This is a genomic window from Ruminococcus sp. B05 (assembly GCF_003628495.1).
GTDB classification, from domain to species: Bacteria; Bacillota; Clostridia; order Lachnospirales; family Lachnospiraceae; genus Schaedlerella; species Schaedlerella hominis.
On sequence record NZ_RBZR01000011.1, the window covers coordinates 1 to 57,671 of the forward strand.

Sequence of the window (57,671 nt, forward strand, 5' to 3'; positions counted from 1 at the left end):
CATCAAAACTATATCAAGCTGCAATGGATGTAATCACCCGTGCGAACTGGGTTGCAGTAAAGGAGGTTAAAGCGAATATGTGTGAAGCATTAAAAGAATTAATGGCAGAAGAATTTCAAGAACAGGAAGAACTTGTGACCAAACGAGTAACGGAAGAAGTAACCGCACAAGTAACGAAACAAGTGACTGAGCAAGTGACTGAACAAGTAACGGAGCAAGTAACGGAGCAAGTAACGGAGCAAGTGACCAAACAAGTAACCGAAGAATTTATCCGAACTTTATTTAAGCATATTACCGATGCTGACAAACTGGCTGAACTATTGAATTTACCTGTAGAACAAATCAATAAAGTGTTGAATAGGTGATCATTCCAACTCTTCATCCCTTTTCTAGCTCCTTTTAATTTGCTATTTAGTTCACGACGACCTCTAAGAAAGAAAAAGACTATGCACTCCTGCGGGAGCTTCGTCGGGCAAGCCCGACTCCAATTCGCTGGATTGCATAGTCTTTTCTTGCTTTGTGGTGTACCGTGATTGAAATAGGTAAAGTGATGAAGGATTTACTTTTCTGGTATCTGATGTATCTATATTCTGGGTTTATTTGCTGTCGCAGATTTTTTGACAACTGATGTATCTGCACTGCCTTGACATTCATTGTTGCAGATGCTTTTTTTGAGAGCAATGTATCTGCAACTTACTTTTCTTTGAGCTTGCAGATGCTTTTCAGCCTACCTGTCATGTAGAATTGCATCTGCATCTTGCCTTATCTGGGATTTAAAGATACTTCCTTCGCAAATTTTGCATCTGCATCCCACGTTTTCGATAACATGAGGATACTCCTCATCAAAATTTTGCATCTTCAACTTGCCCTTTCTATAACTTGAGGATGCACCTCTCAGAACTTGTGCCAATACATTACTTACAAAAAATTGATATAAGAAATTCGAGCGAATATGGAGTGAGCGTTGGAGACACTTAAAGCGTAAATTTTTGCGTTAATGAATTTGAACGAACGTGTTTGAAGCTGCGTAGCAGCAAGTTTGAGTTCAAATTCATTTGCTTTTAGCAAAAATTTACGCTCTTATGTGTCACCCGCTCACGGAATCTGAGTAAGAATTCTTATATCAATTTTTTGTAAGAAACGTATAGCTATCCATTAAACCAATTTAAACCTTCCCACATCTTCATGTGGATTTACTTTAGAAATACCTATCTCATTATATTGTGCCGTAAATGGTACAAAGCTTTCCTGCATTGCTTGAAACGCCTTTTCCATTTGTACTTTATCCAATGTTTTTCCTAAAGTTATATGTGGCAGCCATGAAAAAGGCTTATAATATTCACTCATTGTTGTCTCTGGAATATCACAAAATGCATTATATACTTCCTCGGATAAATTAAACAGCTTTTGATCTAACACAGGTGTTGCATACATCACATATGGAAATAACTGTCCAATAGAGACAATCTTCATACTCCCTGCATACAATTTCCCATTCAAATCATCAAACGCTGATTTTAGAACATCTACATTTCTTGCCTCAATCGCAGCTATTGTCATATGTGGCGGCACACGATTCTCAATCATAAAATGATTACCTGTTTTCTCAGCAATTTTGTCTATATACCACTGCAGGATTTTATTTGTTTTCTTGTCAAAATAAATTGAAATAAGATACATAGTTTTGTCTCCTTAGGTGAAAATGTTTCTAACTCTATTCTATTTCCCGTGACATCTTCTCACTAATAACATGATAAATTTCTTTCGTTGCCGAATCATTTTCACCATTTATAACCAATATTTTTCCGTCTACACTCATGACTACATATGAATGACATGACGAATGCGTATAACGGATATAATTTCCATAAACATCATTTTTAAAATTTCCCATAGCATATTTAAAATTTCCTAAACCATTGGTTCTATAATCATTCGAGTTCTGTAATGAATTCTCTTCGTATGAGATACTGTCAATCTGCGTATAGTCTACTGTATAATCGCTCCACCCCTGCGCCTCGATAGTAAAATTGTTATCTTGGAACTGAATATCAATGCTTCCCCAAAACAAAGTCACTATAATAAATATAATCATTAAAATTGTTACGATTCCGTACACCACCATTACTTTTTTGTTATACTGAATTTTTAATTTTTCTCCGGTTCCTATCTTTTTCTTATAAAAGAGATAGGAATAAAGAATACTGATGATTGCGGCTGCCATAATACTTACAATATACAAAACGAGTGCTGCTATGCTTTCTGCAAAAAGACCGCAAAGCATGCACAGAATACTTGATGCCACCCATATCTTTCCACTGAATCTATGCGTTGCATTCCAGTTTTCTTCATCCTGCAATGTCCATACGACCCTGATTCCTATCGTATTGTTCTGTTTTACCTTTGGCAGATAATTTCCTATAACCATAAACATTAAACCTGTTCCATAATAAATCAATGCCATAAATAAATTCTCTGTATCTGCTCCCATGTTGACCAATCTAGCAATACCGTTATAAATCAATGTAATAACAGGTATAATCCATATAGTCATCCCTATAACCTTGCGACTTTGTTGTCTGTTCCTGTTATCATAAAATATGATTGTCACAAGCGCACATTGCATTACTATAAAAAATACATTTAACCACTTACCCTGTATACTCGTAAAACCTACCAGAATCCCTGCAAGAATTACCAGTGCAGAGCTAATTAATGTCCCTCTATAATTTTTTATCATTTCCTTCATCGTCCGATGCTCCTTTCAAGTCCGTTATCCATAACATGACATCTTCCAACACGGAAGTGTTTAATTCATAATAAATAAACTTTCCTTCTCTTTGGTTTCGAATCAAATCAGCCTCCTTTAATACTGCCAGATGTCTTGATATAGATGCTCCCGTTACTGAAAAATGTTCGCATATCTCTCCGGCTGAAAGCCGACCATTTTTCAACAAATTCAAAATCTCTCGTCGTATTGGATCAGCCAATGCTTTTAATGTATCTTGTATACCCAAAAATTCATCCCTCCCTCTTATTTAACATTTAACCTAATTGTTAAATATATTGTAATTCCAGGTACATTATATGTCAAGAAATAAAATAGAGATGAAAAAAATTTTTTCTCCATCTCCATCTATTTTATATAAAATTGTAACACAACTTGTCAGATAAATATCATCTTTCATTTTAAAACTCTTTCTTTTTCATAACCCTCATACTGTACTTATATGAAGCAAACCATACCAACAAGCTTAAAACAATAAGCGAAATCGCGATTTCAAAATCTCCTATTTCTCCTATCATATACGAAATGCCTTCTTTTAATCCCAATTTAGTCTCAAGAAAATGTCCAATTGTATAACAAACTGCAAAAATGATTAAAATTGCAATTGGCAACACCATTCGTCCTTTCTCTCCTTCAAACCTTAACCGAATTGCAATCACGATTCCCGCAATCGCCTGAAACACAAAGATTGTGATTAATTCCATTATCAACATTTCCACATCAAAAAATTCTCCCGGTTTTATGAGTACCATAATTCCTGCACAGATTACTCCCATCCCCCATCCACACACTGTCATAATAAAAGAAAAAATATATTTTTCTCTAACATATATTTTTCTATTTATAGGTAAAGAAAATAAATATGTGTAGCCATGCTCATTTTCATCATAACTAATCGTATTCCCCGAATATACCGCCATAACGGATGGAATATACATTGCAATGAAGGAAACTCCCGTTTTTCCCGTTAATATAAAAAATAATGTAACAAGCGCCAACACCAGAAAAAGATTGCTACCTTGCCGGAAAAACAACCGAAAGTCCTTTTCCAAAAGCCCTCTGATTCCTTTCATTATCTCTCGCCTCCTGTCAACATAAGAATCACCTGATCAAGTGAGCCACTCTCCACTACGATTTCTGGATAATTTTCCACATAATACTGCTTCTCGTTCGTCAGGCAGGAAATTCCAAAGCTCTCTTTTTTCTCTTTCAAAATGTATCTTTTATCCACTTCCTGATATTGCGCCTCACTGACTTTCAACACCGCATATTTTTCAAGAATCGTATCCATCTCTTCATGAAGTATAATCTTTCCTTTATGGATCACATAAATGTCATCACACAGATGTTCTAAATCTGAAGAAATATGTGAACTAATCAGGATGCTTCTTTCCGGATCTTCTTCCATATATTCTCGTAAAATATCCAGCATCGTTTCCCTTGCTCCGACATCAAGTCCTGATGTCGGCTCATCCAGCATTAAAAATTCTGCCTGATGTGTCAATGCAATGATCAGATTCAATTTTGCTTTCATCCCTGTTGAATACTCTTTTATAAATTTATTCAACGGAATCTGATAGCTTTCACACATCTGATGGAATTTTTCTGCTTCAAACCTTGGATATAATCTGGCAAGGACTGCCTCAACATCTTTCCCTTTCAAATAACCGCTAAAGCCAGCTTCTGCCAGAACGACTCCAAGCTCTTCTTTCTCTTTTTCATTTAACTCTTCGGGTGTTTTTCCCATGATCTTTATCTCGCCGCCATCATAAGAAATAAGTCCGAGCATTGCCTTGAACAAGGTACTCTTCCCGGCCCCATTCTCTCCGACCAAACCAGTAATCCTTCCTTTTTCCACATTTAGCGAACAGTCTAACTGAAATTCGCCGTAGCTTTTCTTTACCTCTTTGATTTCTAACATAATTATTCTTCCTCCATGATGAGTTCAAACAAGGAACGAAGCTCTTCCTCTTTCATTCCACAGCGCCTTCCCTTCTGAATCGCCGCTTCCAAATCCGCCTCAACTTCTTTCCTACGCTCCTCTTCCATCAGCTGTGTATTCGATGCCGCTACATACGTTCCTTTCCCGTGAACTGTGACAGTCATGCCCTCTGCTTCCAGATTGTCATATGCTTTCTTCACAGTAAGTGCACTGATCTTCAGCTCCTTTGCCATCGTTCTCACAGATGGCAATATATCATTTTCTTTTAATTCTCCGGAGATAATTTGTGCTTTGATCTGCTCCATGATTTGTTCATAGATTGGTACCATTGATGTATTATTGATTATAATCTTCATATGTTCCCTCCTGTCGCAAACAGTATATAACAGTATAATACTGTTGTCAACTGTTATATACGGTTTGTGTTTTAAAAAATAAAAAGCAGTTAATCTATTTTTCATAGACTAACTGCTTCCAGTATAAAATTCATTTTCTTTGCGTTTAATACTACGCATTTATCATTCATACTATAAATTTCTCCACAACTTTCTACTTCATATATCAATCATCTTCCTCAAGTTTCTGTACTCTTCTTTTATATATTTTAGAAAATATCATTAATACTAATAAACATAAGATTTCCACCTGCACAAACATAATAATTCCAGTTGCAATTGAGCCAATAAGTTTATGGTAATTCCGATAGGAAACACTAAACCATATAATCCCTGCCAACACTGCCGCAATACTACTGGCTATGATATTTGTCTTGAGATTCGGTTTCAATTTTCTATCCCAAATTCCATTGCGCACACAATCAATTGAAAGATATAATGCAAGACTCATAAATACAACCCATTCTCCGGCAAGATTCTTGATACTGTCATTCCCAACTATCATTTGTATTAACATTACAATCAGCAAGCCCCAAAAAGCAATCCAACATCCATTATGTTCAATTTTAAGAAGTTTTAGTTCCTGGCGTTCATCTAAATTACTTTTCATTTTCCTAATTTTCATCCTCTTCATCCTCCCAAAACAAATCATCCAAACGTTTATCTAATACACGACAAATTTTACGACACAGTTTTATTGTAGGATTATATTCTCCCTTTTCAATAGCATTTATGGTTTGCCTTGAAACACCAACAGCTTCTGCTAAGACCTTTTGTGTCATATCCTTTTCAGCCCTTGCCACTTTTATCGCAATATTTTTTGCCACTTTATGTTCACCTCCATTTATAAAGTAACACTTCTTTTTCATAATGTCAATTATGTTTTACTTTTTGTCTTATATATCAAGACAGCTACCAATAATCCGATGAGTTTAGAAAGCTCACGTTTTGTGTCCCTCATGGCAAGAGCTTAATCTATCGTCAAAAGATACTCCTTGTTACCATCCTGCATTCATTGCGTAAAAAATCACCACTACTTGCATTATCATTATTAATGGAACACCAACAGTGAAATAATCTTTCCTCGTTTTATGACGTAATAAATACATTGCCAATAAACTGCCAACCGAACCACCAACAAATGCTAAACCTAGTAATGTTACAATTTTAATTCTTGAACGATGCTTGGCTGCATTAACTTTATCCACCGCATAAGCTGCGAAAGCTATAAAATTGATAACGGCTAAGTATATCAGTAATATTTTATATTTTGCAAAAAACTCCCAAAATGCCAGTGTTATGTGATCTGCATGATGTCCTTTTACCATCAATAATATTATAACTTGTATCACAAATACACATACGATAAACACTCTTGACATCATATTGTCTTTGACAGTTTTACGATCAAATAGCAGTATTGCCAACAATATTCCTGCAGAACCACCAATTAATGCCCCGATAGTTAAAATAGCATCAATTTGTGCATTTTCGGTATGCGAATATAAAAACATATTAATCAGATATAGAAAAAATCCAATTATATTAACCCCAATAAGGTAGTATTCAAATATTCCCAAACACTTCACCCCTTTTTCTTCTATTATGAAGATTTCGATTATGAAGCTCATTTTTCTCGTTCAAAAGCAGATTTCTGAGAAATGCTTCCAAATACTCTGTTGTTTCGTGAATACCTTTTTGCAGGTTCGTATAGTTTGCATTAAACTCAGTAGTTGGTACTATTCTCGTAACCATCTACAGATATCAACCACTTGCACTCCTTTATAATCATAAGTTTCATGATGTGTTCTTGCAATTATCATCTTCGGATATGCATCTCTTATTGCAAGCAACGGCGAATATTCTCTTTCAAATGTTTTTTCATCTGAAATATTATCGCTTACCTGAATATATATTTGAGCCTCACGTTTCTTTGCTACAAAATCCACCTCCTTTTTATAAAGTTTTCCCACATATACCTCATATCCTCTCCTACGCAACTCCAGATAAACAATATTTTCGTAAACTCTTCCAAAGTCCATGTTTCGTGTACCATTGACTGCATAACGAAATGATGTATCACAAAGATAATATTTACTATTATTTGCCAGATGTTTTTTCCCTTTTAAATCATAGCGTTTTGCCTCATAGAACAGAAATGCATTTTCCAAATACCCAATGTATTTTGATACCGTCTTTCTGGTTATCTCGCTCTGGTCATTTTTTAAAGTTTTGCTGATATTATTAGGCGAAAGTAAATTACCGATGTTATCCATCATGAATTCAGATATGTTGGTGAACTCTGATTTATTTCTTATCTTATACTTTTCAACCAAATCTCTGATAAGAATGGTTGAATACACATCCCTAACGTAATCATACTGTCTGTCCTCAGTCTTATATACATAAGATCCAGGCATACCACCAGTTCGGACATACTGATCAAAAGCTTCATCATACCTGTCTGTAATTCCATAATAAGTTAGATATTCCACGAAAGAAAATGGATATACTTTTATTTCCATCGTTCTCCCTGTAAAAAGTGTTGCTAAATCTGAGCTTAGCAAAAATGCATTTGAACCGGTAATATAAATATCATAAATTCCTTTTGTATAAATACTATTAATTGCAAGTTCAAACTGCGGGCATAGCTGAACCTCATCAATCAATAAAACATTAGTCATTCCCTCTTTGTACTGATCCAAGATATACTTATGCAATGCATGATACTCCAACAAATGATCAAACTCTAATTCCTGAAGGTTTATCATAACAATATTTACCGGTTCCTCTAATGACTGCAAATAAGAGACAAACTCTTGCAGTAATACCGATTTACCACTTCGTCTGATGCCCGTAATTACTTTTATATCCGGTGTCCCATACAATTCAATCAGTTCGTTTAAATACTCTTTTCTTACAATAATCTGCATGCCACCATCTCCTATTCCCACTTTTTTAATAATTTTTATTTTTCGGTAATATATTTTACAGACTGATATTATCACACTCTGTGCATTCTGTCATTATTCTATTCCCACTTTTTTAAAATTATTCATTTTTTGGTATTAGTTTTTAGTTTTGATTTCCTAGACATTTCCCACACTTTTTCAATGGAAAAAGGTGGAAACTATTGCTTCCACCTTTATGCCCACATTGGTGCCTGACACCAATGTGGGTTAAAAACCTCCTATATGATCTCGACTCTTTTCAGTCTTTATCATATAGGAGGTTCTAAATTAATTTCTATAGAAACTCAAACAATATTTAAGCTCTGTTTTCTAGCGTTTCACATTGAATGCTGCTCTTCCAGGATATACCGCACTTGCTCCAAGTTCTTCTTCAATTCTCAGTAACTGATTGTATTTTGCCACACGTTCTGATCTGGAAGGTGCTCCTGTCTTGATCTGGCAGGTATTCAGTGCAACTGCGAGATCTGCGATCGTTGTGTCCTCTGTCTCTCCGGAACGGTGAGAGGAAATTGCCGTGTATCCGGCTTTGTGCGCCATCTTGATTGCTTCCAGTGTCTCTGATACAGAACCAATCTGGTTCAACTTGATCAGAATCGAGTTGCCGCATCCCAGTTCAATTCCCTTGGAAAGTCTTTCTGTATTCGTTACAAACAGGTCGTCTCCGACTAACTGTACTTTGTCTCCAAGCTCTGCTGTCAGTTTCTGCCATCCTTCCCAGTCTTCTTCATCCAATGCATCCTCGATAGAGATGATCGGATACTTCTCTACCAGTTTCTTCCAGTGTTCGATCAGTTCTTCTGAAGTGAACTTTGTGCCTGACTTTGGAAGTACATATTCACCCTTCTTCTCACCCTTCCATTCGGAAGATGCCGCATCCATGGCGATCATGAAATCTTTTCCCTGCTCATATCCTGCATCTTTTACTGCATCTAAGATGTACTGGATTGCTTCTTCATCTGAGGCAAGATCCGGTGCGAATCCACCTTCATCCCCTACAGATGTTGCAAGTCCCTTTGATTTTAATAATGCTGCCAGCGCATGGAACACTTCTGTGCACCAGCGAAGTGCTTCTTTGAAGCTTGGCGCTCCCACAGGCATGATCATGAATTCCTGTACATCTACTGTGTTGGCCGCATGTGCGCCTCCGTTCAATATATTCATCATGGGTACCGGAAGTCTGTTGCCATTCACTCCACCTAAGAATCTGTAAAGTGGAATCTCCAAGGCATTTGCCGCTGCTCTTGCGCTTGCGATTGATACCGCAAGGATAGCGTTTGCTCCCAGATTTGACTTATCTTTTGTTCCGTCAGCTTTGATCATCGCTGCATCTACCGCATAGATGTCTGATACGTCTATGCCTTTCAGTGCATCATTGATCACTGTATTGATATTTTCTACGGCTTTGGTGACACCTTTTCCTCCGAAACGTGAGTTGTCTCCGTCACGCAGTTCCAGTGCCTCGAATTCTCCTGTGGATGCTCCACTCGGCGCTGCGCCTCTTCCAACTGTTCCATCCAGAAGATAGACTTCTGCCTCTACTGTCGGATTTCCTCTCGAATCAATAATCTCTCTTCCGATAACCTTCTCAATTGCTAAAAAATTCTCCATGTTAAGATCCTTTCCCATGGAATCACTTCTGCTTCTTTTGCTCAGGTATGAAGCAGAAGGAGTTCCCCATGATTTATTCACACGATAGTTAGGTTTCTCTAACCATCGTTAGCATAGCATAATGCTTTGGATAAATCAAGAATATATTTTTATTAAAAATGAGAACTTTTACCGATTATCCTAAGTTCGGCTTCTTCGATTTTCTTTCAAGCTTTATGCTTCATAGACTCTTGTTGCGTTTTAATCGCTCTTATTGTTTTTTCAAAACAACTATAGTAATATAGAATTATCACGATTTTCGCTTTCTACTATTCAATAGTTCCTTTTCGCCATATCCGGCGGGGGTTAAAGATGACCCAATAAGTGAATGTAATTGAAGAAATTTTAAAAAAGGACTATTTTTATGAACAATATAAAAGAAAGAATAAAAATATTTTCAGGGGCGCAGCTGAAATACATCGCTTTTCTATCTATGCTTATCGATCACACAAACAAAGCGTTAATCTATCCGATTTTGGATGGAGGATCATTGAATCGGTTGAGTGACTTTTTTGATATTTTGGGAAGAATCGCATTTCCAATATTCCTCTTCCTTCTCGTGGAAGGCTATTTCCACACAAAGAATAAATGGAAGTATTTCATTACACTTCTTGTATTTGGAGTCATATCAGAAATTCCTTTTGATATGTGTACAACAGCTACATTTTTTGAAGTCAACTGGAACAATATTATGTTTACGTTAGCCTTGGTGCTTGCCATGATCTGGCTGATTGATGTACTCAAGGAAAGGATGGCAGCATTGCCGAAAGCTTTATGGTATTTCGTATCATTTCTCATTGTAGCAGTATTGTGCTTTGCCGCAATGAATCTGGGATTAGATTATGAACACCATGCGGTGCTGATCGGATATTTCTATTATATTTTTCATGACCGACAGGCACTTGCGATTCCATTTTCCTATCTTTCTATGTTCAAAGAACCATGGGCTTTGCTTGGATTTGGCCTGACACTTACTTATAATGGAGAACGTGGAAAACAGCATAAGTGGTTTAATTATCTTTTTTATCCAGTACATTTGCTGATTTTAGGAATTATAAGAATGTGTCTTAAGATTTAAGGGTAAGCATCCATAGTCAGCGGAGGAACACTACTTAGTCTAATCCCATGATTGTAGACGCGCTCTGTTCTGCGTTTGCTACATATCGATCACCTCTTCCAGAACATACTGTTCTTTCTACCGCTTTTTTCTACTTTATTCTTTTTATTCATCTCATTGAGGTGTCAGTTTTATCCGACACCTCATAGAATATTTCCCTTTTTATTCGATTACAATCTATGGTTTTATGCGTTTTAACTTGTAAAGTGCTCTTTTGCAAACTGCATATCCTGTACCACTTCTACAGTTCCAAGATAATTATCTTTTTTGTCTCTCACTGCATAATAAGTAACTAAAAATGGTTTTCCCTGCTTTTCCATCCAAACCGGAACGCTATCACGAGTATGATTTTTAAAACTTTCTATAATGGAGCGAACCATTGGTTCTATCTTAGGCGGATGACAAGAGAATACTTCTCTGTCAATTGCCATGCCAGGGCGTTTGAACACTTTCGCTCCTTCATTAAAGAAACGATTTATATTATTATCATCGATAAATGTAATCTCTATTGGCAACGTATTAAGCATAGCTTCCAACTGTGCTGCACTCATATGTCCACCGCCCATTACTATTTCACCTTCATAAATAGCCGCCTCATGACGATTCTTTTTATCCTGCACATATTTTTCTGCTTCTTCCCATCTATTATCAATGCCATACACTAATGCATAGTCTTTGGCATCTTCATAGATTTCATACCATTCTTCGGCTGTAAAATTCATTGCGCAGATAGGGAACAGTATATTAGTCTCTTTATAAATCATTTCATCCGCTCTTGTTAAAACAGCCTGTACTCTTTTAATCCATTCTTCGTCATGATTGCATTCCTTATCTATTGCTGCTAATTCATCTCTGATTTCATCATCAACAGACCACATAACATACGATGGTCCTGATATTTCATAGCGAACTTTAAGGAGTGGATAAATCAAATCACCCTTTTTTGCATAGTGTATTGCTATTTGTCTAAAATCTGATATTTTTTTGCTTACATCTTCGCCCTTTTCCAGTGCACCTCTAATATCTGCTATTTCTTTGCTAAACTTCTCATTTGCTTCTGTAAAAGAATAAAGAGGATGGCCCTTTGTTTCTCTGAGTGCTTTTGCAAGCTCATGTTTTCTGACATATGCATCCGTCGTAGTTGTCATTTCGGATGTTTCTTCCTTTTTTAAAGATTCTTCGACTGCCTTTTCAGCATTTGCTATTTTTTCTTCTTTGGTTAAGCCATGAAACAATGCACTATGCACATCACACAGTTTCTGCACCTCTGTAATAGGTGTTCCCTCTTTTATAAGTTCCTGCTCTGCCTTCATAATTTCAGAAGCATCTACATCAGAAAAATTCTGGACAAAATCTTTTTTAACACTTTCTAAATCTTCTCCATTTCCAAGTCTCTTTAAATAATCCTTCAGTAATACTGTATTGCCAGTCTCTTTGGCTTGAAATTGTTTGCTCCCCATAGAGGAAATATCTGGCATATTACCAGTAATTTCAAAACCATTTTTTATCAGTTCTGCTATAACAACCGGAATCGAAATTCCTTTTGCCTTTGCACCCTTAGGAATTGTCATAATTCGTCCAACGGAGTTTAGCATAGCCGGCTTCTTAATTTCATCAAACCCAAGATTTGCCATAATATCAATCACTTCTGGATAAGTTTTCGTAATATCATACACCGACCAGTTTAAATCAATTTTTTTACTCATAATGTTTTACCGCCTTTCCCCTATTTTGTTTTAAGAAAAATCTATCTCACAATTGTAAATCTGTCTCTTCCCGTTCCCGCCTGATTATTTATTTAATAACTTTTTTAGATCCTCTTCCGGTGTACTAATTGGAGAAATCCCATAATTCTCTACCAGGAAATTCAACACATTTGGCGAAATAAATGCTGGTAATGTTGGTCCGAGGTGAATGTTCTTGATTCCGAGATAGAAAAGTGTAAGTAAAATACATACGGCCTTCTGCTCGTACCATGAAAGTACCATCGACAGCGGGAGTTCATTTACATCACATTCAAATGCTTCTGCTAAAGCGATTGCGACCTTGATTGCACCATAAGCATCATTACACTGTCCCATATCCATGATTCTCGGAAGTCCTCCGATTGTTCCTAAATCTAAATCGTTGAACCTATATTTTCCACATGCAAGCGTCAAAATAATGCTGTCTTCAGGAGACTGTTTTACAAACTCTGTGTAGTAGTTTCTTCCTACTCTGGCTCCATCACATCCACCAACCAGGAAGAAATGTTTAATATCTCCATTCTTTACTGCTTCAATCACCTGATCTGCTACAGATAATACAGTTCCATGTGAGAAACCAGTTGTCACCTGTATTCCACCATTAATTCCAGTCATATGCTGGTCTTTGGTATATCCACCTAAGGCGAGTGCCTTTTCAATCACCGGTGTAAAATCCTTTTCTTCTCCTATGTGTACCATTTCCGGATAAGATACAACTTCTGTTGTAAATACTCTGTCTGCGTAGCTTGGTTTTACAGGCATAAGACAGTTCGTCGTGTAAAGAATTGCTCCAGGAATATTATCAAACTCTTTCTGCTGATTCTGCCATGCTGTACCAAAGTTTCCCTTTAAATGAGAGTACTTCTTAAATTCTGGATATGCATGCGCCGGGAGCATTTCACCATGTGTATAAATATTGATTCCCTTATCTTTTGTCTGCTCTAATAAAAGTTGTAAATCTTTTAAATCATGACCGGTAATAATAATAAATGGTCCTTTTTCAATTGTAAGAGGTACTGTTGTTGGTACAGGAGTTCCATAAGTTGTAGTATTTGCCTGATCTAAAAGTTCCATACATCTTAAATTCACTTCTCCAACCTCTAATACAATAGGAAGCAGTTCATCCATTCCCCAATCCTTCATTCCGACTGCAAAAAGTGCCTTATAGAAGAATTTGCTGATTGTTTCATCAGTATATCCCAGCACACTTGCATGATATGCATATGCAGCCATTCCACGAATCCCAAAAAGTATTAAGGATTTTAAGGAACGAACATCTTCATCCGTAGTCCAGAGAGTATTCATATCAAAATTATCGTTTCTTCCACATGAACCGGAACATGTAAAGCAATTTGGTACTAATTTCTTTTTTGCATTTTCTATCTTATAAATTAAAATTTTTAATGTCTCATCATTAAAGTTTACGTTTGTAACGGTTGTAAACAATCCCTCAAGAACTAATTGATTCATCTCTTCGTTTACAAGGTGCTCATTGCCCTCGACTGCACGAGCAAGTCCGATTAATGCTCCTGTAAGCTCATCCTGTAATCTTGCAGTATTGGCGGACTTTCCGCATACTCCTGCATTTCCGGTACATCCTGTACATCCTGCGGTCTGTTCACATTGATAACAAAACATTTTATTTTCCATGTTTTTCTCCTTTTCTATTGCTTTATTCATTATTTCTTGTTGTTTAATGATACTATATCAAACTCACAACAATTATTCCGTTGTCCAGACAACATTTTTGTTTTGTTTTCGATTTTTGTGATATACTATGGAAAAGATGAAAAAAAGGATTATAGAACTCATGGAAAAATATATGAACATCTTAACGAATACACCTTTGTTTCAAGGAATTTCAGAAGCAGAAATTCTTCCAATGCTTAAATGTCTATCTGTCAGCATTAAAAATTATTCAAAAGGTGAATACCTGCTAAGAAGTGGCGATAAGGTACAAACTATCGGCATGATTCTATCTGGCCAGGCTCTCATAATAAATGATGATGTCTGGGGGAATCGCAATATTATTACAGAGCTGTCATCAGGAATGCTCTATGGCGAAAGCTATGCCTGTATCAGCAGCGTTCCTGCTCAAATCAGTGTCATTGCCAATGAAAATCTCACTGTCATGCTTTTCTCTATAAATCATATTATTACAACCTGTTCTTCATCTTGCAGTTTTCATACAAGATTGATTCATAACCTGTTAGAGATAATAGCAAGAAAAAATGTAAGATTGATGAATAAAATAGATCATATTTCTAAGAAAAATTTACGTGACAAGATACTTAATTACTTGTCTTGCGAATCGATGCATGCCGACTCTAACACATTTACAATCCCTTACGATAGGCAAGGGCTGGCAGATTATCTGAATGCAGATCGAAGTGCTCTATCTAATGAATTAAGCAAATTACAAAAAGAAGGTGTCCTCTCTTACAAGAAAAACACCTTCTCTTTGAAGTATTAGCTGGTTATCAGCTGAATTTGTTGATTTTGCGCTGTCTTTTTTTCTGTTATAGTGGTTAGTATAAACTTACTTTTTATTGTACTTAAGGGAGGAAGCTATGGAATTACGTCACTTATCTGTGCGATGATGTGCTTTTCCTGTATCTGGTAGTAGAATATGCTGGTCAGAAATTAAAACAGGGTGCCCTGCTTGGCACCCTGAAAGATTTTTATGGAAATGAAATTTTCCGGTATACTGCCCCATTCGACGGCATTATACATCTCTTTCTTCCCCTTTTATTTACTCTATTACGTAAGTATCTTTTCCATTCTTCTTCGCCTGATAAAGCAGAGCATCAGATATTATGATGCATTCAGCTAATTTTCTCCCTGCTCCCTTCACACGATAAAGTCCGATGCTGCAATGCACATCCTGTCCCTTTTCTTCTGCTTTATCATGAATCTTTTTTCTGAAGCCTTCAATGCGTGCCGTTAATTCTTCTCTATCTCCGATATTCTGCAGGAAAAGAATATACTCATCACCGCCATATCTGCATGCAATGTCTGACGGACCGCACATTTCCTGAAGTGCTGTGGCTACTTCGCGAATCCAGAAATCACCGGTTTCATGTCCATATGTGTCATTGACAGACTTGAAATTATCGATATCCATAAATCCCAATACTGCCATATCACTTTCTGACATATTTTCTAAACAGTTTCTAACCTGATCCACACCACTGGTTTTATTCCATAACCCCGTCATGATATCGTGGCTCGCTCTGTATTCGGAAATCAACAATTCTCTTTTTGCATCCAGCCACTGATCCGAAACCTGTATCATATGATTTACAGAAATAATCATGGATGAAAAGAAAATCGCCAGATTCTGCAGATACCAGGTATCAATAACATAATCAAGGAACGCAGTAGCTGTCAGGATACAAGCATATATCAGATACAAGCGAAATATTTTTTTGCTATATTGCTTCCTCTCCAACAGCAGGGCAGCTAATAATACCAAAATATCTAATGCAAGCAGAACCTTGATGATGCCATAAAGTCTGCCATAATAAAAATAATTATCACTACTGATATAGAAAAACTCTTTTCTGACTCCCGGCAGTGAGATGCAGATCATGCTAACGATTCCACACAGAATGGACACTGCCAACAAGATCTTCTTTATTTTTACAAATCTGTCGCTTTCATTCATAAGAAATATTGTAAAAACCGTCAGATACAGATACTTTAACAAGTACATTGCATAATTTACGATTTCTAAATTCAAGTACACCCATTTCGCATTCATACCTGCAAACATATAAGTGTCCAGATCCCCCAGCAGCAATGCTGCTGTGATAAAATAGATAATCTTTTCCATCACCTTTTTTTCTCTCTCTTCGAGAGCTTTCACATTGCTGGATGAAAAAACAATATAGGTGTTCATTATAAGGCACCACAATGCAATAAAGCATATATACTGATTCATAATGTTTTGCATATATCTAATGTTCTCCTACGTATTTTGCTGTTATTTTCTTTTCTTACTATAACACAAAAAATAGATATAATCACTTCAACCCCCACCAGTATTCCAATTTTAATAATATTACTTCCTACAAGCATCGCTGCAGCTAACGAATCTATTAAAATATGTGCGATTACGCAGGGCAACACGCCTTTGGAATTTTCTTTTATCGCTCCAAACATAAATGTATTTCCTAATATCATTAGATAGAATATTAAATAATTACTGGAGCCAGCTGTAATCCAAGGTAATCTATAAATTGGAATGTGCCATAAAAACCACACGATTGATATTAAGAACATTTTTAATATATAGGACTTTATATCAAGCTTTGGCTGCAAATACCATCTCCAGCCACATTCTTCTAATCCCCCCTGCAGGATTGTCCATGGCATATAAACCAAATAGATGAACCAATTGCATTTCCCTCAGGAAACAAAAAAAGTAATAGCTCTCCTATAACAAAAGTTACTGCAAGTGTTATTGCAGAATAACATAATGACTTTTTCATCATAATATCTCCGTAATTGAAATTTATCGTTCCCTATATTCCGCCACATAAGTATCTTCACCGTTGATGATGACCGCTTTTCCAAACGTCATCATGTTTTGTAGAATAGCTGTCAATAAGGCTCTGTGCTTCCTTCATTGTGATTTTACCTTCATAAACGGAATTAAAAACAGCAATACTTCTACTGTCAGAGAACCTCTACATGTATCTTTTTTTCCATGTTCATCCTCTTTTCTCTAAATATAACTTTTCAATAACAGCCGCATAGATTTTGGATTCACTGAGTCCAAAATCTTTAAGAACACTTTTGCTATGTATTATCCTTCAACCCATAACACTGGTACAACATATCTGTCATTCATGGCAGAAAGCATATCATCTGTAACAGCAGGAATTACCTTTGTTATCGCATTTATTCCATTTCTTCTCATAGCTGCTTCCTCGATGCCCAGTATAGCTTGCAAAACCCATTCCTCAAATTCCGTTCTCTCTCTGTTGCAAAAATTTATGTATCTGGTCATTAGCCCGACCTGAATTCTTCCAATGCTTCAGCTGTTACAACTATTTTATAATCCATATTTTCCTCTCATATCTGAAATCACATCATCTGCATTTCGGTAATTTCCCTTTTTTGAAGATTCTCTGGATTGTTCCAGTCTTTGAAGCATCTCTTCTTCTGTCATAGATGTATAAGGATTATGCACAGTTCGTTTTATTTCAAATGGAAATCCATTATATGCAACCGCCTGCGTTAAAAACATCCTTATTGCTGATGTCGTGTCAGTTCCAAGATCTTTAAAAAGCTGATCTGATTTATTTTTCAAATCATCGTCTACCCTAATCTGAATTGTACTTGCCATTTTAGATACCTCCTTTTTTCTTTATTATAATGCTATTTCATTGCTAATTCAATACAATTATATTGATATTTCACTTATTTCTATGCACTTATCCAATATAGTGGGTATGGAATCTTGGATTTCAATTGAGGCAAGTATAATACAAATACAATCAGCACAACTTTTTCTTTCTGTACTCATCCAGTTCCTGATGTTCAATAAATTATGATAATATGCTCTGCGTGCCGATAGCAGTGAAGATGTTGTAATTATCGGTGTGCTTATCCGCAAAGATTTCTTTTTCCAGGAATATCTGCCAACTGTTTATACTGATGAAAAATACTTCCCTGACAATCGAGGAAATCTCTGTACTGCTTGGCTACAGCAATCATAGTAATTTTTATAAAGCTTTTAAAGAGTATTATCAAATGACTCCGAGAGAATATCTAAAACTCTCCTGCAACAAATCTTAGAAATTACCACTAAAATTCTTAACATAGGATAGTGACCGCCATACCTCCTGATTCTATAATCAAATTCATCTGTTTATTATATCGTCTAGAACTTTCTGCATCATTTCACTAATGAACAGGCTGGAATTCCTGTAAAATGGGAAATGATTTTCATTATTCAAATCGATATCTCGAACCTTATTTTTACAGTATCGGTTTGGTAACGAATTTCTTTACCGATGTTGTTTTCAATAACGGATTCATATATAATGGTTAAAGATTATTAACCAATCACATTGACAAAAGAGGTTAGAAAATGGAACGCTGTGAAGAACTGCAAAGAATTATAGACGGGTATGTTGCCAAAAGGCTTAGCGAAAATCTAAACGAAACACTTGTTAATCTGACAGACTGCATAAAAGAAAACAAATATGAATTTACCGATGATTGTATAGGTATTATTTCTCCGACATATAATTGGGGATTACCGAGCATAGTAAAAGAATTTCTTGAAAGAACCGAGTTTCATACAAGCTATTTATATCTTATATCAACATACGGCACAACACCAGGTGCCTCCGACGCTCAAGCTCGACGATTGATTAAAGGAAAAGTAAGTGCTTTTTACAGCGTGAAAATGCCCTGTTAATGCTATCGAAATGAAAAACAAACGCCCTATATGGGTAAAAGAAAAATGTGTAATGTGCCTTGGCTGTCTGCACCGTTGCCCTAAATTTGCTATTGAATACGGCAAAAACACGACGAAACACGGACAATATACAAATCCAAGTGTAAAAGTATAAAAACACAGAGCATACTTTCCAAAACGGATTGTATGCTCTGTGATTTTTCAATTTTAAAAAAGCTCCGAGGGAATGAACTTCTCAGGGTTTTAAAGAGTTCAAACCATCTGATTATATAGTCCAATTTTGACTTGCTGTTTGAAGTTCTGTCATATGCTTAAAGATACTGTCTTTTTGCATAAGCTTATCCGGTGTATCACATTCGGCAATTTTTCCGTCTGAGAGAACTACAATTTTGTCTGCATTTTCAACCGTTCTCATTCTGTGAGCGATAACTATTACGGTTTTGTTCTCAATAAGCTTAGACAATGCCGTTTGAATTAGCGTTTCGTTTTCAACATCAAGAGAAGCGGTTGCCTCATCAAGAAGAATAATCGGCGCATTTTTCAAAAATGCACGGGCTATAGAAATTCTTTGACGCTCACCGCCGGAAAGATTACAGCCGTTTTCACCGATTTCTGTATCGTAACCGTTTGCAAGCTTTTGAACAAATTCATCACAATTTGCAAGCTTTGCCGCAACAAGAACTTCTTCGTCTGTTGCACCCTTTTTGCCGAGGCGAATATTTTCGGCAACAGAAGTATTAAACAGCGTAACATCCTGGAATACGATTGAATAAAGACTTAAAAGTGTTTCCGGTTCAACATTTGAAATATTCATACCGCCGACTGTAATATTGCCACTTGTTGCGTCCCAAAATCGTGCAGCCAACCTTGAAACAGTTGTTTTACCGCCGCCGGAAGGACCTACCAAAGCGGTGATTTCTCCTTGCTTTGCGGTAAACGATACATTATCAAGAACCTTTTCGTTGTTGTTGTAGGAAAAGCTTACATTGTCAAAAGTGATATCATAGCCATTGTTGGTAAGCTTTGAATCACCCGACTGCACATCATAGTCAAGAATTTCATTCATTCTGTCTACATTCGTCTTTGTGCTGATTATTGCGGCAAGGTTTTGGAGAGCGGCTTGCATCGGGTCGTAAAGTCGTGAAACCAAAAGTAAAAATACAAAGAATGTAAGCACATCAATCTCACCTTTAATAAGAAGTGCCGAGCCTGCAAGCGCCGTTGTCGCAATGCCCAACTTGAGTACCATTTGTGCGCAGGAAACAAAAACGGCTGTACCAAATTCACCTTTAAGAGCTCTTTTCTCAACATTGTCAATCTTGTCGTCAAGCGATACAAGATATCTTTTTTCGGCATTGTTTGATTTTAAATCGGCAATTGTATCTATGCATTCCTGAATACCATTTGCGGCATCCATTTTTGCATCCATTGATTTTTGCGTCAGCTTTTGTTGAAGCTTTGCCGTAGAAACAACGATAATTATAGCCACAGGAAGAACCCAAAGGGAAGCAATTGCCATTTTCACATCAAAAAAGAGCAAGCTTATCGCTATAATAACCGTCGAAATCATCGAGCCTGCAAAAGGCGGAATGAAATGAGAAAAAGCAGTTTCAAGATATGTGCAATCCGCCATAATTGTACTCGTTAAATCTGCCAAATCCTTTTTTGAAAAGAAGGAGAGAGGAATTTTACGAAGCTTCTCCGCAAGTGCAATTCTTCTTGTTCCCGTTTCAACATATGTTGCAAGGAATGTTGAATTATATTGCCATAAGGTTATTGTAAAAACAATAATCAAACAAACAACGGCACCGATTACATAAAATAAAGTTTTGTCTTTTAAGTTGTTTGCAAGCAAATCCTTAACAAACAAATAAAGGAGCGTAACCGGGAACATAAACGAAATATCTTGCAATGTACAAGCCACTACGCCTTTAATCAAATCTTTTGCACCTCGTCTTGAAAGCGCATATCTGTGCATAAGTTTTTCAATCATTTTTAAGCCTCCTTTGCGACTTTCCATTTTACCGATGTCAAATAGTTTTTGAACATCGAAGCAAACAGACCATTTTTGTCGTTAAGCTCTTTTGCACTTCCCTGCTCAACAAGCTTGCCGTTTTGAAGTACAAAAATACAATCGGCATTTTTAACCGTCGAAAGCCTGTGAGCAATCATAATAACTGTTTTATCCTTTGAAAGCTCATCAAGCGCTTTTTGAATTTTAACCTCATTATCGGGGTCGGCAAAAGCAGTGGCTTCATCCAGAATAACTATCGGCGAATTTTTAAGAATTGCTCTTGCGATTGCTATTCTTTGCGTTTCGCCGCCGGAAAGATATACGCCTTTGCTTCCGATAACCGTTTCGATACCCTTATCAAACTTGTCAATAATATCAAGACATTGCGCTTTTTCAAGAGCCGACATAACATCTTCGATACTTGCGTTCGGTTTTCCGAGAAGAATATTGTCACGAATGCTTGCATTTATAAGCTTGCTGTTTTGGAAAACATATGAAACAGTATTATTAAGCTCTTCTTTTTCAATATTTTTAACATTGACTCCGCCAACAAGCACCTCGCCGCTTTGTGCGTCAAAAAATCTTGTGATAAGATTTGCAAGCGTCGTTTTGCCGCCGCCGGACGGTCCGACAAAAGCAACGGTTTGATTCGGTTTGATTTCAAGCGATACATCGTCAATCGCTTTGGTTTCATCGTCATAGCTGTAGCTTACATTTTTAAATTCAACGCTTGAATCTCTAACCTTTTTTGCTTCGCTTGTTTTAAGAGGCTCAATGTTCATAATACTGTCGATACGCTTAAATGCATCTTCTACAATCATTTTGTTTTCGCTTTGGAACATTATCTTTGTCATTGTAACCGTTAAAACAGGAGTAATAATAATATAGAAAAGAATATTCAATATAAGTTCGTTTGTGACTCCGCCTTTTGCAAAAATCAAACCGCCGAAAATAATAAACGCGAAGATTCCGTTAATAAGCGTCGTAAAAATTGCCATCGGAACACGCAAATTTTGGGTATAATCAATTGCCCATTCGCTGTATGAATCAATCGACTTTTTAAATTTTCTGAAGCTGAACACGCTTTGACCGAACGCTTTAACAACGGGAATACCTCTTACATACTCAACAGCTTCGTTTGACATATTGTCAAGTGCGTTTTGATACTCCTCCATTTTTGTTTGGAGAGTTTTTCCCGTCATAAACACCATCATTACTACAAATGAAAGTACAATCGGTATAAGTGAAATAAGACCGAAGTGCCAATCAAACGCAAGCAAAAACATCAAAAGTCCAATAGGTGTAACTATTGAAGCGACCATATCGGGAAGCTGATGAGCGAGATATGTTTCGGTTGCGCTTGAACAATCGTTTACTGTTTTGCGAAGCTTACCGCTGCCGATTTTTTCGATTTCGCCAAGGGGCAAAGTCACTATCTTGTGCATCATTTGTTTGCGCATATTTGCCTGTACCCTAAATGCGCTCGTATGAGAGCAGAGCAAAGCTGCAATATAAATGAGCATAGATAAAAGTGCAAATATAACGGCAAACACACCGTTTTTAACAATTCCCGTTGCGTTTTGAAAATTCGGCATAACGTCAAGCACTTCTTTGATTATTTTCCATATGTAATAGAACGGAAAAAGCGCAAGAACGCTGCTTACGGCACTGAGAACAAGCGAAATATAAGTAAAACTTTTGTAAATTTCCGCAAATCCCATCAGTCTTGAAAAACTTGATTCCTTTTTTTCTTTCAATTTGATTCCTCCAAATCATTTATTTTTTAGTTAGCCTACACTAACCGCTATATAAAAATTAAAGGGCTTTTAAATCCCTAAAATTTTCGACCAACCTGCAATGTAAAAATCCAAAAATGTAGACACATATTTTTTTGCATTTTCTTTTTTCATATCGTGCTCAATCAGTTCTAATACACCGGTAAACATTCCGCTTGCAATCATATGGCAAACTTCTTTTTCCATATCGGGAATATCATAGCCTTGCTTTTTTAAAATCTTTATAAATTCAAAAGTTTCCGCTACTTCTATTTCAACCATATTATGTACAAAATTTTCATAACAGGTACCTTCGCTTTTGCAAATAATCAATTTAAATTCGTCAAAATGCTCGTAAATATAATCAATTATAGAGTTAATGCTCTTTCTGCTTTCAATGCCCATATGATTTGCCTTTTCTTTTTCGTCAAGCATTTCAAAATCTTCCTGAGCAGACATAAATATGTTCATTATAGCCGTTGCATGTTCTTCAACAAGAGCGGCAAAAAGTGCCTCCTTTCCGGAAAAATAACCGTAAAATGCACCTGTCGTAACTCCTGCCGTTTTGACGATATTGCGAAGCGAAGCAGATTTAAAACCTTTTTCAAGAAACTCCTCTTTACCTGCCGCCAATATGTTTTGTAATGTTGTAGACTCTTCATTTGCCATTTTTGCACCCCAATGTAACACTGTTATATTGCTATTAGTATAACAGTGTTATATCCACTTGTCAAGCCTTTTTTGTACTCGTCATCGGACACCTGTTGTTTTATTCTTCTCATCGGTCTAAACATAAAATCATTCCGCCGTATTATTTGAAATCAATTCTAACAATCTTCATTTTCATCATATTGTCGCCGACTTTTGCCAATATGCGATGTATTCTTTTGACCGACGGCACATTCAGACTTTGATAACCGAGCATATATCCCCTACTTGACACCTCAAATTTGTCTGACCAATGGGCAATTTCCTTTTGAGCATCTCCAACGGAAAAATATGCGTTTACATCTTTAATTTCTGCTTGTTTGAGCCATGTCTTTGATATCATCTTGGCACCTGTCTTGCCGCAGGTATCAAATACAATACGACCTTGTGCAAAATGCTTAGCCATTGCCAAAAACAACGCTTTTACATCTTCTGTAAGGAAATAATAAAATACTCCCGAAGCGAAGAAAATTACTCCGCCGTCGGCTTGAATTTCATTAAACCAAGAGGTATTTTTCAAGTCGGCGGCAATATTTTTTTCACGCTCTCCGGCAGGTAGCAGAGAATTTCTGACTTCTATAACATCGGGGAAATCTATATTATAAATTCGGCAAGAATCGTTATCGCAATTTCTTCCCGTGTTATCCAAACCGCATCCCATATTTACAACTGCGGCGTTTGGATGACTTTTTAAGTATTCCTTAACTTCATACGCTAAATCGTTTTGGCGTATAGCAATCTCCAAAAAGCCGAATTCCTGCATCGTACTGTCGCCCTTTTTCTCAACTTCCGAAAAATCATAATCGATTTGTTCGATTAAGCGTACCGCCGTTTCGTCTTTAAAAAGCTGAGGGAATTTTTCTGTGCATTTCTTTCTTCCGTAAAGTGGAATAATCAATGTTTCCTGAACGGTGTTCTTTTCAATGTGGTACTTCATATGCGTTCTCCTTTACCTCGTATAATGCAAAAAATCCACTTTCAGCTTATCATACGCTTCGGTTTCAATTCCGGTTTCATTCTTCAACTTTTCAAATTCACTTTCCAACATCATAAACTCTTCCCTTGCACTCATTGCGTGATCAGATATGCACAGCTTACCAATAAAATTAGAAAACATAAATCTGTACATCCAAGCACAGAATTTCTTTTTATTTACACAGGTTTCGTATTCCCCTTTGGGCAATATTTCATAGCCTGCTTTTTTCAGCACATCATAACCTTCGATGATAGCATCCATAATGTCTAACGAATACGCTTTATTTTTTTTCAGCAACTTTAAATTACCATTTGCTCTATAGCTTGCAAACACAAGCGGAAGAACAGCACAAGCGTGTGTTTTCAGATAATCATTCATTTTATTATCTATCGTCACTTTTATTTTCGTACCTGCAAATATAGAAGTTATAAATTTATCACTAACCTCCTTGCCATCTGTCCTTCCGATTTCAATTTTATTTAGGCAGATGGAATTTATGTAGCCGTCGTACTTTTTGCCTGCCGCACTAAAAAATGCAAACAATACATTTTTATTCTCCAAATTTTCATATTTCTCAACGGTCATATTGTTACCTACAAACACGATATTTTTGCTTTTGTTGCGTTTTATCATTGGAACAATGCTGTCTAAAGATGAAAATCTGGATACAACAAAAATGGCATCATAAATATCGTCTGTTTGAAGCTTGTCTATAACAGTAAAATAGTCTATTGTTTTCTTTCCAAACTTATGTTTGATTACAAGTCCACCGTTTTTTAAATTTTGGTAGGTTATACCTCTTGCAAGAATGGTTATGTCATTTCCTTTTCGCATAGAGTGTGCCAAATTTGAACCGAGCACACCTGCACCAATAATCAATATTCTCACGTTATCACTCCTTTTTTGCAACCAAAACACATTCCGAAAGCGGTTTACCTTTTACCAAGGTTACCCTTACAACACAAAAGCCTTTGTTACCGACATATTCTTTCAGTTCTTCACTTTGCCATTTATGATAGGTTTTAAACCCGGCTTTTTCCATAAGCCATATCGGCAATTTGGGATAGCCCCTTTCATAAACAAAGGTAGGAGCAAACAAAATTCCGTCTTTTTTCAAAACTCTGTGAATTTCTTTTAATGCTTTCTCTGGCTGTGGCATAATATGTAAAGCATTTGCAATCACGACAACATTAAATTTTTCATCTTCATAAGTCAAATTTGTTGCGTCCTGCACACAAAATCGGAGCTGTTCGCATTTGTGTTCGCCTTGATTGCGTTTTTTAGCTTCTTTTATCATATTTTCCGAGTAATCTGTTGCTTCCCACGAGCCGGATTTTCCTGCCATTAAAAAGGTAATCTGTCCCGTTCCGCAAGCCAATTCCAAGACAGACTTCTCACTGTCTATATACTGTTCTGACAGTTTGCAAATTTGCCCATAAGCGGTATCGTTTTTTGACATAAATGCAGTATATATTCTTGCCATTCTTTCCCAAAAGCCTTTATTTGTGTTATCTGTCATAGAATTGTCCTCCGTTTCCCTGATTACTTTTCGCAAAGCGAACTCATATTACTCTAATCCATGTTCCTCATTTTCCTTTTCCGTATCCGGATACCGGTTCAATAATATCCGCCTATACTAAATTTGAAAGAAGTTTTGACGCACTCGAATTCTTTCTTTGTGATGTTGTAATCTCGAATCTTTCCGGCGTGTTTATAAATCCCACGAAAAAGTTTGCGGTGGATAGAAATATACTCATTCGGAGAAAATGAAAACGCTGTTTCGGAAAGAATTTCTGCAATACGGGACGAAACCTTATCTGCTTCTTCGGTACGTTCATCATCAGATAAATGAACGGGTCTTTTTCCATATCCACTACCTCGCTTCATAGTCTTATAATTCAATCCAATTTGTGCAGACTGTCTGCACGCTCATTCTTTTATTACTCCTATTTTTACGAAAACATTCCGTTTTTTCTATACATTCATTATAATCACATTCTTCATAAATACGCAATGCGATTTTTTCGACAAAACAGGAAGAGAATCTTGCATTCTCTTCCTGTCCGTTTTTTCACTCCTGCTGTATACATCACTTTATATTTCATATACCAAATTTATAAGTCAAGTTTCTTCTTCAGTTCTTCGCGAATTTCAAACGCACTGAATTTCATAGGAATTTCATATGTCTCATCTGCACTGTGCTGTGGATCCCATACTTGTGCGTAGAATGGATTCTTTCTTGCAATCTTCGGATAAGCCCAACTCTTCTTCATACATTCCGGACACCAGTGTCCTCCCTGAAGAGCTGCATTTACGGATAAATCAAATTCATGTCCGAATGCACATTTCCATTTTACCGGAGTATAGATATCTTCAATTTCGCCACCGAGATATTCACCTCCTCTGAATTCTGCTGCTTTCTGCAGATCTTCAGCTGTCAGATTCTCCAGACCTTTGCTCTCATCATATCCATGATCAAGGAATGTTTCTTCCTCGCTTGGACGGTGAAGCTCGAATTTTGTTCCGATCAGTTTATGCTTTTCTTCCAAAGATCCATAGAATGCCTGGATCCAATCTATCTCATTATTTTCTTCTGCCCATCTTGGTCCCATTTCTTTTGAAGCAATTGCTTTATTCTTAGCCTTTAACTGCTCAATATTTGGGAGCATTGCCGCAATCATCGGGTTCTTGAACATACGTCTTGCTGTACTTTCAACCTTTTCCCAGTATTCTTTTCCGGAAATGCAACGGAAGTGGAGATAATTCTCCAGCACATCTGCATCTGTGTAATACTGTCCATGGAAGTTAAATCTTGCCATTTGCTGTGGCTCATAAACTTCTTCAAAACTGTAACCCATTGGATTCAGATTCATATTCATAAATTCCCATGTTGTCTTACGGAATTCTTTCCCACTACTTAAGTTATATGCTTTTCTCCAGAAGCTTTCATCTACCCAGTCTTCACATAAGTTTGCCATACAGATACCGGACTCAATCTGTGTACTCCACTCTAATACGTTGTTCGGCGGCTGATGGAACATGATTGGTTCCTGAGCTGCAGTCTCAGCACTTGGATGCTGACCTGTCTGACGAATGGATACCCAGTATTTTAATCCACAGTCATATAATGCTGCCTCAGTAAATACTTTTGACAATGCATAGTAATCATGGATTGATGGATTCATTGGATCTCCAACTCGTCCGAAATGTACCGGCTCGAGTCGACTTCCCGTCATAGCAACTGTTCCTACATATGCTAAATGAACTTTATCCGGATCTGGTTGTTCCTTAATTGCTTTAATGATATTTAATGTTGATCCGATATTCGTATACAAGGTCTCTTCCGGATATTTATCTGCTGCCGGAGATACCATTGCACCGATATGTAATACATAATCACAACCATCTACACACTTTTTAATCGTATCGTAATCAGCCATATCTCCCCATACAACTTCAAGTGCCGGGCACATATGCTTCTTAGCAAATAGACGATTCTTATCGGATGGTCTAAGCAGCGCACGTACTTTGAAACGATTTGGTCTTGCCAACAGCTGTTTCAGAGTCTGGCCACCCATCATTCCGCTTGCACCTGTTATAAATACAAGCTTTTTCGGTTTTGATACATCTCTGTGTACATCTTCACGGTCAAATGTAAGGGCAGCATCCATTGCTTCTCTCGTAGCATTCAATGCACGTCTTGCCATGGCTGCATCACCAATCTCAAAGTAGCCGATACTATTTTTATAACATGTCTCTGCAAGTGCACTTCCGTCACGCTTTTTAGCGCCGATCGCAAGCACTGCTGTATCACATGGGAACTCTACCTTTTCCCCATCTTTTTCTCCAATCACGACACCGTCACCAATCTCTGTAACCTTTACAGATGTAACAGGAATAATGCCTGATTTCTGGATTTCTTCACCCATACAGATTTTTCTTGTTGTTCCCATATCGGAGCAAATATCCGGAAGCATTTCAAGAACAGTTACTTTCAATCCTTTTTCTACCAGATACTCTGCTGTTTCCATACCGACCATACCCCCGCCGATCACAACAACATTTCCTATAACTTCTGTTTTACCGTCTAATACATCATGAGAATCTTTTACAAATGCTTTCTCTACGCCCGAAATCTGAGGAACGATTGACTCTGCACCGATTGCATTCATAACTGTATGTGGTTTGATTTCTTCAATCAGTTCCGGTGTAACTTTCGTATTCATGCGTATATCAACGCCCAGTCGTTCTGCTTTTTTCGCCATTGAAATTGCAGCGGCCTTCATTTCTTTCTTACGCGGCGCCTCACCTGCTGTTAAGAATTGACCTCCTAATGTATCTGTAGCCTCACAAAGAATCGGATTGTGTCCTCTCTTCTTTAAAATGATTGCCGCTTCTAGTCCTGCAATACCGCCACCGGCTACAAGTACTGTCTCAGGTTTTTCTGTCGGATGGATCTCGCATTCCTTTTCACGTCCAAGTGCCGGATTACGAAGACAGGTAATACATTCCATATCCATATTTTCAAATCCATCATAGCAGCCCTGATTACATCCTACACAGTAATCAATCTCGTCTGTCTGTCCTGCTTCTGCTTTCTTACAGAAATCAGGATCCGCAAGCTGTGCACGTCCCATGACAACCATGTCTACTTTATCTTCTTCCAGTATCTTTTCTGCAAGTTCAGGTGTATTGATACGGCCAACTCCGATTGTCAGCATACCTGTTGCTTCACGGATCTTCGCTGCATTATCAACATTAAATCCCTGCGGAAGATCTACCGGAGGAACTTCAAATTTTAATCCATTTGACAAAATATTTCCTCTGGAAACATCCAGAACATCAACACCGGCCTCTTGTGCAAGCTTACAAAAATCAATGACTTCTTCAATCGTAAGACCGCCTTCGAGGTAATCATCATGTGCATCGATTCTCATTAATAAAGGCATTCCCTCCGGCATATTAGCACGAATCGCACGAATACACTCTAATGGGAATTTGGCACGATTTTCAAAAGATCCGCCATACTCGTCTGTTCTTCTGTTGATTCCTCCGGACAGGAAAGAATGTGGCAAATATGTGTGTGCACAATGGAATTCGATACAGTCATATCCTGCCTGAACTGCACGATTAGCAGCCTTTCCATAAGCATCTACTACAACCGGGATCAATTCCTTTGGCATTCCCGGAATTGTTACCTCTGCGCTGATTGGCATATCACTTGGAATAATGATCTGTGCTGCACGGTCAGAAGATACCGCAAGAGCTCCCAGCCATAACTGAACACCGGCTTTACCGCCTTCTGCATGGATTGCATCTGTTAATCGTTTCATACCTGGAATATACTCGTCTTCACTAAGGGAAAGAAAACGCTTTGGTGCTGCAGGTGAATAAACACTTGTAACTTCTACGATATTCAGTCCGCTTCCGCCTTTTACACGTGCTACATGATAATCGATCAGCTTGTCTGTAACTTCACTTCCATCACCTGAAAATTTAGTTCCCATCGCCGGAAGAATAATACGATTCTTCAATTCCATATCTTTTATTTTTATAGGACTAAATAATTTTTCAAACACAAAATCAGCCTCCTTTTTCTTATTTAATTTTTCAAGAATGCCCCTTCATTCTTGTTACGAGTTTTGCGTTACTTATAGTTTACACTGTACAGAAGAATGCACGTCAATAACGCATTATCGCCAAACTTCTCTCTTTAATTTTCACCTTTTTTCGACTTAGATTAGTTAAAATTCCCACAAGAAATATGTGATCAAGAAATAATACGCTTTCAGCTGTACAGTTGACTGTACGCTTTTGAGTGAGTATACTATAATTATATCTATGATGATGTTGCAAGGAGGGTGTTGTTATGCGAATGCAGGACATCTGTAAGATCAGCGGATTTACGAAAAGAAATATTCATTATTATATTAAAGAAGGGTTGCTTTCTCCTGTTTCTGATGAACAGAACGGTTATTATGATTTCTCAGAAGAAGAGGTAAAACGACTTGCTTTGATCCGTTTATTTCGAAGCGCCGGTCTTTCTATTTCTGTGATCAGATCCATTTTAAATACGCCTGATAGTACCGGACTATATTTAAACCAGCATATCAAAGAGCTTCAGAAAGAACAAAAGCATTTAGAAGGAATTTTAAATGCGATGAATGACCTTTTTGAACGACTTCCGGTCAATACAGATATTGATAAATTATATAATTTAGGAGTTCAGATTCATATACCGGAAATACAAGCTTATACGGAAAATGATTCTTTTGATGCAAATGATAAACTTCAGGTCAACCGTATTCTGTGGGTTCACTTCCTTCCGGAACCACCATTAACCGAATATCAGGAATTTCTGTGGCAGAAATTAAATCATCTTACAAATATTCAGTACAATGAAAACTGCCAAAAGATTAGTCAGTTCCTTCATACGCTCAGCATCACCGACATTGATCGGTTGTTCAAAAAGAAAGACAAACATATCAATTATGTTGCATCATTGGATCAGGAAGGCTGTTTGCAATATGCGGAAGAAATGAAAAACCGAATCCACTCATTTACAAAAAATGATGAAAATATTGATGCATGGAAAAGATATTATTCTCTGTATATTTATCCAGAAATACAGATTTATGACAGCGAAATCTGTTCGATTATGTTAGAGATTAGTCCGCTGTTTGTTAATTACTGCAACAATATCCACATTGCTTGTGAAAGAGTCTATGATTGGCTGACCGAGGCTTCTGAAGGAAAAGACCTTGAAACACTGCTTCTCAAATTACTGGAAGACAAAATCGATTTGATTCACAGTCAGCATGGTGAGCTGGAGCTCTTAGCAAATTTCCCACAATTGATACTTGGAGCCGACTGGTAAAACATAGAAAAAGGGGAGCATAAGTCACTACAATCTTACGCTCCCCATATTATTTTGTGGTAATCAAAATTTTTGAATTCTACAAACTTGTATTTTACTTTGTAACTATGACTTTTCCTTCAGAATCCAGAAGAGGTGTAATACCAGCCCCGTATCCAGATTTCCAACAAAGATAATTAACTCCAGTTTCCTTATCTACAAGAATTTAGCGAATCCCTTCATTTTTAAGCGAACTTCCATCTCTAAATATAACTTCAAATCTTTCTTCTTGCTTTGCCATGTTTATTCCTCCTCGTTAAGCGCACAATCCCGATTTCTCGGTTTCAAAATCCGTAAATTGGTATTCTACGACTAAAAATCTGTGAACTCAAATATATCCTCAACAGTGTGACATGCTTCATAGTGCCTGACACCTTGTATTTTTCGAATATTCCATATTATTTTTGAGACGAAGCGATGACCTGTCTGAACTGCTCTAAATCCTGTTCATCCGGATGTGAAACTGCCCTGTCAAAATTTTCTATCATAGCATCAATGTTCGGAACTGGCAGTGGACTATTCTTCATTTTCATATATCGCTCCCTCACGGAATTTGGCATTTTCCCCTGACACATATAGCTGCCACGCAAAACATTACTGTGATCAAGATTTTTTTCTACCTTTTTCAGAATCTTATCAAAGTATTCCGAATCCCCTCCGAACCCAGCTGTGCCGAACAAAAATACTTCTTTGCCTTTGATTTTTTTCAAAAAAGTTCCTATCTCAGCGTTACAATGTCCCTTGTCCGTCCAAAATCCAACATAATAACAATCTGCATCCAAAGGAGCTGCCTCCGGAGAACCAAAATATTTTATTGTTTTTTCCGGAAGGACATTACAGATCTCATCAGCTAATTGCTTTGTATTACCTGTTTTACTGCTGAATACAACTGCATTTTTCATATTTTTAATTTCATGCAAACACTCTTTTTCCATCTTTTGCCTCCATAAAATCCAGTTTACAAATCCATTGTGATTTGCATAGACACAGTATAGCATAATTACCGTGTCTATGCGATAACTTTACTGTTTCTTTATCATCCTGCCTAGAACATTCCGATATATCGTGCCTGCATAGCAGCAATGATACAAATTGCTTCTATCATATCCCTTTCCATATCGCTGAGTCAGTTCTTTAGAAATTTTCTTTATTACCTTTAACCCATACTCCGAGCGTTCATCTCCACCTAATTCTTCTTCTGCTATTCTGTAACCAATCAACCAATTTCTCTGCACGAGCAATGTATTGACAGCCTGATATGCAGCTTTTTGTGAGGACTCAATAATCCCACACATATCATTTAAGATGTCATCGGTTTTAACAAAATTATCCATAAAACTATTTTGACCGATTTTTTCTAATTTATTCTCCATAACCATCGCTCCTTGGAATTTCTAATTACTTCTTGAATTTATATCTTCCTTTTCCGTAACCGGATACTGGTTCTCATCCACAATCTCTGTATTAACCAGAACAACTCTCTTCACATGATAGACTGCTTTTGCATCTTTCGCTAATTCCTGAAATGTATGCAACCCCATAGAATATAATTGTGCCCCTTCCTCATAACGGACAAATTTCTTTCTTCCGACCTGCACCAGCTTTTCCAATTCTGGAATTTCTTTTCTGACTTTAGGCATGAAAAAACCTCCTTCCTTCGTACATAAAAAAATATCTTTCATATATACAAAAGAAGGAGGGTGAAAATACAGCCTCTGATATGCAATTTTTTTTAAACAAGTTATTTCCATACATTTTCTTTCGATGACCACATCCCAAAGAATTCATCTTCTCGCAGTAGTGCTCCATATACAGGGCAAATAAACCGATTAATCTGAACCAATACAGAAGAAAAATCCGGCTTTTCAAGCCCTGGTCCTGGATTGTAATTATTCCACAATTTTTGAAGGAATTCATTCTGATCAAATGCTCTTATTTGTTCCATGCTATCTTTCTCGTATGGCGTTCCTCTATGTTGCAAGGTTTCAGAAATTGCTTCCTGCAACACCCTGCCTTCAAAATCAAATACCTGCGACCAGTAATAAATATCATAAAAATCTTTCATCCTACTAGAAGCAGTCATTCTCTTTAAGATGGCATCAAATTTCTCTGCCATTGTGCTCTCCAAAGAATATGTATAAATATTTGGTTCCTCAAAGCCTTCCAGCCTAGTTGCCACAGTTCGCTTAACTGCACCAGGTACTATCACGTCATCTACACCAATATCAACAGAAAATGGAATTCTCACATTTTTGATATGAGCCATCAAATTAATACCTATACCAGGATACTTTTTCTCTGGAGTGATTTTCCTCGTTCCTAGCACTTCCATACTAATAAAATCATTGTGAGTATCTGTTTGGCAAATTTCCTCCATGATTGTTTCCATCCCAGCTACATCATTTGACATTCTTCTTAGCATGAAATCAATATCCATAGTTGGTCTGCCCTCATAATTTGAAATAGTGTATAAGAACATTCCACCTTTCAAAACAAGATTCTCTGCATATCCTGACATTTCAAGCTTACGAAGAAACTCTTCCTGTGCAAAAAGCTGTAGACAAGTCTGATAGTTGATTCCTGTTTCTTTCGCCTGTTTCTTTAATCTTGTGAGCACAGATGCACCCATATCTTTTATCTCTTTTACAGCCATATTCCAACCACCCTTCTTGCTTTCTTCTCCACACCAAGCTTTGAGGCATACATCATTAGTTTCGCAGCATCTTTCTTTTTATCACCAATATACCTTTGGATTACAGTATTAAAGACCTCTCCATCCATCGTATTAACATGACGCAAACAATCACATACAACACGCTCTCTGTCATAAATCTTTACCGTAATTCCATCTATGTTTCCTTCACTCACACCAATATTCAACCTGGATGTTTCAATAAAATGTGGTTTTATGATAGGAAAATCTAGCTTGAATTTGTTTCTTGCAGACTTATTATCTACAGCTATATGCCAGACTCCTGGCACACGATCCGTATAACCATAATACATCGCAGCTGACATGTCACAGATAATAGCTTTGGGAAAGAGTGCCGTTATTACTGACACTTCTGTAAAAGCCTTTTCATCCTGCCATTGATAATAACCATACTTAATCTTTTCTACGCTTCCTTGTTCTATTAGATTTTGAAGTACCTGATAAGATATACCTTCCCTTGTAAGTTCGCAGGTACGCATTATTCCTCCATATCGTTTAAATATTGATTCATAATTCATAACCGTATTCATGCACATCTCCTTAAACAACTTCATACAATTTCTTAATAGTTTTTGTACCAAGTTCTATTATACACAAATGTCGAGAAAAATCAACTTGATACAAAAAGTAATATGTTTTTGTATCAAGTTCCAAAATTCTTTCTCTCACACCCTGTATTTTACCCCTCCATCTTTTGTATATGTAAGAGGGTTCGTAGATTAGTGCAAGATCCACCCAGGTATTACCGTATCGCCATTTTATGGCTACGGCATACCTCCGGGTAAGTCTCTTGATGGGGATTCCGATTCCCCATACCCTCGTACAGACATCAAGGATATCTGTTGGCTCTCTATCTAAGATAGTCGCAGCACCTTATATAACCGGAAGGGACAGCCGGTTAAAAAGTGTAATCGCACATCCAAGATGTCTTATCAAAAAGGAAGGAGGACTATGGCACCTAAGAAGAAAGAAAAGAATCTCATGAGAAGTAACATCATCACGTTAAAATTAACGGATATTGAATTGGAAGTGTTAAATGAAGCCGCTGACATTACAGGACTTTCCCGTTCTGAATATGTGAGAAAACTTCTGCTTGAGAAGCAAATCAATCATCAGATTGAAGTTGTTGCAGACATGAACGATCTCAGAAAACTGGTCAGTGAATATGGAAAGATTGGATCAAATCTCAATCAGATTGCCAAGCATTTTAACAGTGGTGGAAGTCAGTCTCGTGCTGTAGAAAATGAAATCCATCAGTGCATCACTGACTTATTTCAGCTGAGAAAAGAAGTACTGAAACTGGCAGGTGGTATGAATGGCAATCGTAAAACATATTAAAAGCAGAAATGCAAATTACTCAGCTGCTATCAATTATCTTCTGTTTGAACACGATGAGAAAACTGGAAAAAAGATTCTGGATAAATCCGGTCGAAGCATCCTTCGAAAAGAATTTTATATGGATGGGGTGAACTGTGATCCGATGTCTTTTGACAAGGAATTTGAACTGACAAATGCTCGTTTTCACAAGAATAAGAAACGTGAAGATATCAAAAGTCACCACTACATTATCAGCTACGATCCACCGTATTCCTTACGCAGAAAGAATATTTGCGAAATGCAATTGATGAATGCGCTGCCACATCCAATAGTTTTGATGAATTCCAATCCAAACTTCTGGAACAATTTCAGATCTCTGTGATTGAGCATCGTGGCAGATACAGCTATCTTCATCCTGATCGGCAGAAGCGGATTACTGAACGAGCACTTGGAACACGATATGGAAAAGAACATCTGGAACAGACCTTCTTACACAAGGATCCTTTGGCCATTCTCTACGTCAGATTTCACCTCCGCCTGGTTGTAAATCTCCAGACAAATGTGAAGGCAATGCAGACACAGCTTGCTCAGCATCGGTCCGATCTAAGGATTCTCAACGATCAGATCCGTTATACCGGACAGTACTATGCAAATAAGGAAGTTTATTCCCAATTTTCAAATGCAAAGTACAAAGGAAACTACCGGAAAGAACATGAGAAGGAAATTCAGAAATACGAAGAAGCCAGAGATTGGCTGAAATCCTTTTATCAGGATGGAAAAATGACAAGCCTGAAAACTCTTGCTTTACAAAAAGAAAAACTGCAACAGCAGATTGCTTCCGAAAAAGGAGCATTAAGCAGCTTGAAAGAAAAATTAAAAGATCTGGTAAAGGAGGAACGGGCCTATGGATCACATTGAAACAGCCATCTTAAACTGCTATGGAATTCAGGAAGCAGAACAGAATATGGTCTTTGCTGCCAGACTTACACAGCACGGTCATACGATCCAGAACATGGCGGATCTGATGGAACTTTACCATCAATCCTACAGTCAGAAAACCGTAGAAAACATTGCTAGACCTCCTCATCCAACCGTACAGAAATTCATGATCATTACCGTGGCTGTTGTTGATGCAAGCAGACGTTTCCTGGCACAGATCACAAGGCATCAGAACGAAGTAAAATACATGAGTGCATCTTTGCAGTACAGCAACTATTCCGGTCACGCTGCATTTGCTATTCCATATGAAATTATGAAAGCAGATGAAGAAATCAAGGATATTTACAAGAAAAGCTGTCAGTCAGATTTGAATCACTATGCAGAGCTTTGTGATTTAGGCATTGATCATGACTCAGCCGGATGTGCTACACCTCAGGGACTTCGAAACGTACTGATCATCAGCGCGACACCTTCCCAGTGGAAGCATATGATTGGCCAGAGAACCTGCCGAAGAAATACAGACGAAACCAGGATTGTAATGCTCTATATCTGGCAGAGATTATACAAATTAAGTCCAATCCTTTTTGCACCATATCTGACCGGTCCATTCTGTCAAAGAGGACGCTGCATGGAAAAACAGATGTCCTGCCAGAACCCTATTTCAAAATTTTGGATGCCGTCAGATATCTTAAAAGAAGATTATCCATTGCTCATCAGGAAGGAGGTGAGCCGCCATAAAGATTAAACTGATTGACTTTGGTCTGAAAGCAAATCATCATCCATTCCGGCCACATGAAAATAATGCCAGTGCTGATGTATTCATGCCTTATGATTACACATTACAACTAGGCGAGGTTGCTAGGATTCCGCTTGAATTCGGTCTCATCATCCCGGATGGATTTGCCGGATATGTCTTTCCTCGAAGTAGCATGGCAGCAAAAGGACTGGTATGCGAACTTCCACCGATTGACTCCGGTTATCGTGGTGAGATCCATGCCATTATCAGCAACGTAAGCACATCGTCTCAGACCATTCATAAAGACACACTGAATAAGCATATGGATGCTTTCTGCCATTGGCTTTAATTTCTCAGGTAAATCCGCAACCGTTCCATTCTTAATATCCTCGCGATATTTATCTGTAACTTTTCTGTCCATATCGACATAACCATTCTGAATAAGATAAAATTCGATGTCATTTGCGGTTTTGTCATCAATCAATGTAGGCTCTCCATCGACTTTGACATATTTCCCTTTAAAATATTCACTCGTTGCTTCCGTTGGTCTGTCATAAAGAACCGTCTTAATATCAGACTGCAAATCAGTAACAAACGTTTTGTAACTTTCACTAGCAACTACCGTCAATGTGTTAATATCATGTATAGATTCTCCCAATGCCTGAATATCCATACGATTTCCGCCCTGATTTACACAAAGTCGCAGTCCACGTCCTACTTCCTGACGCTTTGCGGTATTGCTGTCTGAATGCTTCAACGTACAGATCTGGAACACATTTGGATTATCCCAGCCTTCACGAAGTGCTGAATGTGAAAAAATAAACCTTGTCGGTTCCTCAAATGAGAGTAGGCGTTCTTTATTTTTCAAAATCAAGTCATATGCTGAAATATCGTCTGAGAACTCACTTCCACGTTTAAGTTTACTATTAATAGCATGTCCTTTTTTGTCGATACTGAAGTATCCCTTATGGACGGAACTCACATCACTACAAGTTGATTTCAAATATTTCTGATATGGTGTGTCGAGCAGTGTAACGTAATCATTAAGTACATTCATGTATTCCTGCTCAAACATCTTCCCATACTCTCCCAGCACTTCATCTCCGTTTTCATCATATTGCCGGTATTTTGCTACTTCATCAATAAAAAACAACGATAAGCATTTAATCCCCATATTATAGAGCTTTTCTTCTTTTTCAAAATGAGACAGAATGGTTTCTCTAATCTGAATACGCCGCATATCATTTTCACTCACATCTCCGACCACATCTCCTGCTTTGATTACTTCGCCATTGGTAAATGTCACTGTTCCTTTAAGTGGATCAATTTCCGAAATCGTATATCCTTTATACTGTTCCATCTCCTGAGAAATATAATACAAATCATCCCCAACACCCAGAGTTCGTGGTTCTCTATTGATGGACTTATTATAACCAATCTCCAATTCAATTTTTGCCATTGGTGGCTTTTTGCTTGAAAGAACAATCTGCTCCAGATATAAATAACTGTCTGTCCCTCTAAAATTCTTAACTTCAAATCCTTTTACTTCGATTTTCTTAACCAGTTTCTTATTGAAAGCATCCAATGCATCAAGCACATAGATAAGGTTATGTTGTTTCTTATGCGTTGCCGAATAATTAAGTGTAAACAACGGATTAAAGTTTTTAATTGCTTTTTGTGTTACATCTCCTCCCATCTTCTGTGGCTCATCCAGAATGATAATCGGTCTATTCGCTTTAATAACATCAATCGGTCGACGAGATGCAAATTCATCACGCTTAGAATAAATAATACGGGATTCTTTACTTCGTCCACCTTCTTTTAGCGATGCCGCAAAAGCCTGTGTATTGATGATCATTATATTGATTCCAGAACCACTAGAAAAATTGTCAAGTTCATTTAACCTTGAACTGTTATATACAAATGGTCGGATTTTTTTATGATAGTACTCCATAAAATGGTCCGCAGTTATATCAAATGATTTCTTTACACCCTCACGAATAGCAATACTCGGTACAACAACAATAAATTTACTCCAGCCATATCTTTTATTCAGTTCGAACATTGTCTTGATATATACATAAGTCTTTCCTGTTCCTGTTTCCATTTCTATATCAAGACTACATTTTCCCAAATCTTTAACCAGTGAAGCTGACGTTTTAATATTGTTCTGCTTTTGAATGGTTTGAATATTCTTTAAAAGCTGTTCATCCGATAACTCAATCAACTCATTTTTATATCCTATATCATCACTTGGATCATAGTAACCAGCTTCATCATTATTTAAATTCAATGTCATCTGTGTGCCATTAGGCTTTATTTTTCCCAAATCACGAATATATTTAATCTTGTCATGATACCCTTGTCCGTTAAATACTTTTACTACTGCTTCAACCGCCTCTGTTTGATATTGTTGTATCTTAAAGTTAAATTTCAACTATTAGCACCCCCCATCCACGAAATCACGCATTATCCTATCTAAATTCTCGTACCACTCATATGTATTCTCATATGCAGCAATGTGATTGAATGTCGGAAGCAATTCATCTAACAATTCCATTTCACTAATAAGACTTTGAATATCAGCACTATCAACAAAGGTACTACATCCCATAATATTTCCTAAATACTGCATACTATGAACAAGCAACTGATATTTATTTTCTACTCCTTGCAAATTCCAATATTCTTCCTTAGCTATTTCTAGAATTGATTTTGCCAATTCTTCCTGGGTCATATCTTCGAATTTTGCTATGTCAATATATTTTTTTACTCCAAACAATGTCGCCGAGTATTCACTATACACATTAAAAGTAATATTCATAGGACTTTTCTTTAACAGTTCAATATCATTGTCACAAACCACCTTATAAAACAAAACATAATCAATCAAGTGTTTGTATTCATGAAAAGCCGTCATAATATCCAACATAGCCTCTGCTCTTTGTAAGAGCGATGATCAATTCTTGCTGCCATGTGACATTCCCGGAATTTTTCGTTCACCTTCTCTGTCCACGCTCTTCTCCATTCCTTTAAAAGCTCCGGATCATTCCATCCGGTAGTAGAAACAGCATTGAATATATCCTTTCCTTTGGCATCTTTAATCCGATTTCCGTCTTCATCCAAAACATATTCCCGTTTCTGCTTGTTTCCCCAGCTTCCTTCTTCTGTAAAAGGACGGATTGGAGCAAGTACATGAAAATGTGGATTGTCTGGTTCATCTTCGTTCTTTGATTTTCCCTCATGAACTGCCAGATCTACAATCATGCCACGAGCTACGAACTGCTCCCAGCAAAACTCTCTCGCCAATTCTATATTTTCATCCAATGTCAGTTCATTTTGTAAAGCAATATCAAAAGAATAAGCTAACTGTGCCCGTTTACTTTTCTCTATCTGCTCTACCTCATTCCAAAGTGTTTCCCGGTCAGACAAACGTTCCGGCACATATTCCGGTGTCAGGATTTCTGTGAAAACCACTCCCGACTTTTTTGTATAATCATGCGTCTGTCCATAGTAATCGTTATAAAGCTTTTGCCCCGAAATATAAGCTGCGGAATTAACCACTGTCTGACCTTTTCCTCTGGAAACTTGCTTTACTGAAAAATGATACAGTGCCATTAGCCGTCATCTCCTCTTTCTGCTTTTTCAACTGCTTCTGCAATTTGCTGTTGTTCTTTGTGTAAGGCTGCTATGTGAACCTGTCGCACAATACTTTTGTTGTAACTACTGTTCTGTAACTGCTCCATAACGTCCTGAACTTCTTCCTGTTCCAGATCTCTTGATAATGGAAATGCTTTTTCAAACTCTGCCCCTTTAACAATCAATCTGTGGGAACGTTCCTTCCGTTCCACCAACTTCTTTCTCTGCTCCAGAATATTTTTATTGTGGATCGCATATTCCAGTTCCTTTTTACTTTTTTCCATGTTGGCTTTCAGTTCTTCCAGTGACATAGATTCATATTTGGGATTTTTTGCTCTGCTCAATTTTTCAACCTCCTACTTTTCTGTAAATAAAAAGAACCGGTACAATTACTGGCACCGATTCTTGATGTAAAACTGAGATATATTTCTAAACCAACGAAATGTTTATCTCATTTTTTAATATTAAATTTTGAAACACTATAAGTTTGTATTTTTCTAAGAAAATAAATATTGTATCTTAAGCCCCCACTTTATTTTTTACATCATTACACCACTTTGACAAATTGGATTGCACATTAGAACATCCATCCAAATGTGCTAACACGTGTTTCTCATTCAAGAGATAAATAAAACAGAGTATTTCTTTTGCTGTCCTTTTCTTTTCCGAATCAGATATTACTGTAAAAAAATTCATATCTGACATTGATCTGGTTTGATCAAGTCTATGGCTTCCATTATTCAATATCAATCTATACATTAAATTTTCAAAGTAACTTTGATATTCTTTTTCTGGTAGTATTGCTAATATACTTCGATCTGTAGAAACCTCCTCAATACCTTTTTTGTATTGAAATGTAGAAAATGCTTCCAATACTTGTCTCATAATATTGCCTATTACCAATTCATATTCATCAGCATCCCCCAAAGCAAATCTATACACAATTTTCATTAATTCTGTATATTCTTGACGCCCATTATGCGGAAATGGAATTAATATTTTATTTTTCAATTCATATCGTTTATAAACAGGCTTATCTCCACCGTATTTCACTTTACTTGCTTCAATCAACTCTCCAAACATTTTTTCAGAATCATAATATGTAAGCAAGTCATGTGTCATAATAATTGATTTTGTATATTCATTTCCAAGCAAAAATTTTCCTAGTTGATATCTTAGGAAAGACATTATCCCAGTCTTATTCTCCATATCAAAGCTTGACACAGGATCATCAATTAACAGCAAATATTCTTTTGTATAAGCAGTTGTTTCTTCCTGATTTTCTAAAATGCTTGCAAAAAAATAACACAGTCCTATTATGTTTCTTTCTCCCTGCGATATTTTAGAGGGCTGTACAGTTTTCCCATTAGAAAGCAATACATAATTATTGTTACGATAATCAATTTTGAATCTATCGTTTGAGAAAAAAATATAACTTAAATTCCTATTAATAATCGAAAGAGCCACCCTAACATTTTTTTGTTTCGCTTCTAATTCATCCACAAGCTTTGTCAAATTAGTGCATGTAGCTCGTCTTTCCTCTAACTTCTCATGTTCTTTTTTCAATTGTGCTTTACATGCTAGATATTGGATATATAATTCTCTAATATCTAGATATGCAATAAGATTATTGATTTCAGTTAGACGCTTTATTATCGGTTTTGTATCAGTAATTTTCTTGTTATATTCCAATCGCTCATTTTCTAAATTTTCAAGTGCTTTATTCAGTTGTGTCAATAAATTCGAAACTGATATAATCTCCCCATTACATATAGAATACGGATTATCAATCTTACTTTGAATCAGCAAATTATTATTCCTAATCCCCATATTTATTTGTGCTAATATTTCTAAACATGAGTTCGTAGACATTTCCAATTTTGAAAATGGTGAAAAATCAATTTCTATTTCTTCTGCCATAACTGTACGCAGTTCTGCTAAGTGTTCTTCAACCGTTTTACTTAGTACTTTCTGAACGCTTTGCACTAAATCCTGTTTATACTTCTCCGATACCGGTTGCAGACATGTAGGGCATATATACGTTTCAGTATTTGAAAAAATATCAATCATATCATTTAGCTGACTACTTCTCCCTGTTTGTGCTAGTTCAAGTAAATAACATTCTCTTTCTGACAATTCCGGTCTCTCAATTTTTGTTCTTAAAAGTTTTAAGATATTTGTCTCGTCATATTTTTTATTAAATATAGGTACTTTTGTTGATATTGCTGCATCCCCTTGCTGCGCTATACGCAATACTTTTAATGTTTCATTGAACTCTATAATTAATTGATCTCTGGTTTTTGTCGTAGTAAGGGTAATAAACTGCTTATATGTATCATCTCGAACCCCTGTATTCTGACGATTGTTTTTTATTAACTTATCTCTTCCAGCCCAGCAATCATCTCCTTGTAATGCTAATCTCATCTTTTTTATATGATACTTTGGCGAATTCTTACATTCAATTTTTTCATTCTCTATTAGTGTTTTTTCTTGGATGTCAAATTCCCCCTTAGCTTTCTCTAAATTTTTTTGAGCCTCCTGAAGCTGCTCTGCAATCTCAACTTGGTGTCCTAGCATAATAATTGTATCTAATCCTGACTCATGGAATTTTACATTCTTATCTATATATTCTTCATCAAATACAAAAATATGCGACTTTTCTTCTTCTGTTAATTCAATTGGCAAATTGTTAATGCTTAAAAATTCAGCTTGACTAATTGTATCCTGACTCTCACCCTTTGCCTTTCGTACCGCTTTAGCCAATGTACTCTTTCCTGCACCATTTCTCCCATAAAGCAAAGTCCCTTTAACTGGCTTAACCTTATTTCCCTCATGAGGATCTAATAATAATATATTCGTTACTTCATCAAAATTAGCACCACATAATCTTATGCCTGCAATATCTCTTAACATTTAAAATTCCCCTTTAAATTTTACATTTTCATTCAAATACCATATTCTACCTTCTCTGTCGATATCATCTGTTTCTAACTCATTTGATTAATATAAAACTAAGAATATGCATGCCGCCGCAAAAGGCTTTCCCCTTGTCCGAAATCTATGATTTTGCTATATCCATGGATTGGGATTTTTCAAATCCGGGAACAGCACCGCAGGTCGCACGATACAGGTAGATGCAATCACCTGTATAGAAGTGCGCTCTTAGCTTCGCTAAGAGAATTATATTTCCGTTTCACCACATATTTTTTTGAGTGCTACAAGTGAAAAAGTCTCTTTAATCAAATGTTTTATTTCTCTTGCATTTGATTGAGTAACTGCACCTTCCTTTATTTTGTCGAACAGCTCTCTGTCTTCGATATCATAATCTTTCTTTAACCTTTCTATTTCCCTCTCCGCAATTTTTTCTTTTGCCATATCTGGTAAATCATCAAATTTAATAATTGAGTCAAAACGGTTATATATAGGCAATCCCAGATGTTCTTTTATCTCATCAATTGTTTTGTAATTTGAAGTACACACAATAATTGCCTTATTTACTACCACTTTGTAATTATGATCTTCATAAATCCCCTCATCAAATAATTGATAAAATGCACTATGAAATACAGATAACGCTTTATCAAACTCATCAAACAGCAGTACATTTGTTTCTCTAGCCAAAAGATCTTGTGCAAAGCTTTTCTCGTTATATCTTCCACCAAAAATGTAATTGGCTGACTCATTATTCTGATACATAGAGAACTGCTTTCTTAATAATTTTCCACCCATCAATTCTGCCATATACTGTGCTGATTCCGTCTTTCCAAGCCCTGAATCTCCATATAACAATATTACAACAGGCTTACTCTGCTTACCATCTACCAAAGGATATATTGCCTGAAGCAATTTCTTTTTTGCTCTTTCCTGACCAATCACTCTTTCACTATATTGGCTGTTAAATGTTTGTATCATTTCCTTTGAAACTTCCAAATATGGCTGTTGTGTTTCATGAATAATACTTTTATCAAATGTTCGATATATCTGCTCCCGAATATTTTTCGGTGGATTTTGAATGTACATATTTGTTATGGACATTTGGAAAATAAAATTTATAAAGTTTATAATTACATGTTCCTGAACACTACAGTACTCATCTGCATGAATAACAAAATCTTGCACTCTCGGTTTCTTCTTTTTCTTAGGCTTTGGTTCTGGCTGCCCTGGAATGTTAACAAACACATCCATTTTTTTATTACCATCATCAAGTTTCGCTGCCATTTCACTAAGATTTCTTGCACTTTTCGGAACAATTTTTTCAAAAGCAGAATCAGATCCTACAAAAATTTCAATCTTCTTCACGTACCACACCTGCCAATACTATATCATAAACATCTAATTCTTTTTCTTCTTCAGCAACAGACTTTTCTCCCTCAACAATTTCTTCTGCTGTAGTCTTGTCTTCTGCTGGTTGAAAATCAAACTCTTTATCAATTGATAAATGATTTTCGCCACAAGTTCCAACCTTTATTCCGAAATATGTCAGCTTCATTTTGCTCAAATCGACAAGGTTATAATTGTTTTTAAATGCTTGAAGGTTAAATCTCAATATGCTTTTCCGCTCTTTCTCTGTCTTTAAAAGCATATCATAATAACCCCGTTCACCTAATATTGCCTCATTTAATTTTTCCATATCTATTGGCATTTCTTCTTTAGGCACAATTGTCAAATATGAACTGAGCATTTTATATAATGTCACAGAATTTTCTGGAGCATAAACACCACTATTCTCGAATTTTTTTACGTGTTCATCTTTGGAGGCTGCCTGTATATAATCTGTAAGCAACGTATTTTTTATTGTTTTGTCAAAAGCACTGGTCAGCTCAGCGGAAGCACTGGCATCAACCTTTCCCTGAAATGTTGCTTTAATATAATTCAAAATATTAAAGCCACTTTTGGCCTGAGCTTCAATTTCAGCAACTATTTTAGCTATTTTTTCTTTATTTTCCTGTGTTGACCAATCAAGCCGTCCTCCATTGGTAACATCAACATAATCCTGTGCAGCAGCTTCATCAAAATATACTATTTTTAGAAACTCTGTTTTCTCAATGTTATTATTTTTCAACTTTTCTGCTCCTTACTATTTCTGTTCCTCGCACAATTTCTGATACCTTTGCATCAGTTCTGCAACACAGGCAGCTTCGCTTTTATAGGCTTCACTGCCTTTTGTGAATCCGTATGCCTGCATGACTGCCATATCATTCTGGTGATGTGCCTTTCGCAGTTCCGGCGGCATAGTCAATTCATCATAAAGATCTGCTAGACTGCTGTCCGGATATAATGCTCTGGCATCAAGAATTGCCTGTGCAGTCTGTTCAATTTTTTGCCGTTGTTGAGTGCTCGGCTCAGGCCATGGGAAATTATTGTAAACAATGTCTTTAGAATAACGATAATCACTTTTTAATCGACCACAGACAACACGCATCCACGCCATATGTACATTAGATGTGAGCACTCCAAAATGATAGAGTGTTGCATCTGGAATAATTTTCACAAGATTACTACAAAAAATATTAGGTGTAAAAAATCCCATCGGAACATATCGTCTTCTCTGAGATGAAACTTCAGGAATAACTATATACTGTCCTTTTGGCATATTTTCCACATGAAACCTTGTTGGTCTTTCAGCTAATTTTACAGTTCCAGCACTTGTACTTTGCAGACGATATTCTTTTACTTCTCTTACTCTTTCCATACACAATGGAAGTTTTCTTAATTCAGCAGGACTACACTCACCTAGCCAAAGACAATATCTCGGTGACCTATTAATAAATTCTTTTGATCCATACCACGGGCGAAAATATTTTTTTGCTTCAGGTTCTTTTTTTATGAACTCTTCCATTTCCTCTTTTTCAAAAAGATAATACCCACCATCAATTGGCTTATTTCCAATTCCAATTTCTGGAATATTGCAGATAGGCTTGTTTCTGCTCTCAACATATACATTCGCTGCATCCAAAAGATAACCATTGATGTTTTTTGCAATTTGATATCTTTCATCTATAAATATTTTCTTTGGTTTATTATAAGGTGCAATACTAAATCCAATGATCACACAATGCACATGGGCCTTTATCTTTGCTTCACTATCCCACTGAAATGTTCGATATGCAAAATCAATATGCACGTCATTTTCCAATAGTGGTTTCCACAAATTAGCAACGCTTTCTCCTTGGGAAACAGAATTTGTCGAAACCAATGCGGCTCGTATTGATGTATTCTTCATAAAATCTGCGCATTTCTTATACCAGCAACAAACGTAATCCATATTTCCTACATTTTTCCAGCCCTGAAAAATTTCTTTCACATCATCTTTCTGTTCAGAACTCATTACTCTAGCACCCACAAACGGAGGATTTCCCATAATATAGGAAACCTGATATTTTGGTACAACACTCTCCCAGTCAATCTGCAAAGAATTTCCTTCCACAATAAACGCATTTGTCGTCAACGGCAGAAAATCCAGATTCATATGAACGATATCTTCTGTCTCTTTCATCATCTGGGATTCTGCAATCCACAATGCAGTCTTGGCAACTGTAACAGCAAAATCATTAATCTCAATTCCATAAAACTGATCAATAGAAACATGAATCGGGGAAGATTCATCAAAGCCAAAAGTAATCTGTCCTCTCTGCAATTCTTTTATGACTTCATTCTCCAATCGCCGGATACTGATATATGTCTCTGTAAGGAAATTTCCACTTCCCGATGCCGGATCAAGCCACCGAAGATTTGATAACTTTGTCTGGAAGTCTCTCAGCTTTTTATCTTTTGTTCTCTGAACCGTTATCTGCTGAATTTCTTTCAGTTCATTTTTCAAATCATCCAGAAACAGTGGATCAATGACTTTATGAATATTTTCAATGCTGGTGTAGTGCATACCGCCAGAGCGTCTTGTCTCAGGATTCAACGTACTCTCAAACACAGCGCCAAATATAGTCGGACTGATTTCTGACCAGTCAAAATCTGCTGATGCTTTCTCTAACAATAAATTTCTGATTTCATCTGTAAACGGTGGAATCTCAATATCTTCATTTGCAAAAAGTCCACCATTCACATACGGAAAAGCTGCAAGCTGCGGGTTATCATCTTTCAGATAAGGATCTCTGTCCTCTGGCTTTGTATCAAGAATCTGGAAAAGTTCGATCATCGCTTTTCTCATTTTTCTTGCATCAAACTCTTCCAGATAATCATGGAACATGCCATGCTGGCCAAAAATACCCGCATCCTCTGCATAAAGACAGAACACCATCCTAACACAAAGGATATTCAGGCTTTTCATTGCACGCTCTGTTGTTGGATCAACATATTGTTTTGCCAATGCATCATACAGCAGCCCTACAATTTCACCTGCGGCAATGGAAACTTCCATTTCTCTCTGAAGATTTGTATTTCCCTCATCCACAAGGAATTGTAAACGATAGTATTCTTTTTCCAGATTCTCCAACTGAATAATCTCTGGATCACCGCCCGGCTTTTCCATGTCATAAATATAGAATGACTGGAAATTACTGGTAACAATCCATCTTGGTCTTTTTGAATACGGCAATTCAGAAGAATATCTTTTTGCCTGTTCAAATGGTGTCAGCATAGATCCATCGGACTGTCGGATAGCAGCTGTCAGGCTCTTGTTGATACTTTTCTGTTCAATCATGACATGGGTTTTCTCGATATACCCGTCAATAAAACTGGTATGGTCAAGGTGTACCTGATCTTCAAAAGAAATAAACTGTGATATTTCCGTCACACCAAATACCGTTGTGAGAAGCTCCACCCAGAAAATCTGGCTGTCGCCTTTTTCATATCCACGGTCTTTCCAGTTTTTCGCAAATGCTTTCGCAGCTACTCTTTGTTGTGTATCTGTCATTGCAGCAACCTCCTATTATTCATCATCTGTAAATTCCATCATCTCATCCACGGTGCAGTCCAGTTTCTTGCAAATTTTCTCAATCGTCTCCATTGATACATATTGGTTTTTCCCCATCCGTGCAAGAATGTTTCCGCTGATCCCAGTAAGGTACTGCATTTCTATCCGCTTCATATTTTTATCTATGAGCATTTTCCATAATCTGTTATAACTTACGCCCATAAGCTACCTCCGTATTTTTCGTTCAAACATATTTTGATTATATCACGATTTCGTTAGGTTGAATATCTGTGTTTTTGATATCTTCTGTAAAAATGGAAAAGAGGATGCATTTTGTCTAGGCATCCTCTCCAACCATTTATTCTAAATTAATTAAATGGAATTTCTCCTTCAGATGCTTCCATAAATCCGTCCTTATCTGTTTTCGATGTTTCTGATGAATCTACCCCAGCACCGCTGTCCTTGTTCTGGGCAAATTCATGTTCTTCCACAATCACATCTGTAGTATAAATTGTTTTCCCGTCCTTATCCTTATAACTACCGGTACTGATACGACCACCAATCACAATCCTCATTCCTTTGTGAAGATATTTCTGTGCGAACTCTGCACTCTTACCAAACGTGATACACGAAATAAAATCTGCTTCCTGTTCTCCGTCACGTTTATATCTTCTGTTCACTGCCAGAGTATATCTGGCTACTGCCATATCATTATCTTTTCCAGCATATTTGATCTCCGGATTCTTTGTCAGTCTTCCCATTAAAATCACTCTATTCATAGTTGTTACATCCTTTCCGGGCATTTTACCCTTTAATCATTGTTATTAGTTACTTGTTGCATCAGCGGTCTATCGTGCGTTTCCCTGTCACCTGCAGTCGTCTCAGACTGCCTCTGCCTGCATCAGCAGGTCACTGACCATAAGGCTCTGGTCAGCCGCCCATCATCGGGAGTGTCATTATGATTCCGCTTGCTTCCAGAAAAAGAAAGGTCATGGCAGAACTCCTGGTAGGCTTCCAGGGTGCACTTATCAATTGTCAAGGTTCAGCGAAGGAACATTCCAAAACGTCCTCTAATTACTAAAGTCAAATGACTTGACATGATGCAAAAGAATCGTGATATTTTTTTGCATTTTTATCATTTTTTCTTTTAATTTCATTAGTCCCTTCACATACTCTGTACTGGGACGAACAAAAACGGACATGATTTTGAAGAATTTTTGAAAAATAATTGTTCCTCTACCTATAAAGCGTTGGAAACAGTATTTACCAACCCTCTTTTGCGAGTTTTTTCGCAGAAATGAAATATTCCCTCACTAATCGCAAGTTTCAGAGGGCGTTTGGACGGTACTTTCGCAGAAAAATTTGTTTTTTCTACTAATCACACACGGGAAAGCAGAGAATGTCAGATGATTTTGAAAAAATCAAAAAAGAAGCATCAACCACTATTGCAGCCAATGCTTCTTTAAATTACTTTCTTACTTACGAAAGAGATTTCAATATGACTTTTATTACTTTCCTTAATTTCAATCCATCTTTCAGTCCCAGACGATAAAAAAATTCTTCTGTATCTGCTCCACTGCTGAATATGGCATTACAGTATTTTGTAATTGCCTCTTCTTGTTCTGGTGATAATGAAGCAATTACCTTTTCATATTCCTCTTCAACTTTATCTGGCTCTGCCACAGATTGCTGTTTTATTTTCCATTCTGCGTACTCTTTCCCCATATGCTCCGTTATTGTTAGATTGATAAATTCTTCAATCTCCTCTGTCAATTTCATAGATTTACACCTGCCCTTTCCATGTTATCTCACTGTTTCAGATAACTCCGGTAACTATCTAGAACTGAATCGGTAACACCACTTTTATATATTTTACGAATATCAACAATCTGTTCATCTTTCAGCAATTTCAACCAATCCAGTAAATCTTTTCTGCTGTTTGCAAAATTGCAGCATCTTCCATCTGCATATTCAATCCTGTATCTCATACGCTCCTCCTATACATATACCAATTCACTCAATACAATTTCCTGCACACGATTCCTGATGTTGTTACACTGTCGCACCCATTCCATAGGATTCTGACTCTTCAGTTCCTCGGTAACTCCATCCGCAATTCTCATTTGTGCTTCAATCAGCTCATACCATTCCTGTGCCTGTTCGTTAAGATCTGCTAGATAGCGATCCAGTTTTCCGGTCAACAAAAGATAAGAATACATCCCTGATTTATGTTTTTTCAGATATTGTTTCCGAAGTATTCCCCAGTAACCAATCGGTCGGTTTTCCTCCGGCAAGGCTAACATCGGCATGTAATAATCTCCCACCAGCACATAATCCAATCCATTGTTATCATCATGTATTATTTTTCTCTGTTCACTCATGTTCTTCTCCTCTATCAAATCTTCCTCTGCTCTCGCAGATACGCTTCAAATATACTTCTACGAATCAGTACTTTCTTCCCAATCTTATATACTGCTCCGGCTTCATGTGCCATACGAACTACGGGCTTGATTCCCAGTCTGTAATATTCACATGCCATATTGTAGGTCACGTAGTCATGGCTCATAAATTCCAGATCTTCATCGTCAATCTCATCTGAAAACATCCATACATTACCGCTCATCCATCATTTCCTCCCTACCTTTTCCTGTCGCCGGTTCATGGAATCGTTCCAGATAAGTATCAAAAATATCCTTGTTAATCAGTACCGTTCCATCTATTCTGTAAATCGCACCTGCATCACTTGCAAGTTCCAAAAGTTTCTTATGGGAGATACTGTAAATGATTTCTGCCTGTTGATAGCGCAGATACTGTCGGCGTAATTTTCTAAGCTGCTCTGGTACTTCTTTCATACTTGTAATTGGTTTATAACTTTTATCCATGATGTTTTCCTCCAAAATTAGATTTACTGTTTTACAGAAGCTGACCGCTGGGATGTGACTTTCCAAGGACGAAAAAAAGCACCTCTTAGATTAACTCTAAGAAGTGCTCTTACTTCATTGCCCAAACCTGTGCCCTTTCACCTGAAATTCGTCATGCTTCATAACGATTCATCATTCTCCCAAATTTTGTTGTCAAATTGTTGTCAAATGCGGTCTGACATCATGGTTTTAGACATTTTATATTTAATTTTAGTACAGCTTTGCACCAGCCGGGATGTGGTTATCAACCATCAGAAGATGGAGCTTTTCTTCTCCCTCTTCCTCATGGATTGCACTGAGGAGCATTCCACAGGATTCAATTCCCATCATGGCTCTCGGTGGCAGGTTAGTGATTGCAATTAAGGTCTTTCCAACCAGCTCTTCCGGCTCGTAATAAGCGTGAATACCGCTTAAAATCGTACGATCTGTGCCTGTTCCATCATCCAGAGTGAACTGTAACAGCTTCTTGGATTTCTTAACAGCTTCACACGCTTTAACCTTTACAGCTCTGAAATCTGACTTGCTGAAAGTATCGAAATCAACAAATTCCTCAAATAAAGGCTCTACCTTTACCTTGGAGAAGTCGATAACTTCTTCCTTCTCAGGTGCTGCTGTGGAAGTGCTGTTTTCTGACTTCGCAGACTTCTTGTCAGCGTCCAGGGACTTCATTGTCGGGAACAGTAACACATCTCTGATTGCTTCTGCTCCTGTCAACAACATACACATTCTATCAATACCAAATCCGATACCACCTGTAGGAGGCATACCAATCTCCAAGGCATTCATGAAGTCTTCATCTGTTGTGTTAGCTTCATCATCACCCTGTGCAAGCAATTCTTCCTGTGCTTTGAAACGCTCTCTCTGGTCGATTGGGTCATTCAGCTCTGAGTATGCATTTGCCATTTCCCATCCATTCATAAAGAACTCGAAACGCTCTACATATTCTGGATTTTCTGGTTTTTTCTTTGTAAGAGGTGAAATTTCAACCGGATGATCCATTACGAATGTCGGCTGAAGAAGGTGTTCTTCTACATATTCTTCAAAGAACAGATTCAGGATATCACCTTTTTTATGTCTCTCTTCAAATTCAAGATTGTGTTCTTTTGCAAGTTCTCTTGCCTGCTCTAAAGTCTCAACTTCATTCCAGTCAACGCCTGCGTATTTCTTAACTGCATCAACCATTGTGATACGCTCAAATGGTTTACCAAGATCCATCGGGATTCCTTTGTAAACAATCTGTGTTGTTCCAAGAACTTCCTGAGCAACAAAACGATACATATTCTCTGTCAGATCCATCATGCCGTGGTAATCTGTATATGCCTGGTAAAGCTCCATCAGAGTAAATTCTGGGTTATGTCTTGTATCAAGGCCTTCGTTACGGAATACTCGTCCGATTTCATATACTTTCTCAAGACCTCCAACGATCAGTCTCTTCAAGTATAATTCCAGAGAAATACGAAGTTTCAGATCTTCGTTCAATGCGTTAAAGTGTGTCTCGAACGGTCTTGCTGCTGCTCCTCCTGCATTTGCTACAAGCATTGGAGTCTCAACTTCCATGAATCCTTCTCCACTTAAGTACTTACGGATTGCTGCAAGGATCTTTGAACGTTTGATAAATGTATCTTTAGAGTCTGCATTCATAATCAGGTCAACGTATCTCTGACGGTAACGTGTGTCTGTATCTGTCAGACCATGGAACTTCTCTGGAAGCATCTGTAAGCTCTTAGAAAGAAGTATCATCTTTTCAGCATGGATAGAGATTTCTCCTGTTCTTGTTCTGAAAGCAAATCCTTCTAATCCGAAAATGTCACCGATATCCGAACGTTTGAAATCTGTATATGCATCAACTCCGATTGCATCTCTTGCGACATATACCTGAATATTTCCCTGTAAATCCTGAATGTTACAGAAGGAAGCTTTTCCCATAACTCTCTTGAACATCATACGTCCAGCGATTGATACGTGAATTGGATTTGCATCCATAATGCTTCTCTTGTCTTCGTAATCTTTCTTCAGAACTTCTTTTACCTGCTCTTCATCCAGACCGTCTACATTTGGCTCCTGGCGGTCTTTTAAAAGCTCAGCTTCGTGTGCTTCATAAAGATTTTTCACTTCGAGTGAATGGTGTGTCTGATCAAATTTTGTAATCTGAAATGGATCTCTTCCATTCTGCTGAAGTTCTGCGAGTTTTTCACGACGAACTTTTCTCAACTGATTTAAGTCTGGTTCCTGTGTTTTTTTCTGATTATCTGCCATTGTACATCTCCTTCCTAGAGTGAGCGGTTGATACCCAGAACCTTGTACTGGATCACACCTGCCTGTGTCTCAACATCTACTACGTCTCCGACTTCTTTGCCCATCAGAGCCTGTCCTACAGGTGACTCGTTTGAAATCTTTCCTTCCAAAGAGTTCGCCTCTGTAGATCCTACGATTTTGAATTCGATTTCTTCATCAAATGTTACATCGTATACTTTTACTGTACATCCAACATTGATTCTGTCGAAATCCACTTCGTCTTCCACTACAACCTCTACATTTTTAAGAATTGCTTCAAGTTCTTCGATACGAGCCTCGATATCGCGCTGCTCATCTTTTGCTGCATCGTATTCAGCATTCTCTGAAAGGTCTCCCTGTTCTCTTGCCTCTTTTATCTTAGCTGCAACTTCTTTACGTTTTACTACTTTTAAATTTTCAAGTTCTTCTTCTAATGCTCTTAATCCAGCATATGTCAGTAATCTTTTCTTTGCCTCTGCCATGATTTGTTCTCCTTTTTAGTCTCATGTGTTTTCTTTTTAAGTCTGCAATCATATCTTATGATTAACTTTAGAATTACTATTTTTCAAATCTATATTTTGAAATAAATATATTCTGAATACTTCTGTCTTATTCTTCTGTCTGTTTGTTCTTGTAAATTAATCTCATAACGCAACTAAAAGATGTCCCAAACCTTTTGTTTTTCAAGCATGGTCCATCTCTTTTTTAGTCTTATTCGCAGTTACAATATTATACCCAATCATGCCAATACTGTCAAGATTTTTTCAAGTTCTTCATAGCTCTCAACGCTATTGATATCATCCCTTAAACGTGCTGCATTATGCAGTCCTTTGGTATACCAGGCAACATGTTTTCTCATCTCTCGGATTCCGGTATAATCGCCTTTATATTGCAGTTGGAGTCTTGCATGTCTAAGCATCATCTGACGTATCTCATCTACATCCGGACGTTTCGGCATTTCACCTGTTTTTTCATATGCTGTCAGCTCTGAAAAGATCCATGGATTTCCTTGTGCCCCGCGTGCGATCATTACTCCGTCACATCCTGTTTGTTCCTGCATTGCAACGGCCTTTTCTCCCGATGTCACATCTCCATTTCCAATAACCGGAATATGAACGGCTTCCTTTACCTGACGAATAATATCCCAGTCAGCTTTTCCTGAATAATACTGTTCTCTCGTTCTGCCATGTACCGCAACTGCCGAAGCTCCGGCTTCTTCAATAATCTTTGCAATTTCTACTGCATTTACATGTTCATCATCAAATCCTTTTCGGATTTTGACAGTTACCGGTTTTTGAATTGCCTTCACTGTTGCTGATACAAGTTCATACACCAGCTTCGGATTTTTCATCAATGCAGACCCTTCTCCGTTTCGGACAATTTTCGGCACCGGACATCCCATATTAATATCTAATATCGAAAATGGTCTTTCTTCGATACGTTTCGCCATCTCACTTACAATCTTTGGATCTGAACCAAATAGCTGCAATGATACCGGCATCTCATCCGGATGAATCTGAAGCAGACTTTCTGTATTTTTATTGTTATATAAAATTCCTTTTGCACTGATCATTTCCATGCACAGCAGACCTGCTCCCTGTTCTCTACATAACAAACGAAATGGCAGGTCTGTTACGCCTGCCATCGGTCCCAGTACATAGCAATTGTCCAATGTAACATTTCCAATTGTTAACTGTTTCATATAGTTCCCCTTAACCTATTCTTCCAAATCTTCGACATCATCCAAATCAATATCTTCTCCAAGATATTTGACTCTATAATACAATTCCAATGATTCAAATAATTCTCTTTTTGTATTCTGCAATTCTTTAATTTTAAGAACGCTTCCAATTTCGTCAAATTCGAAATCATTTTCATCATGTTCGACTTTCAATTCAAGGTTTCCATCTTCATCATATACAACCATGAGGATTCCGCCAACATCAGCTGTATACAGTACACACATGATTTGAAGTTCCTGGCGAACTGACTCTGGAAGTGTCATAAAATCCGGATTCAAATAAAACTTCTGCTCATATGCACTGGCTGCACAAAGTACAATCTCTTCTGTGTTTTCCATATCATACCACCTTATACATATCCGTATACTCCACGCACAGATACCTCTCCTGCATATACGGTTTCTTTACTTCCATCTTCCCGGCGGACAATTAATTCACCGGTTTCATTAATTCCCAAAGCATGTGCCTGATAAGATTCTTTTGCACCTAAAATGCAGACATCCTTTCCGCAATTCACAAGCAGTTTATTATATTCTTCCTGAATAAAGCTCAAATCTTCCTGTTTTTCAAATTCTTCATAGCATTTTTCAAACTCAGACATAATTTCTGCTACAATCGGTGCTCTCTTCTGTACTTCCCCAATCTCAATCCGAAGAGAAGTTGCCTTATCTGCTATCTCCTCTGGAAATGTTTCTGTGTTAACATTGATTCCGACTCCGATCACTACATGGTTAATATAGTCGATTTCTGTACTCATCTCTGTCAATATCCCAACAATCTTTTTTCCATTCAGGATAATATCATTCGGCCACTTAATCTGTACATCTAATCCGGTACATGTACGCAATGCTCTTGCTACGCTATAAGCCATTACGATTGTCAGCATAGGTGCTTTTACCGGTGGAAATTTTGGTCTAAGCATAATGGACATATAAATGCTGCTGCCGGATGGTGAATCCCACCCACGTCCTCTTCTTCCTCGACCTGCAGTCTGCATATCTGCCACTACGAGTGTCCCGTGTGACGCACCTTCTTCACCTAACTGTTTTGCTTTTATATTTGTTGAATCAATCTCATCAGAATAGACAACATGCTGTCCGGCCCACTTTGTCCGGCCATCCAAAAGGCTTTCTAACTCCTCTTGTGTCATAACGTCTGCACTGCCCACGATCCGATATCCACGATTCCGAACCGCTTCGACCTCGTATCCTTCTTCTTTTAATTGATTCATTACTTTCCAGACTGCTGTGCGTGAAACTCCAAAAGTCTCACACAACTGCTGCCCGGAAACATAATCTTTACTTTCTCTCAAAAGCTTTAAGATTTCTGTTTTCATTTATTTTACTTCTCCAAGTGTTGCTACCATAACCGCTTTAATTGTATGCATACGGTTCTCGGCCTCATCAAATACTTTTGACTGCTCAGATTCAAACACTTCATCTGTCACTTCCATATCTGTAAATCCGAAGCGTTCTCCCATCTCTTTACCAATTGTCGTATTCAGATCATGGAATGCCGGTAAGCAGTGTAAAAAGATTGCCTGTTCTCCTGCATTTGCCATAATTTCTTTTGTAACTTTATATGGTGCAAGTTCTTTAATACGTGACTCCCACACATCGTCCGGCTCACCCATAGATACCCATACATCTGTATAGATAACATCTGCGCCTTTTGTTCCTTCTATTGCATCTTCTGTCAATGTAACACTTCCACCTGACTGGGCTGCATATCCGCGGCATGTCTCAACTAATTCTGCATTTGGGAAATAGTTTGATGTTGTGCAGGCAACAAAGTGCATACCTAATTTTGAGCAGGCGATCATCAGAGAGTTACCCATATTATATCTTGCATCTCCCATATATACCAGCTTACGCCCTTTTAAATCTCCGAAATGTTCGCGGATCGTCAACATATCTGCCAGCATCTGTGTTGGATGATACTGGTTTGTCAGCCCGTTCCATACTGGAACACCTGCGTATTCTGCCAATGTCTCTACGATTTCCTGATCAAATCCGCGATATTCGATTCCATCATACATTCTTCCAAGTACACGTGCTGTATCTTTGATTGTTTCTTTCTTTCCAATCTGAGATCC

58 protein-coding genes and 4 pseudogenes (1 of these 62 running past the window's edge) are annotated in these 57,671 nt (G+C 37.3%); 11 read left to right on the forward strand and 51 right to left on the reverse strand.

The features are described from left to right. Positions 1-365 (forward strand): annotated as a pseudogene (locus tag D8Q48_RS09390) (hypothetical protein); the annotation flags it as partial. 790 nt (positions 366-1,155) lie between these two features. Here D8Q48_RS09390 and D8Q48_RS09395 read toward each other — a convergent pair. The 11 genes from D8Q48_RS09395 to eno form a co-directional block, all read right to left on the reverse strand. Further along, positions 1,156-1,680, reverse strand: a complete 525-nt coding sequence (locus D8Q48_RS09395) for a hypothetical protein (RefSeq protein WP_121056351.1) — start codon at positions 1,678-1,680, stop codon at positions 1,156-1,158. 34 nt (positions 1,681-1,714) lie between these two features. After that, the gene (locus tag D8Q48_RS09400) at positions 1,715-2,749 is read right to left on the reverse strand and encodes an SdpI family protein (RefSeq protein ID WP_121056352.1); all 1,035 of its coding nucleotides are present in this window, start codon (positions 2,747-2,749) and stop codon (positions 1,715-1,717) included. Next, the gene (locus tag D8Q48_RS09405; RefSeq protein WP_022074984.1) at positions 2,724-3,017 is read right to left on the reverse strand and encodes an autorepressor SdpR family transcription factor; all 294 of its coding nucleotides are present in this window, start codon (positions 3,015-3,017) and stop codon (positions 2,724-2,726) included. The genes D8Q48_RS09400 and D8Q48_RS09405 overlap by 26 nt, the downstream gene beginning before the upstream one ends. 172 nt (positions 3,018-3,189) lie before the next feature. Beyond that, positions 3,190-3,861 (reverse strand): ABC-2 transporter permease, encoded by a 672-nt coding sequence (locus tag D8Q48_RS09410; RefSeq protein ID WP_118688656.1) that lies wholly within the window; start codon positions 3,859-3,861, stop codon positions 3,190-3,192. Next, the gene (locus D8Q48_RS09415; protein ID WP_117992072.1) at positions 3,861-4,709 is read right to left on the reverse strand and encodes an ABC transporter ATP-binding protein; all 849 of its coding nucleotides are present in this window, start codon (positions 4,707-4,709) and stop codon (positions 3,861-3,863) included. Before D8Q48_RS09415 ends, D8Q48_RS09410 begins: the two co-directional genes overlap by 1 nt. A gap of 2 nt (positions 4,710-4,711) precedes the next feature. Further along, positions 4,712-5,086 (reverse strand): GntR family transcriptional regulator, encoded by a 375-nt coding sequence (locus tag D8Q48_RS09420; RefSeq protein WP_117992073.1) that lies wholly within the window; start codon positions 5,084-5,086, stop codon positions 4,712-4,714. A gap of 205 nt (positions 5,087-5,291) precedes the next feature. Then, the gene (locus D8Q48_RS09425; RefSeq protein ID WP_330514265.1) at positions 5,292-5,750 is read right to left on the reverse strand and encodes a DUF6773 family protein; all 459 of its coding nucleotides are present in this window, start codon (positions 5,748-5,750) and stop codon (positions 5,292-5,294) included. Next, complete coding sequence (locus D8Q48_RS09430) at positions 5,740-5,952, reverse strand: helix-turn-helix transcriptional regulator (protein ID WP_117992074.1); 213 nt, start codon at positions 5,950-5,952, stop codon at positions 5,740-5,742. Before D8Q48_RS09430 ends, D8Q48_RS09425 begins: the two co-directional genes overlap by 11 nt. A 171-nt stretch (positions 5,953-6,123) precedes the next feature. Then, on the reverse strand, positions 6,124-6,705 hold the full coding sequence (locus D8Q48_RS09435) for a DUF1294 domain-containing protein (RefSeq protein ID WP_243116264.1): 582 nt from the start codon (positions 6,703-6,705) through the stop codon (positions 6,124-6,126). Between the two features lie 159 nt (positions 6,706-6,864). Next, positions 6,865-8,058, reverse strand: a complete 1,194-nt coding sequence (locus D8Q48_RS09445) for an ATP-binding protein (RefSeq protein WP_121056354.1) — start codon at positions 8,056-8,058, stop codon at positions 6,865-6,867. Positions 8,059-8,406: 348 nt separating this feature from the next. After that, positions 8,407-9,705, reverse strand: coding sequence for a phosphopyruvate hydratase (gene eno, locus D8Q48_RS09450; RefSeq protein WP_117992087.1), 1,299 nt, complete (start codon positions 9,703-9,705; stop codon positions 8,407-8,409). Positions 9,706-10,108: 403 nt separating this feature from the next. Here eno and D8Q48_RS09455 point away from each other — a divergent pair, with 403 nt between their 5' ends. Continuing rightward, a complete protein-coding gene (locus D8Q48_RS09455; protein ID WP_117992076.1) occupies positions 10,109-10,822 on the forward strand; it encodes a TraX family protein in 714 nt (237 codons plus the stop codon). Positions 10,823-11,055: 233 nt separating this feature from the next. On the opposite strand, the gene D8Q48_RS09460 is transcribed toward D8Q48_RS09455, so the two are convergent. Further along, a complete protein-coding gene (locus tag D8Q48_RS09460) occupies positions 11,056-12,567 on the reverse strand; it encodes a DUF438 domain-containing protein (RefSeq protein ID WP_117494583.1) in 1,512 nt (503 codons plus the stop codon). An 84-nt stretch (positions 12,568-12,651) separates the two neighbouring features. Further along, positions 12,652-14,256 carry a hydroxylamine reductase gene (gene hcp, locus D8Q48_RS09465; protein ID WP_191855121.1) on the reverse strand — a complete coding sequence of 535 codons (1,605 nt, stop codon included), beginning with the start codon at positions 14,254-14,256 and terminating at the stop codon, positions 12,652-12,654. Positions 14,257-14,416: 160 nt separating this feature from the next. On the opposite strand from hcp, the gene D8Q48_RS09470 reads away from it, so the two are divergent. Further along, positions 14,417-15,079: a Crp/Fnr family transcriptional regulator gene (locus D8Q48_RS09470; RefSeq protein ID WP_118688683.1), complete on the forward strand. Its 663-nt coding sequence runs from the start codon at positions 14,417-14,419 to the stop codon at positions 15,077-15,079. Between the two features lie 279 nt (positions 15,080-15,358). Here the strand turns inward: D8Q48_RS09470 and D8Q48_RS09475 are convergent, their stop codons facing one another. From D8Q48_RS09475 to D8Q48_RS09495, 3 genes are all read right to left on the reverse strand, one after another. Further along, the gene (locus tag D8Q48_RS09475; protein ID WP_172696946.1) at positions 15,359-16,441 is read right to left on the reverse strand and encodes a GGDEF domain-containing protein; all 1,083 of its coding nucleotides are present in this window, start codon (positions 16,439-16,441) and stop codon (positions 15,359-15,361) included. 104 nt (positions 16,442-16,545) lie between these two features. Further along, entirely contained in the window at positions 16,546-16,992 is a 447-nt protein-coding gene (locus D8Q48_RS09480; RefSeq protein WP_330514264.1) for a CPBP family intramembrane glutamic endopeptidase, read from the reverse strand. A 673-nt stretch (positions 16,993-17,665) separates the two neighbouring features. Continuing rightward, complete coding sequence (locus D8Q48_RS09495) at positions 17,666-17,959, reverse strand: type II toxin-antitoxin system RelB/DinJ family antitoxin (RefSeq protein ID WP_015527712.1); 294 nt, start codon at positions 17,957-17,959, stop codon at positions 17,666-17,668. A 311-nt stretch (positions 17,960-18,270) separates the two neighbouring features. On the opposite strand from D8Q48_RS09495, the gene D8Q48_RS09500 reads away from it, so the two are divergent. Beyond that, a complete protein-coding gene (locus D8Q48_RS09500; protein WP_118688662.1) occupies positions 18,271-18,411 on the forward strand; it encodes a helix-turn-helix domain-containing protein in 141 nt (46 codons plus the stop codon). Between the two features lie 295 nt (positions 18,412-18,706). Beyond that, positions 18,707-19,039: a hypothetical protein gene (locus D8Q48_RS09505; RefSeq protein WP_243116266.1), complete on the forward strand. Its 333-nt coding sequence runs from the start codon at positions 18,707-18,709 to the stop codon at positions 19,037-19,039. A 265-nt stretch (positions 19,040-19,304) separates the two neighbouring features. Here the strand turns inward: D8Q48_RS09505 and D8Q48_RS09510 are convergent, their stop codons facing one another. The 8 genes from D8Q48_RS09510 to D8Q48_RS09545 form a co-directional block, all read right to left on the reverse strand. Continuing rightward, the gene (locus D8Q48_RS09510; RefSeq protein ID WP_121056359.1) at positions 19,305-21,032 is read right to left on the reverse strand and encodes an ABC transporter ATP-binding protein; all 1,728 of its coding nucleotides are present in this window, start codon (positions 21,030-21,032) and stop codon (positions 19,305-19,307) included. Between the two features lie 2 nt (positions 21,033-21,034). After that, positions 21,035-22,774, reverse strand: a complete 1,740-nt coding sequence (locus D8Q48_RS09515) for an ABC transporter ATP-binding protein (RefSeq protein WP_121056390.1) — start codon at positions 22,772-22,774, stop codon at positions 21,035-21,037. 105 nt (positions 22,775-22,879) lie between these two features. Then, complete coding sequence (locus D8Q48_RS09520; RefSeq protein ID WP_121056361.1) at positions 22,880-23,497, reverse strand: TetR/AcrR family transcriptional regulator; 618 nt, start codon at positions 23,495-23,497, stop codon at positions 22,880-22,882. A 142-nt stretch (positions 23,498-23,639) separates the two neighbouring features. Then, on the reverse strand, positions 23,640-24,473 hold the full coding sequence (locus tag D8Q48_RS09525; protein ID WP_121056362.1) for a class I SAM-dependent methyltransferase: 834 nt from the start codon (positions 24,471-24,473) through the stop codon (positions 23,640-23,642). 12 nt (positions 24,474-24,485) lie between these two features. After that, the gene (locus tag D8Q48_RS09530; RefSeq protein WP_172696945.1) at positions 24,486-25,400 is read right to left on the reverse strand and encodes a ketopantoate reductase family protein; all 915 of its coding nucleotides are present in this window, start codon (positions 25,398-25,400) and stop codon (positions 24,486-24,488) included. A gap of 4 nt (positions 25,401-25,404) precedes the next feature. Next, positions 25,405-26,031 carry a class I SAM-dependent methyltransferase gene (locus D8Q48_RS09535; protein WP_121056363.1) on the reverse strand — a complete coding sequence of 209 codons (627 nt, stop codon included), beginning with the start codon at positions 26,029-26,031 and terminating at the stop codon, positions 25,405-25,407. A gap of 98 nt (positions 26,032-26,129) precedes the next feature. After that, the gene (locus D8Q48_RS09540; RefSeq protein ID WP_330514261.1) at positions 26,130-26,399 is read right to left on the reverse strand and encodes a hypothetical protein; all 270 of its coding nucleotides are present in this window, start codon (positions 26,397-26,399) and stop codon (positions 26,130-26,132) included. A 227-nt stretch (positions 26,400-26,626) separates the two neighbouring features. Next, a complete protein-coding gene (locus tag D8Q48_RS09545) occupies positions 26,627-30,091 on the reverse strand; it encodes an FAD-dependent oxidoreductase (protein WP_121056364.1) in 3,465 nt (1,154 codons plus the stop codon). 290 nt (positions 30,092-30,381) lie between these two features. On the opposite strand from D8Q48_RS09545, the gene D8Q48_RS09550 reads away from it, so the two are divergent. Further along, positions 30,382-31,389 (forward strand): MerR family transcriptional regulator, encoded by a 1,008-nt coding sequence (locus D8Q48_RS09550; protein ID WP_121056365.1) that lies wholly within the window; start codon positions 30,382-30,384, stop codon positions 31,387-31,389. A 94-nt stretch (positions 31,390-31,483) separates the two neighbouring features. Here the strand turns inward: D8Q48_RS09550 and D8Q48_RS17545 are convergent. From D8Q48_RS17545 to D8Q48_RS09580, 6 genes and pseudogenes are all read right to left on the reverse strand, one after another. After that, positions 31,484-31,669 (reverse strand): annotated as a pseudogene (locus D8Q48_RS17545) (DUF6440 family protein). A gap of 157 nt (positions 31,670-31,826) precedes the next feature. Next, the gene (bilS, locus tag D8Q48_RS09560) at positions 31,827-32,363 is read right to left on the reverse strand and encodes a flavodoxin family protein BilS (protein ID WP_243116267.1); all 537 of its coding nucleotides are present in this window, start codon (positions 32,361-32,363) and stop codon (positions 31,827-31,829) included. A gap of 87 nt (positions 32,364-32,450) precedes the next feature. Beyond that, positions 32,451-32,801, reverse strand: a complete 351-nt coding sequence (locus D8Q48_RS09565) for a DUF1016 N-terminal domain-containing protein (protein WP_243116268.1) — start codon at positions 32,799-32,801, stop codon at positions 32,451-32,453. A gap of 21 nt (positions 32,802-32,822) precedes the next feature. Further along, positions 32,823-33,068, reverse strand: a complete 246-nt coding sequence (locus D8Q48_RS09570) for a DUF6462 family protein (RefSeq protein ID WP_121056393.1) — start codon at positions 33,066-33,068, stop codon at positions 32,823-32,825. A gap of 101 nt (positions 33,069-33,169) precedes the next feature. Further along, positions 33,170-34,081 (reverse strand): nucleotidyl transferase AbiEii/AbiGii toxin family protein, encoded by a 912-nt coding sequence (locus D8Q48_RS09575; RefSeq protein WP_243116269.1) that lies wholly within the window; start codon positions 34,079-34,081, stop codon positions 33,170-33,172. Continuing rightward, the gene (locus tag D8Q48_RS09580; RefSeq protein WP_206027394.1) at positions 34,072-34,671 is read right to left on the reverse strand and encodes a type IV toxin-antitoxin system AbiEi family antitoxin domain-containing protein; all 600 of its coding nucleotides are present in this window, start codon (positions 34,669-34,671) and stop codon (positions 34,072-34,074) included. Before D8Q48_RS09580 ends, D8Q48_RS09575 begins: the two co-directional genes overlap by 10 nt. Before the next feature lie 421 nt (positions 34,672-35,092). On the opposite strand from D8Q48_RS09580, the gene mobC reads away from it, so the two are divergent. The 5 genes and pseudogenes from mobC to D8Q48_RS09600 form a co-directional block, all read left to right on the forward strand. Next, positions 35,093-35,479: a plasmid mobilization relaxosome protein MobC gene (gene mobC / locus D8Q48_RS09585; RefSeq protein WP_121056367.1), complete on the forward strand. Its 387-nt coding sequence runs from the start codon at positions 35,093-35,095 to the stop codon at positions 35,477-35,479. Next, positions 35,457-35,840 (forward strand): hypothetical protein, encoded by a 384-nt coding sequence (locus tag D8Q48_RS17550; RefSeq protein WP_243116270.1) that lies wholly within the window; start codon positions 35,457-35,459, stop codon positions 35,838-35,840. Before mobC ends, D8Q48_RS17550 begins: the two co-directional genes overlap by 23 nt. Beyond that, entirely contained in the window at positions 35,837-36,376 is a 540-nt protein-coding gene (locus D8Q48_RS17555; protein WP_243116271.1) for a hypothetical protein, read from the forward strand. The genes D8Q48_RS17550 and D8Q48_RS17555 overlap by 4 nt, the downstream gene beginning before the upstream one ends. Continuing rightward, the gene (locus D8Q48_RS09595) at positions 36,363-37,142 is read left to right on the forward strand and encodes an FAD-dependent thymidylate synthase (RefSeq protein WP_121056368.1); all 780 of its coding nucleotides are present in this window, start codon (positions 36,363-36,365) and stop codon (positions 37,140-37,142) included. The genes D8Q48_RS17555 and D8Q48_RS09595 overlap by 14 nt, the downstream gene beginning before the upstream one ends. Then, a pseudogene (locus D8Q48_RS09600) lies at positions 37,132-37,443 on the forward strand (deoxyuridine 5'-triphosphate nucleotidohydrolase); the annotation flags it as partial. The gene D8Q48_RS09595 and the pseudogene D8Q48_RS09600, both read left to right, overlap by 11 nt. A 1,317-nt stretch (positions 37,444-38,760) precedes the next feature. Here the strand turns inward: D8Q48_RS09600 and D8Q48_RS17885 are convergent. The 21 genes and pseudogenes from D8Q48_RS17885 to argF form a co-directional block, all read right to left on the reverse strand. After that, positions 38,761-39,432 (reverse strand): annotated as a pseudogene (locus D8Q48_RS17885) (DEAD/DEAH box helicase family protein); the annotation flags it as partial. A 141-nt stretch (positions 39,433-39,573) separates the two neighbouring features. Then, the gene (locus D8Q48_RS09610) at positions 39,574-40,065 is read right to left on the reverse strand and encodes a hypothetical protein (RefSeq protein ID WP_121056369.1); all 492 of its coding nucleotides are present in this window, start codon (positions 40,063-40,065) and stop codon (positions 39,574-39,576) included. After that, positions 40,050-40,751, reverse strand: a complete 702-nt coding sequence (gene mobQ / locus D8Q48_RS09615) for a MobQ family relaxase (protein WP_243116272.1) — start codon at positions 40,749-40,751, stop codon at positions 40,050-40,052. The genes D8Q48_RS09610 and mobQ overlap by 16 nt, the downstream gene beginning before the upstream one ends. Beyond that, a complete protein-coding gene (locus D8Q48_RS09620; protein ID WP_117636749.1) occupies positions 40,751-41,116 on the reverse strand; it encodes a DUF3847 domain-containing protein in 366 nt (121 codons plus the stop codon). Before D8Q48_RS09620 ends, mobQ begins: the two co-directional genes overlap by 1 nt. Before the next feature lie 175 nt (positions 41,117-41,291). Next, positions 41,292-43,685, reverse strand: a complete 2,394-nt coding sequence (locus D8Q48_RS09625; RefSeq protein WP_121056370.1) for an AAA family ATPase — start codon at positions 43,683-43,685, stop codon at positions 41,292-41,294. Between the two features lie 267 nt (positions 43,686-43,952). After that, on the reverse strand, positions 43,953-45,071 hold the full coding sequence (locus D8Q48_RS09630; protein WP_117636751.1) for an AAA family ATPase: 1,119 nt from the start codon (positions 45,069-45,071) through the stop codon (positions 43,953-43,955). Further along, the gene (locus tag D8Q48_RS09635) at positions 45,058-45,834 is read right to left on the reverse strand and encodes a DUF6414 family protein (RefSeq protein WP_172696944.1); all 777 of its coding nucleotides are present in this window, start codon (positions 45,832-45,834) and stop codon (positions 45,058-45,060) included. The genes D8Q48_RS09630 and D8Q48_RS09635 overlap by 14 nt, the downstream gene beginning before the upstream one ends. Before the next feature lie 15 nt (positions 45,835-45,849). Continuing rightward, on the reverse strand, positions 45,850-48,639 hold the full coding sequence (locus tag D8Q48_RS09640) for a DNA methyltransferase (protein ID WP_117636752.1): 2,790 nt from the start codon (positions 48,637-48,639) through the stop codon (positions 45,850-45,852). A 15-nt stretch (positions 48,640-48,654) separates the two neighbouring features. Continuing rightward, entirely contained in the window at positions 48,655-48,861 is a 207-nt protein-coding gene (locus D8Q48_RS09645; RefSeq protein ID WP_005341250.1) for a helix-turn-helix transcriptional regulator, read from the reverse strand. Positions 48,862-49,007: 146 nt separating this feature from the next. Then, on the reverse strand, positions 49,008-49,418 hold the full coding sequence (locus D8Q48_RS09650; protein ID WP_117636753.1) for a single-stranded DNA-binding protein: 411 nt from the start codon (positions 49,416-49,418) through the stop codon (positions 49,008-49,010). Positions 49,419-50,118: 700 nt separating this feature from the next. Continuing rightward, entirely contained in the window at positions 50,119-50,418 is a 300-nt protein-coding gene (locus tag D8Q48_RS09655; protein ID WP_181974028.1) for a hypothetical protein, read from the reverse strand. Positions 50,419-50,447: 29 nt separating this feature from the next. Continuing rightward, positions 50,448-50,627, reverse strand: a complete 180-nt coding sequence (locus D8Q48_RS09660; protein WP_055225720.1) for a hypothetical protein — start codon at positions 50,625-50,627, stop codon at positions 50,448-50,450. A 9-nt stretch (positions 50,628-50,636) separates the two neighbouring features. Beyond that, entirely contained in the window at positions 50,637-51,020 is a 384-nt protein-coding gene (locus D8Q48_RS09665; protein ID WP_117636754.1) for a TnpV protein, read from the reverse strand. A 14-nt stretch (positions 51,021-51,034) separates the two neighbouring features. After that, positions 51,035-51,262, reverse strand: coding sequence for an excisionase (locus D8Q48_RS09670; protein WP_055195496.1), 228 nt, complete (start codon positions 51,260-51,262; stop codon positions 51,035-51,037). Further along, positions 51,252-51,521 carry a DUF6462 family protein gene (locus D8Q48_RS09675; RefSeq protein ID WP_117636756.1) on the reverse strand — a complete coding sequence of 90 codons (270 nt, stop codon included), beginning with the start codon at positions 51,519-51,521 and terminating at the stop codon, positions 51,252-51,254. The genes D8Q48_RS09670 and D8Q48_RS09675 overlap by 11 nt, the downstream gene beginning before the upstream one ends. A gap of 249 nt (positions 51,522-51,770) precedes the next feature. Next, positions 51,771-53,816, reverse strand: a complete 2,046-nt coding sequence (gene lysS / locus D8Q48_RS09680) for a lysine--tRNA ligase (protein ID WP_121056371.1) — start codon at positions 53,814-53,816, stop codon at positions 51,771-51,773. A gap of 14 nt (positions 53,817-53,830) precedes the next feature. Then, a complete protein-coding gene (gene greA / locus D8Q48_RS09685; protein WP_117990979.1) occupies positions 53,831-54,316 on the reverse strand; it encodes a transcription elongation factor GreA in 486 nt (161 codons plus the stop codon). 257 nt (positions 54,317-54,573) lie between these two features. Then, positions 54,574-55,536, reverse strand: a complete 963-nt coding sequence (dusB, locus tag D8Q48_RS09690; RefSeq protein ID WP_117990981.1) for a tRNA dihydrouridine synthase DusB — start codon at positions 55,534-55,536, stop codon at positions 54,574-54,576. A gap of 15 nt (positions 55,537-55,551) precedes the next feature. After that, on the reverse strand, positions 55,552-55,914 hold the full coding sequence (locus D8Q48_RS09695) for a DUF6145 family protein (RefSeq protein WP_117990984.1): 363 nt from the start codon (positions 55,912-55,914) through the stop codon (positions 55,552-55,554). Positions 55,915-55,925: 11 nt separating this feature from the next. After that, positions 55,926-56,912, reverse strand: coding sequence for a biotin--[acetyl-CoA-carboxylase] ligase (locus tag D8Q48_RS09700; RefSeq protein ID WP_022075291.1), 987 nt, complete (start codon positions 56,910-56,912; stop codon positions 55,926-55,928). Continuing rightward, positions 56,913-57,671, reverse strand: partial view of an ornithine carbamoyltransferase gene (argF, locus tag D8Q48_RS09705; RefSeq protein ID WP_117990990.1) — the 3' portion only. It continues 237 nt past the right edge of the window; 759 of the gene's 996 nt are visible here — the last part of the coding sequence; its start codon lies off the right edge, out of view; it ends in the stop codon at positions 56,913-56,915.

Bases quoted from the DNA above. Each gene is read 5' to 3' on its own strand.
- D8Q48_RS09525 (WP_121056362.1), bottom strand. From the start codon at position 24,473: ATGAAGTACCACATTGAAAAGAACACCGTTCAGGAAACATTGATTATT.
- D8Q48_RS09610 (WP_121056369.1), bottom strand. From the start codon at position 40,065: ATGTTGGATATTATGACGGCTTTTCATGAATACAAACACTTGATTGAT.
- D8Q48_RS09505 (WP_243116266.1), top strand. From the start codon at position 18,707: ATGGAACGCTGTGAAGAACTGCAAAGAATTATAGACGGGTATGTTGCC.
- D8Q48_RS09595 (WP_121056368.1), top strand. From the start codon at position 36,363: ATGGATCACATTGAAACAGCCATCTTAAACTGCTATGGAATTCAGGAA.
- D8Q48_RS09475 (WP_172696946.1), bottom strand. From the start codon at position 16,441: ATGGAAAAGATTATCTATTTTATCACAGCAGCATTGCTGCTGGGGGAT.
- D8Q48_RS09470 (WP_118688683.1), top strand. From the start codon at position 14,417: ATGGAAAAATATATGAACATCTTAACGAATACACCTTTGTTTCAAGGA.
- D8Q48_RS09655 (WP_181974028.1), bottom strand. From the start codon at position 50,418: ATGAAATTGACAGAGGAGATTGAAGAATTTATCAATCTAACAATAACG.
- D8Q48_RS09550 (WP_121056365.1), top strand. From the start codon at position 30,382: ATGCGAATGCAGGACATCTGTAAGATCAGCGGATTTACGAAAAGAAAT.
- greA (WP_117990979.1), bottom strand. From the start codon at position 54,316: ATGGCAGAGGCAAAGAAAAGATTACTGACATATGCTGGATTAAGAGCA.
- D8Q48_RS09645 (WP_005341250.1), bottom strand. From the start codon at position 48,861: ATGGGCGTAAGTTATAACAGATTATGGAAAATGCTCATAGATAAAAAT.
- D8Q48_RS09570 (WP_121056393.1), bottom strand. From the start codon at position 33,068: ATGCCTAAAGTCAGAAAAGAAATTCCAGAATTGGAAAAGCTGGTGCAG.
- D8Q48_RS09665 (WP_117636754.1), bottom strand. From the start codon at position 51,020: ATGAGTGAACAGAGAAAAATAATACATGATGATAACAATGGATTGGAT.
- D8Q48_RS09670 (WP_055195496.1), bottom strand. From the start codon at position 51,262: ATGAGCGGTAATGTATGGATGTTTTCAGATGAGATTGACGATGAAGAT.
- D8Q48_RS09520 (WP_121056361.1), bottom strand. From the start codon at position 23,497: ATGGCAAATGAAGAGTCTACAACATTACAAAACATATTGGCGGCAGGT.
- D8Q48_RS17550 (WP_243116270.1), top strand. From the start codon at position 35,457: ATGGCAATCGTAAAACATATTAAAAGCAGAAATGCAAATTACTCAGCT.
- D8Q48_RS09625 (WP_121056370.1), bottom strand. From the start codon at position 43,685: ATGTTAAGAGATATTGCAGGCATAAGATTATGTGGTGCTAATTTTGAT.
- D8Q48_RS09415 (WP_117992072.1), bottom strand. From the start codon at position 4,709: ATGTTAGAAATCAAAGAGGTAAAGAAAAGCTACGGCGAATTTCAGTTA.
- D8Q48_RS09455 (WP_117992076.1), top strand. From the start codon at position 10,109: ATGAACAATATAAAAGAAAGAATAAAAATATTTTCAGGGGCGCAGCTG.
- D8Q48_RS09700 (WP_022075291.1), bottom strand. From the start codon at position 56,912: ATGAAAACAGAAATCTTAAAGCTTTTGAGAGAAAGTAAAGATTATGTT.
- D8Q48_RS09535 (WP_121056363.1), bottom strand. From the start codon at position 26,031: ATGACAGATAACACAAATAAAGGCTTTTGGGAAAGAATGGCAAGAATA.
- D8Q48_RS09425 (WP_330514265.1), bottom strand. From the start codon at position 5,750: ATGAAAATTAGGAAAATGAAAAGTAATTTAGATGAACGCCAGGAACTA.
- D8Q48_RS09540 (WP_330514261.1), bottom strand. From the start codon at position 26,399: ATGAAGCGAGGTAGTGGATATGGAAAAAGACCCGTTCATTTATCTGAT.
- dusB (WP_117990981.1), bottom strand. From the start codon at position 55,536: ATGAAACAGTTAACAATTGGAAATGTTACATTGGACAATTGCTATGTA.
- D8Q48_RS09580 (WP_206027394.1), bottom strand. From the start codon at position 34,671: ATGAATACGGTTATGAATTATGAATCAATATTTAAACGATATGGAGGA.
- D8Q48_RS09640 (WP_117636752.1), bottom strand. From the start codon at position 48,639: ATGACAGATACACAACAAAGAGTAGCTGCGAAAGCATTTGCGAAAAAC.
- D8Q48_RS09515 (WP_121056390.1), bottom strand. From the start codon at position 22,774: ATGGGATTTGCGGAAATTTACAAAAGTTTTACTTATATTTCGCTTGTT.
- lysS (WP_121056371.1), bottom strand. From the start codon at position 53,816: ATGGCAGATAATCAGAAAAAAACACAGGAACCAGACTTAAATCAGTTG.
- D8Q48_RS09410 (WP_118688656.1), bottom strand. From the start codon at position 3,861: ATGAAAGGAATCAGAGGGCTTTTGGAAAAGGACTTTCGGTTGTTTTTC.
- D8Q48_RS09445 (WP_121056354.1), bottom strand. From the start codon at position 8,058: ATGCAGATTATTGTAAGAAAAGAGTATTTAAACGAACTGATTGAATTG.
- D8Q48_RS09575 (WP_243116269.1), bottom strand. From the start codon at position 34,081: ATGGCTGTAAAAGAGATAAAAGATATGGGTGCATCTGTGCTCACAAGA.
- D8Q48_RS09420 (WP_117992073.1), bottom strand. From the start codon at position 5,086: ATGAAGATTATAATCAATAATACATCAATGGTACCAATCTATGAACAA.
- D8Q48_RS09400 (WP_121056352.1), bottom strand. From the start codon at position 2,749: ATGAAGGAAATGATAAAAAATTATAGAGGGACATTAATTAGCTCTGCA.
- D8Q48_RS09495 (WP_015527712.1), bottom strand. From the start codon at position 17,959: ATGGCAAGTACAATTCAGATTAGGGTAGACGATGATTTGAAAAATAAA.
- D8Q48_RS09695 (WP_117990984.1), bottom strand. From the start codon at position 55,914: ATGGAAAACACAGAAGAGATTGTACTTTGTGCAGCCAGTGCATATGAG.
- D8Q48_RS09650 (WP_117636753.1), bottom strand. From the start codon at position 49,418: ATGAATAGAGTGATTTTAATGGGAAGACTGACAAAGAATCCGGAGATC.
- D8Q48_RS09460 (WP_117494583.1), bottom strand. From the start codon at position 12,567: ATGAGTAAAAAAATTGATTTAAACTGGTCGGTGTATGATATTACGAAA.
- D8Q48_RS09675 (WP_117636756.1), bottom strand. From the start codon at position 51,521: ATGGATAAAAGTTATAAACCAATTACAAGTATGAAAGAAGTACCAGAG.
- D8Q48_RS09660 (WP_055225720.1), bottom strand. From the start codon at position 50,627: ATGAGATACAGGATTGAATATGCAGATGGAAGATGCTGCAATTTTGCA.
- D8Q48_RS09565 (WP_243116268.1), bottom strand. From the start codon at position 32,801: ATGGAGAATAAATTAGAAAAAATCGGTCAAAATAGTTTTATGGATAAT.
- D8Q48_RS09500 (WP_118688662.1), top strand. From the start codon at position 18,271: ATGAAAAATACTTCCCTGACAATCGAGGAAATCTCTGTACTGCTTGGC.
- mobQ (WP_243116272.1), bottom strand. From the start codon at position 40,751: ATGGCACTGTATCATTTTTCAGTAAAGCAAGTTTCCAGAGGAAAAGGT.
- bilS (WP_243116267.1), bottom strand. From the start codon at position 32,363: ATGGAAAAAGAGTGTTTGCATGAAATTAAAAATATGAAAAATGCAGTT.
- D8Q48_RS09395 (WP_121056351.1), bottom strand. From the start codon at position 1,680: ATGTATCTTATTTCAATTTATTTTGACAAGAAAACAAATAAAATCCTG.
- eno (WP_117992087.1), bottom strand. From the start codon at position 9,705: ATGGAGAATTTTTTAGCAATTGAGAAGGTTATCGGAAGAGAGATTATT.
- D8Q48_RS09510 (WP_121056359.1), bottom strand. From the start codon at position 21,032: ATGATTGAAAAACTTATGCACAGATATGCGCTTTCAAGACGAGGTGCA.
- mobC (WP_121056367.1), top strand. From the start codon at position 35,093: ATGGCACCTAAGAAGAAAGAAAAGAATCTCATGAGAAGTAACATCATC.
- hcp (WP_191855121.1), bottom strand. From the start codon at position 14,256: ATGGAAAATAAAATGTTTTGTTATCAATGTGAACAGACCGCAGGATGT.